Raw genomic sequence first — 50,430 nt, 5'->3', positions numbered from 1 at the left:
GCTGGGTGTTGCGGGCGATGCGCGCCGAGAAGTCGGTCGGCAGCGCCAGCGCCTCGTCGAGCGCGTTGGTGTGCAGTGACTGGGTGTGGCCCTGCGTTGCCGCCATCGCCTCGATCGTGGTGCGCATCACGTTGTTGAACACGTCCTGCGCGGTCAGCGACCAGCCCGAGGTCTGGCAATGCGTGCGAAGGCTGAGCGAGCGCGGGTCCTTCGGGTTGAACTGCTTGAGCAGCTTGGCCCAGAGCAGCCGCGCCGCGCGCATCTTGGCGACTTCCATGAAGAAGTTCATGCCGATCGCCCAGAAGAACGACAGCCTTGGCGCGAAGCGGTCGACGTCGAGGCCGGCGGCAAGTCCGGCGCGCAGATATTCGACCCCGTCGGCCAGCGTATAGGCGAGTTCGAGATCCTGCGTCGCACCGGCTTCCTGCATGTGATAGCCGGAGATGGAAATGGAGTTGTACTTCGGCATCTTCTGCGAGGTGTAGGCAAAGATGTCGGAGATGATCCGCATCGAGGGCGCGGGCGGGTAGATGTAGGTGTTGCGCACCATGAACTCTTTCAGAATGTCGTTCTGAATGGTGCCTGAGAGCTTTTCCGGCGGCACGCCCTGTTCCTCGGCCGCCGCCACGAACAGCGCCAGGATCGGCAGCACCGCGCCGTTCATGGTCATCGACACGCTCATCTGATCGAGCGGGATCCCTGAGAACAGCGTGCGCATGTCGTAGATCGAATCGATCGCCACGCCGGCCATGCCGACGTCGCCGGTGACCCGCGGGTGATCGGAATCATAGCCGCGATGGGTGGCGAGATCGAACGCGACCGAGAGGCCCTTTTGTCCGGCGGCGAGGTTGCGGCGGTAGAACGCGTTGGAATCCTCCGCCGTGGAAAACCCGGCATATTGCCTGACGGTCCAGGGCTGGTTGACATACATGGTCGGGTAGGGGCCGCGCAGATAGGGCGCAATGCCGGGCCAGGTCTCGAGGAAATCGATGCCTTCGAGGTCGGCCTCGCTGTAGCCGGGCTTGACGAGGATGCCCTCCGGCGTGAGCCATGGCTCGGCCTTGCCCGCCAATGGCGCACTGGCGGATTTTTCAAAGGCGATAGTCGCAAAGTTCGGAATGCGGCTCATTCTTTTTTCTCGAATTGCCGATGGTACTCGATCAGCCTCTGGAGGTTTTTCTTATAGACGGGATGATCGCAATCACTCCTCGAGAGGCTTTCTGCCGAAACGTCTACGAAACCAAACAACACCTTTCCCAGCCCATAGATCACGAATCCAAAGAATGCACTCATTGGATTAATCAACGAGTCTAGGAAAAGAATCGCCTTCATAACCGTGCGTTCAGGTGGGAATTCTACCACGGGCAGCTCCTATCGTCCTCGGTGCATCGCACATACCGCCTCCTAATCATGGTCCGGATGCTGGTGGCTGACGATCCCGCCGACCTTCTCGGACCCGTAATTCTGCAGCGTGGTCTGGCTCGGCAAGTTGGCGATCGCCACCACCCAGCCGAGCCTCGATTCGGTGCCGTATTGCGTGATCGGCACCACGCGGTCCGGCCGGTCGAAGGTCCCGGTCATGATCTCGATCCGCGGGCCATCGATGCGGCGGAAGCTGAGCGGCGTGCCGCAATCCCGGCAAAAGTCGCGCTCGGCGATCGAGGAGGAGCGGAACGCGGTGGGCTTGCCGCGGGTCCAGGCGAAGTCACCGTTTTCAATCTCGGCAAAGGCGGCAAACGGCGCGCCGGAGGCTTTCTGGCACATCCGGCAATGGCAGATGCTGACTTTCGTGGGCGCAGCCTTCAGCGCAAAGCGAATGGCGCCGCATTGGCAGCCACCGGTCAGGATGGGGTTCGTAGCCGTCGTCATGTTTGCTCCACCAGCGAATAGGCTTGCTGCAGCATGGCCAGCGCATCGCCGCCGGCAAAGATGAAATCGTTGACGCCGGCGGCGCGAAGCGTGGCTTCCTGCTCACCCGCGCGCCCTGCCACATAGATATGCCGTGCTCCGACGGCTTGAAGGGCCTTTGCCGCGGCAGCGGCCTGTGCGGCATAGACCTTGTCTTGCGAGCACAGGCAGGCCAGTTCCGCGCCGGATGCCTTGAAGGCCTTTGCTAATGTCGCCGGATCGGTAAACCCTTCCGTGTCGACAGCCTCGATCCCGCCCACTTCAAAAAAGCTCTTGGCAAAGGTCGCCCGCGCGGTGAAGTCGGCTGACGTGCCGAGGTTGGCAAGGAAAATCCTTGGCCGCGTCCCTCGCACTTTGAGGATTTCATCCGACCGGTCGCGCAGGCGTTCGAACGGCACCGCAAGGCGCATCGGCGGCAACCCATCGAACTTGAATTTGGCCTCGCCATAAGGCGCAAGCTCAGCCGGTTTTGCATTGAGCACCGCCACTTGAGCCTCGTGCAAGTTTGGAAACTCGCTGGCGCCGGTCAGCACTTCCTTGCGCCTGGCGATATTGGCTTCGCGCACCGCCCGCGTTGCCGCGACTTTGCGCTGGATCAGGTTTTGCTCCAGTGCGGCGAACGCGCCGCCGGCTTGCTCGGTTTCCTGAAACAATTGCCATGCGGCTTCGCAAAGCGCGCTGGTCAGGGCCTCGATGCCGCCGGAGCCGGCCGCGGGATCGGACACTTTGGCGAGATTGGATTCTTCCAGCAGCACCAATTGGGTGTTGCGCGCGGCGCGCCGCGCGAACGGATCGGGTAATCCCAGCGCCAGCGTGTGCGGCAGCACATTGATGCTGTTGGCCCCGGCAAGCCCTGCGGAGAACGTCGCCATGGTCGCACGCAACATGTTCACATAAGGATCGCGCCGGGTCAGCATCCGCCATGCGGTGTCGGCTGCAATGAACAACGGCTTCGGTTCAAGGCCGCAGGCCTGTTCGACGCGCGACCATAACAGACGCAGTGCGCGAAACTTCGCCATGGTCAGGAACTGGTCGGCATCGGCGGCAAGCCGCGCATAGACCATGTTCCGCGCGTCTTCCAGCGCAATGCCGGCCCCCTCGATGGCGCGCAGATAGGCGACAGCGCCGGCCAGCACGAACGCCAGTTCCTGGGCTTCCGATCCGCCGGCGTCATGGATAACCCGCCCGTCGGCGACCGCAAACGGGCCTCGAAACCCCATCGCGGCGAGGCCCTTAATCGCGCCGGTGACCGCCGGCACGATCTCGGCCCACGCATAGGGACTGGAGCCCCAGACCGCGCAGGCGCCGATCGGATCGAGCCCGAAGCGGATATCGCAGGCCGCGGGGCTAATGCTCTTGCGCTGCACGTATTCGGCGAGGTGGATCGCCGCCATCCGCGACTGCGGGCCGATCTGAAGTTCGATTGCGATGCCGGCATCGATAAAGACGCCGTCGAGAACCTTCTCGATCGCAGCGGCTGTCGGATCAATCCCAAAGCCATAAGCGCCATTGGCGCCCGCGAACACCAGCGTCAGGCCGGTCGCGCCGTTCTCGAGATCGTGGATTCCTTGCGCGTTTGCCGCTGCCGCATCGGGGTGGTCGATGCGCTGCATGATCTGCCAGGGCGCTGGCGCAGGCCGGCTGGCGATCGGGATGGCATCGCGGGCGCGCGGGTAGATCGGTTCGATCCGCAATCCGTCGTAGGTCTTGCCGACCAGTTTCTCGAACGGCGCGCCCTTCAGCACGCCGTCGACCAGCTTGCGCCAGTCGTCGTAGGTCGCGGGCGCGAAATCCGCGGCAAGGGGTAGCTCGTCGGTCACAGAGGTCATTCCGCAGATCGCTCCCGGGGCGCCGTCATTCCGCGCCGAAATTGCCACGGGCCGAGCGCCAAGCCAAACGGTTGTTTTTGCCTTGATTCGCCATAGTGAACGGCTCGGGCCTGTCGCGAACGGGTCGCAAGGAATTTCACTGCCGATGGGCTCAAACGAGGTCGGGTAGCCGCTCGATTCCGTCGGTCGAAAGCTGCGCCAGCGCTGACGCGACGCTGCGTCCCGCGATCACGCGGTCTGGCGCGATTTCCTTGAGCGGCACCAGCACGAAGGCGCGTTCGAACAGGCGGGGGTGCGGCAGCGTCAGCTCCGGCTTTTGCATGGAAACATCGTCATAGGCGATCAGATCGAGGTCGAGCGTGCGCGGTCCCCAGCGCCTTTCGTTGGCGCGGTCGCGGCCGAATTTGGTCTCGACCTTGTGCAGCGTGAACAGCAGCGCATGGGGATCGAGGCTGGTGTCGATTTCGATGCAGGCGTTGATGAAGCGGGCCTGCTGCTCATCGCCCCAGGGCGGCGTGGCGTAGTCGGATGACCGCGCCAGAAGGACCGCCTGCGTCATGCCGCAGATATTGGCGATCGCCTTTGGGAATGTCGCGCGGACGTCGCCGACATTGCCGCCAAGCGCGATCAGGACGCTAGCCATGCTGCGGGGATTGCCGGACGCGGGTCAGGACCACCCCGACATCGTGGAAGATCGCGGCGATCGGCGCGTGCGGCTTGTGAACGGTGACCTTGACGGCGCTGATCTTCGAAAACGCCGCCAGGATGGCGTCGGCGACGGCGCCGGCCGCGCGTTCCAGCAATTTGTAATTGGCGTTCTTGAACGCCGCGGTCGCGGTCGCGACCACATTGGAATAGGAAACGGTATCGGCGAGACGATCGGTGCGCGAGGATTCCGACAGATCGGCGGAGAGTTCGAGATCGATGACGAAACGCTGCCCGACCTCGGTCTCATGGTCCATGACGCCATGGCGGGCATGGATCACAATTCCGGTAATGAAGATCGTACCGCTCATGCCTGGTCCCAAATCGCCGCGGCCACACGCAATGCTTGTACGGTTTCGGACACGTCGTGGGTCCGGATGATCCGCGCGCCGCCTTTTGCGGCTATCAGATGCGCGGCGATCGAGCCACCCAGCCGTTGATGCGGCTCGGACGGCGAAACCGAACCGATAAAGCGCTTGCGCGAGGCGCCGACCAGGAGCGGCAGGCCGAATGTACCGAGTTGCTCCAGCCGCGCCAGCGCCGTGATGCTCTGCTCGGACGTCTTGCCAAAGCCGATGCCGGGATCGAGCACGATGTTTTCACGTGAAATGCCCGCCTTCGCGGCTAACTCGAGCGAGCGCGCAAAAAATTCCGCGATATCCCTCATGATATCGATGCCGGCATCGGCGCGGTCGCGGTTGTGCATGATGACGACCGGGCAATGGCGCGCCGCCACGAGCCGCGCCATGTCGGGATCGCGCTGCAGGCCCCAGATGTCATTGGCGATCGTCGCCCCCGCATCAAGCGCCCAGGCGACGACGGCCGATTTCATGCTGTCGATGGAGACGGGAATGCCGAGGGCAACGACGTCGGCCAGGATCGGCTGCAAACGCTTCAGCTCTTGGTCGGCCGAGACCGGTTCGGAGCCATAGGGCCGGGTGGATTCCGCGCCGATGTCGATGATGTCGGCGCCCTCGGCGATCATGCGGCGGGCCTGCGCCAACGCGCGTTCCGGTGCAATGAACTGGCCGCCGTCCGAAAATGAATCCGGCGTGATGTTGAGCACCCCCATCACGGCCGGATACGGCCTGGACAGGAGCGCCGGCCATGTCGGATGATCTGCCGAGGCGGCCGCGGGGGCGGTTCTGGACGAGGTCGCGATCATGCGGTCGCTTTGCGCGGTCCCCGCATCGGAGTCAAGATGCGAAGGCGGGCTCCGGGCGCGGGCCGGTCGAGCTGACGTCGTCCGGTCTGGTTCCGATCAGTAGGTAATCTTGGGCTGCAGCCTGCGCGCCTTCGCGATCAGTTGCTCGACGGACTTTTCCGAAGGCAGCACGCGGACGAGTTTGCGCCTGATATTCACTTCCTTCATGTTCTGCGCCAGGCGCGCGGGGTTGCGAAGCGCGAGCTCGCGAACCGTGGTGACGCCGGCGGCACGCACCAGACCGACCTTTGCCTTTCCCATGCCGGGAATCCGCATGTAGTCCGAGACGTTGGCCCATTCGAGCAGTTGCTGCTCGCTGATGCCGGTCCTGGCCGCAAGCGTCTTGCGGCCCTTGACGGTTCGCGCCGCCTCCAGCAGCCCGTCCGTTGTGCGAATGCCCAGGGATTTCAGTTTGTCGGCGGCGAAGGATGGCAGGCCATCAATCTCGGAGATTGGATATGTCATGGTACTCGATATGAAAGGTGCTTCAAGCGAACTGACTAAGGCCCGGGGTCCCCGCGATGATCTCGCCCATTCGATCCGCTCCGATTTTGTCTCGGCCGAACCGAAAAAGTTCACGCGCGACGCTCTGAATCTCGCTCATTCCCAGTCCAAGGCCCATCAGCTTGGTGCCGAGCGCCATCAGGCCCCCGCCCATCAGCCTTCCGAGACCGCCGCCGTTGCCGGAGGCGGAGATCACGGCTTCTGCGCCAGGAATCTCGTCAATCAAGGCCTGAACCTTGTCGGAGGGCCCCTCGTTGCGAAGGAAACCCAGAATGATGCCGACGGTTTTTTCGGCCACAGCATCATCGATGCCGGCCTTGGCGGCCAGCCGTCCAATCAGTTCGTCCATAGTGCCCCGCCCTCAGCCGGTTGCGTGCCGGATCCTTGCTTGTGAATTTATCTTGATCTTCCGCGATGCGAATTACAAGCGATGACCGCATACGAACCGCGATTCGTCTTCGATCGCCTGACGAGTGTTGCAGCAATGCAAGAGTGGGCGCACGATTCCCGTAGTTTGTAGGGGCAGGGCGAGTTTCGTTCCAGCTTCCGGCGGCAGAGAAAATACCGGGAGATTTCGCTTCGACGAAACCGGCTGTCGATCCGCCGGAGGGCGTTGAACGATTTCAATCGGCTTGCAAGATGCGATATAATGACTTGGCGTGGCGACGACGACCCCCGATGCGCGCGACGAGGCGATGCGAATGGCGACATCCGACACCCAGACCGCGGATACTGACCAGCGGATCTTTATTGGCAAGGGCGAGCAGCCGGCCTGGCTGACGCTCGGGCTCGCCAATCGCCATGGCCTCGTCACCGGTGCTACCGGAACCGGAAAAACCGTCTCGCTGCAGGTGATGGCCGAGGGATTTGCGCGTGCGGGCGTTCCGGTATTCGCAGCCGATATCAAGGGAGACCTGTCGGGCATCTCCGAAGCGGGGGAACCCAAGGATTTTATCCTCAAGCGGGCCGCCGATATGGGCCTCAGCTTCCAGCCCGACCAGTTTTCGACCATCTTTTGGGACGTCTTCGGCGAGCAGGGCCATCCGGTGCGCGCAACGGTCACCGAAATGGGCCCGCTATTGTTGTCGCGCATGCTCGATCTGAACGACGTGCAGGAGGGCGTCCTGAATGTCGCGTTCCGCGTGGCGGACGACAACCGTCTTGCCCTGATCGACATGAAGGATCTTCGTGCGCTGCTGGACGCGATTGTTCCCGATGCCGGCAAATCGGCGGCGGATGGCGGCGACGATCCGCTGGCGCCGGTCCGCAAGGCCGCGCAAGGGTTCGGCAACGTCACGAAGGCCACGGTCGGAACCATTCAGCGTCAGCTGCTGGTGCTGGAGAACCAGGGCGGAGCGAAATTCTTCGGGGAGCCGGCGCTGTCATTGAAGGATTTCATGCGCACCGACCGCGACGGACGGGGTATGGTCAACATCCTGGTCGCCGACAAACTGATGCAGAGCCCGCGGCTGTACGCGACCTTCCTGCTGTGGATGCTGTCGGAGTTGTTTGAGGAGCTGCCCGAGGCCGGCGACCCGCCGAAGCCCAAGCTGGTATTCTTCTTCGACGAGGCGCACCTCTTGTTCAACGACGCGCCCAAGGCATTGATGGACAAGATTGAGCAGGTGGTCCGGTTGATCCGCTCGAAGGGGGTGGGTGTCTATTTCGTGACGCAAAATCCGATCGACGTCCCGGACAAGGTGCTCGGCCAACTCGGCAACCGCGTCCAGCACGCGCTCCGCGCATTCACCCCGCGCGACCAGAAGGCAGTCGCGGCGGCCGCGCAGACGTTCCGGCCCAATCCGAAGCTCGACACCGCCCAGGTCATCATGGAACTGGGCAAGGGCGAGGCGCTGGTGTCGTTTCTGGAAGGGAATGGCATACCGGCCATGGTTGAGCGTGTCATGATCCGGCCGCCTTCGGCGCGGATCGGACCGATCACCGCGGACGAACGCAAGGCCATCATGGACAACAGCCCGGTCAAGGGCAAATACGATACTGCGATCGATGCTGAATCCGCCTATGAGATATTGCAGAAGCGGGTGGCCGGAGCCGCGGCAACGACCGGGGGCGCAGGTGGGGGAATTCTCGGGCAGATCGGCGCCATCGTCGGGACGGTTTTCGGCACCAACACGCGCGGCAGAATGTCGACCGGTCAGGTCATTGCGCGAAGCGTGACACGTTCGGTCACCAACAAGGTGGTAGGTGGTGTGGTTGCCGATCTTGGTAAATCGGTCGGCGGTTCGATGGGCGGTTCGGTCGGTCGCGCCATCGTGCGCGGTGCGCTCGGCGGATTGTTGCGCCGATAGAAGTTTTCGCTCATGGCTGCGGCGTGATCTCCCTGTGATTTTTTAGAAAGTGACGTGTGCCGAGATATCCGTCGTTGCGAGCGCCGCTCGATATTCTTTTCCTGGTCTGCTGCATCGTGCTGACCGCCGACGTTCTCGTTCCGGAAATCTTCGGGAGCGGCAAGACAAAGGACTATCCACTCTGGTTCTGGGCCGGGCAGCAGGTCCTGCAGGGAAGGGACCTCTATCCCGGCGATCCCACCGCCTATTTCGATTTCATCTATCCGCCGCTGTCGGCGATCCTGCTCGCGATCCCCAGCTATTTCGGCAAAATCCCGCTCTATCTCTGCCTGTCCGTCCTCAACGCGGTGGCGTGGTGGATGACGGCGCAGCTTTCGAACGCGATGACGGGCTCGGGGCGGAGTCCGGATCCCTGGCTGGCGGCACTGCCGGCCATCGTCACGATATCCTTTGTCTTCGACATGTTCGACCTCGGCCAGCCAAACCTCATTCTGCTGGCCATGATGCTGCTCGGCTTCTGGTTACTGCAGCAAGGCCGTCCCTGGGCTTCGGGAAGCATGTTTGCGCTGGCGACCGCGATCAAGGTTTTCCCGGTAGCGGTATTTCCCTATCTGCTTTGGCGAAGGCAGTGGGCGTCGGCGGCGAGCATGGTGGTGTTCCTGGGAATCCTTCTGTTCGTCGTTCCAGCCCCGGTGCGCGGCTTTCAGCACAATGTTTCCGAGCTGAAGACCTGGTATCAGGGAATGGTCGGGTCGAGTTCCGAGCAGGGTTTCGGACAGCGCGGCGAGCAGAACTGGTCCTGGGTCAATCAATCCATCATCGCCGTGACGCACCGGCTGACGCGGCCGGTCAACTACAATCAGGATAATCTGGCCAAGCCGCCCGCCTACATGAACCTGGTCGATCTCGATTTCAGGACAGCCAACTGGGTCGTGATTGGCATTTCGCTCGCGATCGGGCTTGGCTTCATGGCCGTGATGCCGGCGCGTTCGCGCCGGACGCCGCTGTCCGACGCCGAGGAACTCGGCATCCTGTTCTGCCTGATGACGGTGGCCTCGCCGCTGGCCCGGCAGTACTATTTCATGTGGCTGTTCTTTCCGGTGACCGTCCTGATGCACCGGGCGGCCTATGATCGCCGTGGCGCTGTACGCAGGGGAACGTGGATTGTGCTCGCGATCGCCGGCTTTCTGATATGCCTTTCGCTTCCGGTGTTCCCGAATGATTTGCAGGCGTTCGGGAACAACCTCGCGGCTACCGCCGCGATTGCCGGGGCACTGGTGTGGCACATCCTGCACCCGCCTCTGGATGGCGCGGTCAGCTCCGCGTCTGCGGCGGATGGCCCGCTACAACCTGAGATCAAGAAAAACCCGTAACCCAAGGGAAAACCGCAATGTCCCACGCGCCGCAACTTCAAACGGTCCTCGATCGCATCGATGCCGATTTCGATCACAGCCTTGAGCGGCTGTTTGCGCTGTTGCGGATCAAGTCGATCTCGGCCGATCCGGCCTTTGCCGGCGATTGCAAGGCGGCGGCGGATCATCTGGCCAGCGATATCGCCACGCTCGGATTTGCCAGCGAGGTCAGGCCGACCGCCGGTCATCCGGCCATCGTCGCCAAGAGCAGCGGCAACGGAAAAGCCGGCGCGCGGCCGCACGTCCTGTTCTATGGTCACTACGATGTGCAGCCGGTCGATCCGCTCAATCTCTGGCATCGCCCGCCGTTCGAGCCCGTCGTCACCGATCATGCCGACGGACGGAAAATCATCGTCGCGCGCGGTGCGGAGGACGACAAGGGCCAGTTGATGACCTTTGTCGAAGCCTGCCGCGCCTGGAAGGCGGTGACCGGGTCGCTGCCGGTCGACGTCACCATCGTCATCGAAGGCGAAGAGGAAACCGGATCGAAGAACTTCGTTCCGTTTCTTGAAGCCAACAAGGACGAACTCAAGGCGGATTTCGCGCTGGTCTGCGACACCGGCATGTGGGACCCGAATACGCCTGCGATCACCACCTCGCTGCGCGGACTTGTTTACGACGAGGTCAAGATCAAGGCCGCCAATCGCGATCTGCATTCCGGCATCTTCGGTGGCGGCGCGCAAAACCCGATCCGGGTGCTGACCCGCATCCTTGGCGGGATCTTCGACCAGGACGGCCGCATCACCATCCCTGGCTTCTATGACGGCGTGAAGGATGTGCCGGCCGATATTCTGGCGCAATGGCAGAAGCTCGACTTTTCGGCCGACAGTTTTCTCAAGCCGATCGGACTTTCGATTCCCGCGGGCGAGAAGGGTCGTTTGCTGGTCGAGCAGATTTCGTCGCGCCCGACTTGCGACATCAACGGCATCGTCGGCGGCTATACCGGGGAAGGCTCGAAAACGGTGATCCCCGCGGAAGCCTCAGCGAAAATATCGTTCCGCCTGGTGGAAGGGCAGGACCCCGACAAGATCCGAAAGGCCTTCCGCGACTACGTCACCGCGCGGCTCCCCGGAGATTGCCGGGCGGAATTCACCGATCATTCCAGCGCGCCGGCGATCGCGCTCGACTGGAACATGAAGCCGCTTGTCGCCGCCAAGCGTGCATTGACCGAGGAGTGGGGCAAGGAAACCGTCCTGATTGGCTCGGGCGCCTCGATACCGATCGTCGCCGATTTCAAGCGCACGCTCGGGCTCGATACGGTGCTGGTGGGTTTTGGGCTCGACGACGACAACATCCATTCGCCGAACGAGAAATACGACCTCAAGAGCTTTCACAAGGGCATTCGTTCGTGGGCGCGGATTCTTGCAGCACTTGCGGAATCCCCGCGCTGATCGTCATATCGCGTAGGGTGGTGGGTTCTCGCAAAGACGGAACGGTTGTAAATTTCGCCGTCATACCCCGCGCAAGCGGGGTATCCAGTACGCCGCGGCTTTTCGGCTCTGGTACTGACGTCTCGGATTACTGGATCATCCGCTTTCGCGGATGATGACGGTGGGTGATATGGCGCGCGTTCGTGCGCCCGAAAGCAAAAAACGCCGCCCGGGATTGGGCGGCGTTTTGATTCGGCGTGCAGAGGTTGTTGAGCCTGATACTACCCTGAATTCCAGGTTTTTCAATTCTTGTAGCCGGGATCGAGTCGGTCGACCTTGCGCAGCAGCGCCGGCCATACCAGCGTGGTCGAGCGCAGTTCCTGCCGCTCGGGGTTGGCGAGCAGGCTGGTGTTCTTGTCCACCACCGCCGGATCGACGGCATAGGCGCCAGGTCCGAGCATCCGGGTGCGCACCTGCATGGTGCAGGCCCGCTCGAGGTGGAACATGCGCTCGAAGGCGGACGCGACCGAGCGGCCGACCGTCAGCGTGCCGTGATTGCGCAGCAGCATGTGGTTCTTGTTGCCGAGGTCTCGTTGCAGGCGCGGGCGCTCGTCATGGTCGAGCGCGATGCCTTCATAGTCGTGATAGGCGAGATCGTAGGTGACAAGCTGCGCGGTCTGGTTCAACGGCAGCAGGCCTTCCATGCAGCTTGCCACCGCGGTGCCGTCGGGTGTGTGCAGATGAAGCACGCAGCCGGCGTCCTCGCGAACCTCGTGGATTGCCGAATGGATCGTGAAGCCGGCCGGGTTGATGCTGTACGCGCTCTTGGTGAGCTGGTTGCCGTCGAGGTCGACCTTGACCAGGCTGGAAGCGGTGATTTCGTCGAACATCAGCCCATAGGGATTGATTAGGAAATGATGCTCCGGTCCCGGCACCCGCGCCGAGATGTGGGTGTCGACCAGATCGTCCCAGCCGTAATGCGCGACGAGGCGGTAGCAGGCGGCAAGATTGACGCGCTGGCTCCATTCGGCCTCCGTCATGTCGGACGGAACTTCCTTCAGGCGAGCTTCCGCTGGCGACATGACCGGTTTCTCCCGTTGAATTGTGATTTCAAACCTAACCCTGCCGCAGGCTGGCATCAAGGCGCAGCGCCGGCGTGGCAGTCATGCTGCTGCAGCGCCTGGTCTGCTTCAGGGCGCCGGAATCGCCAGCAGGCTGGAAATGCTGCGCCCGCGGATATCATAGACGCGGGCAAACACCACGTCATCGCGCTTGATTTCCACCATCACCGGGGCGGTCAGGCCCTTGCAGTAGAATTCGCCGAGCGTCATCGCGAAATCGGCGGCATGGCTATCCCAGCCGATGGTGAAGTCGGGACCGAGCGCGACCTGGGCCGGACGCTGCGGACCGCACACCGCGACCTTCCATTTGCGCCCGTGCGGGGGGACTTCCTGGCGCTCGGTGAGTTCGTCGCGCAGGCCGTCGGAGGCCTGCTTGAAGGCGAGGCCCCAGTAATCCAGCATGTAGAGATCGTCGGCGGCGCGCACCGTGCCGGCGATGTGATTGAAATGGGTGTACTGATAAGGGTGCAGCCGGATCATTTCGCCGAGCGGCAACAGCAAGCCGAACGAGAAAGCGGCGAGGGCGGCAGGCTGCCAACTGCGGTGGTTTTCCTTCAGCCAATTCATGCCCCATGCGAATGCCGTGCCCGCGAGCACGGTCATCGGTGGAATGACGAAGATGAAATGGCGAATGCCGTTGTAAAGCGCCGGGCGCTTCACCATCGCCACCGCGATCGGCAGCACGGCCGCGAGCGTCAGCATCAAGAGGATGGTCTTGCGGCGGCCCGACACGTCGGCGCGCGACAGCGCCACCACCGTGCCGACGACTGCGGCGATAGAAAGACCCAGCAATACTTCGGGAAGTTGCAGCGCGAACAGGGTCGGCAGGTATGACCACGGCATATCCGGCACCGACACCAGCGCGCCGTCGAACATTTCCTTCCACGGTTTCTCGAAGAACTGCGAGAAATAGGTTGCGGCCTGGAAGGGATTGCCGGGCTCGATGATCGACCATGGCCAGATCAGGCCCATGACGAGGTAGCCGAGGATCAGGGCGGGCAGCAGCACATAGACGACGCGCATGAACCGCCGGATCGCCTCGCGCCCGCCATGCGCGCGGACTTCATCCAGCAGCAGCGGCACAAATCCGACGATCGCGTAAATCAGGGCCAGCCCACCGAGGATGCGCGAACCGATCGAGAGGCCGGCGCCAAGGCCCACGATCAGGATCGTCCGGGGCGAGGGCGAAGGGTATTCCTCGGCGAGACGGACCAGGCCGAGCATCAGGATCACCATCGCCACCGCGAACGGCGCATCCTTTGGGTTCATGAACATGTGCCCGTAGAAGGTCGGGCACAGCGCCAGCAGCAGCAACGCGGCAAGCCCGGCCAGCGGGCCACCGACGCGCCGGCCAAGCCGCCAGGTCACCGTAAGGCCGACGATGCCGACGACGGCGCCGAGCAGGCGGCGTGTTTCAAACAGTTCGAGCGGAATGACCTTGTGCAGCAAGGCTGCGATCATGTCGAAGCCGCCGCCATACATATAAAGATTGGCGAACGACAGCGCCCCGGTATCCTTGAAACCGGAGCCGTACATCCGCAGCAGAAGGTCGGCATATTCGGCGTGGGTATAATCGTCCCAGCCCAGTCCGTAGTCGCGAAAGGTGAGGCTCGCGACCAGTCCGACCGCAGCCAGCACGATGATCGCAAGATCGTCGCAGGTCCGCGCCACCGAGCGCCGCGACGGCAGGTCGATAGCCGAGGTAGTGATCGATGACATGGCTATTGGAAACCCGGTGTCCTCTATGGCCCAGCTGGCGCTCTTGGGCCTCATCCCCAGCATCCATATAGCGCAGTTCCCTTATCAAGTAATTGGGAATTGTGGCGTTATTTCCCTGATGCAACGCAGCAATGGCGGGTTCGTTCGGCACGATCGGGTCGGCGGTCCCGCCTGTTGCGGGAACAACTGCTGCAATTGCCGGTTGGCGGGGCGCACAATATGACGGTATCGTGGCGTCTGCGGCCTGCGGGTATTTCGAGCGCGGCCCGGGGGTGAGTTTAATGATGGTTGTGATGTTGGTTGCCGGGATTGGCTGTCTATTGGCGGGCCTTCTGGCGATCGGTTTCGGAATCCCGGTCAAGGAATTCAGTTTTGGCAATACCCTGATCCTCACCGGGGCCGTTACGGCGTGCACCGGGCTGGTGATTCTGGGTCTGTGGGCCGTTGTTCGTGAGTTGAAGACCATCGCCCAGCGGCTTGGCGCTGGTGTCCCGCTGGACGCGGCATTGCAGCCGACAGTTGCGACGGCGTCGCAGCGCCATCACGCGGCGGAAAATGGCGGCTTCCTGTTCGGCCGCGACCAAGCCGCGGCGGAAAATCCAGGTGGTGCCGAATCAGTTGCGCAGCCGTCGGCGGGAACGCCATGGCGCGAGGAAGCAGCGGCGCGCGATCGCGCCCGCAGCGATGTGCCGTCGCCGGAATCTGCCGAGACCGTCCCTGCCGCCAAACCGCGGCGCAATCTGATGTTTTCCTCTTCATCACGGCGGGAGCGCGAACGCGCGCAAGCACGCGCGGCCGAATCACCCGCAACCGACTTTCCGCCTGCTCCCGCGCCAGCCGCCACGCCGCCGGCACCCGAACCCGGCGAGCCGCCACCGGCGACATTCGACGACGCGTGGCCAAAATCGGAACGTTCAAGGTCTGCCGATGTGCCGCCGCAGCGGCGCGGCGGACGCGCGCCATCGACGTTTAGCGAGGCCACCGCCGGCGCAGAGGAAGATCACCCAGCGCCGGCAGTGCGAAATGAGGATCAGCCGCCCGTGACCGTTCTCAAGTCAGGTGTCGTCGATGGAATGGCCTATTCATTGTATTCCGACGGCTCGATCGAGGCGCAAATGCCCGAGGGCATGATGCGGTTTGCGTCGATCGACGAGCTGCGTTCGCACCTCGACCAGCGTCCGTGAGAGGTTCAGATTTCCGGTGAGCGTGGCCTGAGGAATAGCCGCCTTGTTCTTGTCACGCTCATATTCGACAAGTTGTGCGCGAGTGTGAGAGCGTAATGTTGCTGCCGGTTGGTGTCCGACATCCTTGATATCTCGCGTGACGACGATCTCCAGAAGGTTCAGACCATGACTGATGCCGCGGGCAAGAATTACATCGACCTGACTGCGAACATCGTGTCGGCCTACCTCAGCAACAATCCGACCCCGGCGTCCGAAATTCCGGCTCTGATCAGCCAAATTCACGCAGCCTTGCTGCGGGTCTCGACGGGCAGGACCGAAACACCTCTCGAGCCCGCCAAGCCCGCGGTGTCGGTCAAGAAATCGATGACCCCGGACTACCTGGTGTGTCTTGAGGATGGCAAGCGCTTCAAATCGCTGAAGCGGCATTTGCGCTCGCAGTACAACATGACGCCGGAACAATATCGCGACAAATGGGGCCTGCCGCCTGATTACCCGATGGTCGCGCCGAATTATGCGGTGGCGCGTTCGCAGCTCGCAAAGAAAATGGGACTTGGCCAGCAGCGGCGGCGGCGGAAGTAGTCCGGCGCTTTCACTGCACGAACGCGAAGCGCCAACTCAGGCGCTGAGCAACTTCGTTTCCGGCGTTTGGCCACGGCCGACGAGCCCGGAGTATTCCATGATCGGATGGGGTCGCCCGAGCAGGTAACCCTGCATTTCGTCGCAGGACTCGGCGGCGAGAAAATCAAGCTGCTCCTTCGTCTCGACGCCCTCCGCCAGCACCGGCAGATTGAGGCCATGGGCCAGCCCGATCACGGCGCGTACAATGGCGGCCGACTGCGGATTGCTCTTCACCTTGGATATGAACGACTGGTCGATCTTGATCTTGTCGAACGGGAACGACTGCAAATACGATAGCGATGAATATCCGGTGCCGAAGTCATCCATTGCGATGCGAACACCGAGCAACTTCAGGCGGCGCAGGATGGAGACGCCGCGCGAGAAATCGTCGACCAGCACCCCCTCCGTGATTTCAAGCTCCAGGCGTGCCGGCGCAAGTCCGGTTTCGAGCAGCACCGAATGAAGCAATCCCACGAGGTCGCCGTGGCGGAACTGAATTGGCGACAGATTGACCGCGATTTGCAGCGGCTGCGGCCACGATGCCGCTTCGCGGCAGGCTTCCCGAAGCACCCATTCGCCGATCTGCACGATCAGGCCGCTCTCCTCGGCGACCGGAATGAAGGTCGCGGGCGAAACCATGCCGCGCTGCGGATTGGACCAGCGCACCAGCGCCTCGAATCCGGTGATCGTGCCGTCGATCTTCGCTTGCGGCTGATAGAAAAGACGGAACTCGTTGCGGACGATGGCCGACCCAAGCTCATGCTGAATGGTGCGCCGCTCGCGCAGCCGATTGTCCATCTCGACTTCGAAGAAGCGTGTTTTGCCGCGACCGGCGGTCTTGGCGCGGTAGAGTGCCGCATCGGCATTGCTGAGCAGTGTCGTTGCGTCGGCGCCGTCGGTCGGGAAAATGGCCACGCCGATGCTGATGCCGACGCGCATAGGCTGGTTGTTCGATTCCTGGTCGGCCGCGACGGCTGCCTGGAGACGCCGGACAAGAATTTCGGCAAGCGCCGGCTGATCACCGTTCGGCGTGATCAGCGTGAACTCGTCGCCGCCGAGCCGCGCCAGGTAGGCGTCGCCGGCGACCGCGCGCAGCTGCAGCGACAGCTTGCGGAGCACGTCATCGCCGGCCGCGTGGCCAAACATGTCGTTGACCTCCTTGAAGCCATCGATATCGATGCTCAGCAAGGCGAACGACTCCGCGCTCTTCTTCGCGGTATCCATGGTGTGCTCGAGATGCTCCACGAAGGCGGCGCGATTGGGCAAATCGGTGAGCGCATCATAGTGCGCCAGATGCTCAATTCGGGCCTCGGCCTGCTTGCGCTCGGTAATGTCCTCCGAAAGGCTGAGCAGGTAGCGCGGTTCGCCGGTCTCGTCCGATATCGAAAGATTCCTGGTTGTCAGGATACGGGTGCCGTTGTGGCGGGTATGGACGACGTGCTCGTCGATGGTCTGCAGGTCGCGCGTTTGCGCCGCCTCGTCGGCGAGCGGAAACAGCTCGCCCGCGGCGTCTTTGCCGAGCAGACCGTTGGCCTGTTTGCCGATCAAGTCGCCGCGGGCGATCCCGAAGATGGCTTCGGCGGTACGGTTGATGAGGACGTAGCATCGATCCCTGGCGTCCTTGACGGCAACCGAAACCGGCATGTTCTCGATGATGCTATCGAGAAAATTCTGGGTGCGGCCAAGCTCCGCGGTGGAGGCATTGAGGGCTTCCAGCTGCCGAAAATGCAGAAGCGAAATCATCAGGCCGGCAAACGCCAGTGCGAGAAACAGACCCAATCCGGTACCGGCGCTCTGCCAGATCACCTTGCGCTGAAACGGCGACAGCGGCACGTCGATGACAAATGCGCCCATGACATCATTGAGATGCCACTGCTGTTTGTCGGGCTGCAGCGCGTTATGACAGCTCACGCAACTCTCTTGCTGCGCCATGGTCGGGTAAACGGTTCGGAACGTCAGTTCTCCGCCGACGTCGAGCAACTCGGAAACCGGCTTTGGGTTTGGCATCGCCGCGAAGGCCGCGAGGGTCTCCGCCATTCGGCCGTCGGTCGGCGGCGTCGCGATTTCCCGCCCGGGCATGCCGACCGCGCGGAGACGAAAATCGGAATTATCGCCGTTCTGCTTGTTGAAAGCTTCGATCGCGTGAGCCCGGAATGACGCCGGAACCGGCGCGCTTTCGCCAAATTGCGATCGGATGGCCGCATAGTTGGCGACGAAGGCGTCGACCAACTGGAGCGCGGTGATCTTTTCGCCGCTCTTGTGATCCTTGAACCAGTTCAGGCTGAAGTAATAGAATCCATAGCCGACCGCGACAGACAATACGGCACAGATGCTCAAATGCAGAACAAAGCCGCGACCCGATCGCGACCGCATGAAGCGCCAGACAGTCGGAACGTTAGCCATCCGTCAACTCTTGGTTGTCTGGGGATAGTCCGACAAATGGCTTAAAAAAGCTTGACCGCAGGCACCGCCCCTCGGGCCGCGGCCATCCCGTGGCGAGGGGCCGCCCTTCCGATCACGGTTCCGTGAACGCCGAACGCGGGCAGATCGATGGCCTTCAGGAGGCCGCGGCAAGCGCCTCGCGCGCGTCGGAGCGAATGCGCTCCACCATCGCGCGCAGGCCGTTGGAGCGTTGCGGGGTGAGGTGTTCGCGGAATCCGAATTCGTCGAACACCGCGATGGCATCGGTTGCAAGGATCTGCTGCGGCGTATGGCCGGAATACAATGTCAGCAGGATCGCGATCAGTCCGCGCACGATATGCGCGTCGCTGTCGCCCAGATAATTCAGCAATGGTTCGCCGGTGCCGTTGCGGTCGACCTGTTTTGCCAGCCAGACCTGGCTGGCGCAACCCTGCACCTTGTTGGCGGCGGAATGCTCGGCCTCCGGCATCGGATTCAGCGTGCGGCCGAGTTCGATGACGTACCGATAGCGGTCGTCCCAGTCGTCCAGCAGCGCAAAATTATCCCTGATTTCGTCGATCGTCATCGTTTCCCGCGCTCAATCCCGTCACTCTATATAGGGTCGAACACGGCCGAAAGCGACATTGCCGGATCAAAAAGCGAATTGTTCCCGGCTCAATTCAGGGCGATGACGGCGATGCGCCCCGCCACTCCACCTGCGTGTCATCGGGCGTCAGCGTGTCGCGCGGCGCCGTATCCACGAGCGAGGCATTGGCACTTTCGATGCCGCCGATCGAGCCGGTATGATCGGGCGCACGTTTGTCGGTGATGATCTGGTAGAGCTTGCGCGCGCCGGCCTGGGCGCGCTGGCCAATCACGGTCGCGGCCTGGCCGCCGACTTCGCATGCCGCCGGCTGGCGCTTGCAGAATTGACTCATGTCCGAGACCGCGGCGGTGGCCGCGGACACCGCCTCGGACGCACCGAGCTGTGGCTGTTTGTTCGATTCCGGCGTTTTGTCTCTGGGCAACAGCACCAGCACCAGCCCGACCCAGAACACCAAGCGAAGCAGAAAAAACATCTCGCGACCCCAGTCGCCTATCTAATCGTGTTGCAGTTGATCTCGCTGTCCCTGACTAACAGCCGTCGATAAATCGCAAGTGTTTGCATTGAAGTTAAATCGTCGAGAATTCGCCGAAAATTCGAATGATTTGATTCGACGTAAATTTTCGATTGATGCCGGTTCCGGGAGATGAAATGGCTGCTCGGGCGATATCCACCATTTCGAAACCATACGGCATCCGTGCCGGAAACCCGCTGTTCACCATCAACATGGATTGGGCGGCTTTGCCGGGTTGGAAAGCCCCGCGAGGATACCAACTTCGCCGCGAGCTCGCGCGCCTTAGCGTTCGCTTAATTTCGCTCTGACACGGTGGGCTAACGATAAAGGGGGCGTTCCGGCGCGTCTGTTCGACGCACAAGCCGAGGCGCGAGGGCCGTGACAGTTTTGAATATCATCCGCGATTGTCTCGATGCATTGCTGCATCCGTCGGCACGATATGATGCGTTGACGCGCGCGCGCCATCGCGCCTTCATTGCGCCGCGGCTGCTCGGGAGCCTGGCTGCCTTGGCGGCGTTTCCGGTCTATCTTGTGATGCGCGGCGCGCCCTCCGCGCTTGAGGTTGCGGCTTTCGCCTGGCTTATCGCTCCGATCCTGCTGTCCTGGTTTCTGTCGCGGACCGGCCGCTACGAGGGCGCATATGTTCTGTCGTCGCTGGCGCTGGCGGGTCTTGTCATGACCCTGGCGCTGACCACCGGCGGCATCGAATCCTTCGCAGCGATCTGGCTGGTCGTCGTTCCGCTTGAGGCGGCGCTTTCGGCGTCGCGCCGCGTGGTGGCGTTTGCCTCCGCGCTGGCGCTGAGCTGTGCCGCGCTGCTGGTCGTCCTCGGACATCTGCAGGTGTTGCCGGTTTCTGAGGCCGATACGGCCCTGCGCGCCATCTTCGCGGCATTCGGCGTGGCGTCGGCGACGCTTTATGCCGCTGCGCTCGCCTTCGGCGCCGAGTCGCTGGCGCGCACCAGCGTCTCGCTGCTTTATGTCGAGGAGAATCGATATCGTCTGCTGGCGCGAAACATGAGCGACGTGATTTCGCGTCATCATCGCAACGGCGCGGTAGGATTCATTTCGCCGGCGGCGGAGACGATGCTGGGAACGCCGGTGTCGCGGCTGCTTGGGCATGGCCTGTTCGACCGCGTCCACGTCGCGGATCGGCCGGCCTACCTCACGGCACTTTCGGACGCGGCGCGCGGCGGCGAGGCGCGCAGCGTCGAATTTCGCCTCCGGCGGGATTCTCCTCGCGGCCGCGAGCGCGGTCAGAGCAATCAGGTCGATTTCATCTGGGTCGAGATGCGCTGCCGGCCGCTGGAAAAGCTGCTGGAAACGACGCCGCGAGCGGAAGCGGAGGTCGTCGCCGTGATGCGCGACGTCACCGACCGGAAGAACCAGGAACAGGCGCTCGACCTGGCGCTGACCGCTGCCGAGCAGGCGGACGCGTCCAAAACCCGCTTTCTTGCCACCATGAGCCACGAGTTGCGCACGCCGCTCAACGCCATCATTGGCTTTTCCGAGATGATCGTTCAGGAAGAGGCGTTGCTGCTGGATGCGGCGCGCCGCAAGGAATATGCCCAGCTGATCAACGATTCAGGCCAGCATCTGCTGTCGGTCGTCAACGGCATTCTCGACATGTCCAAGATGGAGTCCGGCAATTTCGAAATTTCGCCGGAGCCGTTCGCGCCGCGCCCGGCGCTTCTCAATTGCTGCAATCTGCTCGCCCTGAAGGCGAGGGAGAATGGAATCGACCTCCTGACCCGCGCGCCGGACGATTTACCTGTGATGACCGGCGATCCGCGCGCCTTCAGGCAGATTGCGCTGAATCTCGTCTCCAATGCCATCAAGTTCACCGAACGCGGCGGCACGGTGACGGTTTCGGCCGGCGTCGAGGGATCGCGGCTGGTGCTTCGCGTCGCCGATACCGGCGTCGGCATCGCGCCAGAGGATCTCACGCGGGTCGGCGCCCCCTTCTTCCAGGCCGGCAAGACCTACCAGCGGCGGCACGAAGGCACCGGCCTCGGGCTGTCGATCGTAAAAAGCCTGGTTGGCCTGCACGGCGGCGAGATGACGGTGCAAAGCAAGATCGACGAGGGAACCACGGTCACGGTGGCGCTGCCGCTGGCGTTCACGCCACAGGCCGCGCAGCCCACCAGCAATATCGCCACACTCACCCCGGCGTTGCGGTCCGTAACGCCGGATCAAGCTCCCAAAGACCAAGCGCACCAGGTGAAGAAGAGTGCCTAGACAAACTTCCAGGGATGACGACATGCCGCGCCGCCGTCGTGGCGCCAGCGCGGTTGCAGTTGACGCGGACGCGGAGCGCGGCCTGCTGATGCGTATTTTGCTGCGCAGCCCGAAAGACGTGATTGCGGGCGCGCTGGCGTTTACAGCCGTCAGCGCCATCATCGCCAACGCCTTGTTCCTGCAAGCCGGACGCCATCCGGCGCCGATGTTCGGCTCGGTCGTCGTCATGCCGGCGGTCGCGCCCGCCAGTCCGCGGCCGCGGCCACGCCCGGTCGAGGCCGATGCCGTTCAGCCCGAGCCAAAGCCGGCAGAGCCGCGAGCCGCCGCCGATCCCCTGGCCAATCTGGTCAAGACGACCAGTGCCCTGCCGGTTGCGCCGAGCGCCATCCCGCGGCCCCCCGCGCCGATTCCGGTTTCTTCCCACAGCGACGCCGGGGCCATCCCGGGCGCGGGCCCGCGGCGGGTGGCGGCGGTGCAGCGCGCGCTGACCGAATATGGCTATGGCCAGTTGAAACCAACCGGCATCGCCGGTTCGGACACCCAGGCCGCGATCCAGAAATTCGAGCGGGCGCGCAAGCTCCCGGTGACCGGACAGGTGTCCGACCGCCTGGTGCGCGAGCTAACGGCGACGATCGGGCATCCGGTCGACTAGCGCCAGAATACCAGCTGGCCTATCGTTCCTGCCATGCGATTGAAATCCAGTATCTGGGTGGCGGCCTATTTGCGCCGTTGCCAGACCGCGGGCGTGTTCGGCGCCGTGCGCCGGCGCGGCGCGGAAGAGGCTGGCGCGGTGTTCGTCAAGGTGGCGCTGCTCGACGGCAATGCCATGCTGTACGTGCCGGCGCCGCAGACGGTCTATGACGACAGCCGGCCGATCGAGCGCTTTTTCATGCCGACATGGAAAGAGCCGGTGCCGGAACAGTCCGTGGACGAGCGTCTGCAGAAGGAAATCCGGTTCGATCCCGACGCCTGGATCGTGGAGACCGAGGACCGGGCAGGGCGGCATTTTCTCGATTTGGCGCGAGACTAGAGCGAGATGACTTTTCGTTGAATCGTGATCTCGCTCTAATTTTTTGTTTGAGCATGATCTTTTCGGAAAACCGCTGCCCACTTTTCCGGATCATGCTCTAGCGTCCCGAGCCCTGCGAGCCCTTCCGTGGCACCGCGCCAATGGCGGGCGGTTGCGCCGCCGGGCGGGTTTGCGTGGTCGCCGGCCGCGCGCGATTGCGTTCGTCGTCGTAGAGCGAGGGCCGGTACTTGGCGCGGGCGACCGCCATCGTCGAACCGCGCCATGCGGCCAGCATGATCAGGGCCGATCGCTCGCTCAATCCGTCGTACAGACGCGACAGCCGGTACACGGTGTGCACGGAAGTGCCGAATTCGGGCTTGAGAAAAAGCAGCACCCGCTGGAACACCGGGCTCGGCATGCCGAGCGCCTTGGCCGCACAGGCCAGCGGCTCGCCGCCGGGATCGTTGACCACCTCGGTAGCGACCTTCCACGGCACGATCAGGGATTCACCGAGTTCGAGCGTGAAGTTTTCGACATCGGCGGCAAACGCCGCCATCTCCAGCGTCTCGATGGCGCGTTGCGCGCGGGCGGCGGGAATTCGCGGCGAAGCCTTCAATGGCGTCTCGGAAAGATTGTGCAGGATCAGGGCGCGCTCGCCGGAGCCGGCGCGGAAAAACAGACCGCTGATCTCGGCGGCGTCCGCTGGCTGCATCGACAAGTTCGATGCAAGCCGCGACAGCGCTTCGCTCGGCGCTCTCGCCTCTGGCGGCGCCGACGGGCCGGCGGGAGTAGCGTTCGCAGGAATTTCGCGGGCGAGCGGCACGCGCTGATCGGGGTGAGAGGGCTTTAGCCCGAGCTGCTTCAAGACCTGGACCGGCGTGCCCGGATAGACCGCAAGCCGTGCCCGCACCGCCGCGCGCGTCGCGTCGTCGACCTGATCGATCAGGCGGGAGGTGAGTTCGACAAACTGCCGCGCTTCGTCCTCGCTATGCGTGGAGGCCTGAACATAGAGATCGGTGAGCACGCGCAGCAAGGTGGGCCGAATATCGACGCCCTCTCGGCGGGAGAGCGTCATCAACCCGTCAAAGCCCGGAAACAGCGAAGGAGTGGTCATGTCAGGGTACGCGACTGAGTAATTCTTCACGCCAGCCTAGTTCACGCGCTTTAACATCGCGTTAACTTTAACGAAAATCTGAAATCTTTAAGCTGTTGTATTTGAGAAGATATTTTGCTGAATTTCGGTGACAATCAAAACAATCCGTTTGGCTTCGGTGCCGACAGCCATTGAAACAGCTATGAAATCGCAACCCAAAATCGTCTCAAGGTCCCTCAGGCTGGCAAAGGTGGCGGTCTGCGGCACAGTTGCGCCGCGCGGCCCACGTCACTTGCTGTTAATCGCTACCACGTTCAGGTTTTCCTCGCCCTGCGGCCGCTTCCGGCCATCCTGTTAACGGTTGGAAGTACATTGGAGGGGAGTGCAGGGGCGGCGGATTCGTCTGAAGCATGGATGACCTCAGAATGGGACGCACTTCGTGCCCCAGCTTCCGATCGGCCTGTGGAGACGATATCTGGCCCGGGAAATAGCGCGCTGCCGATAGTGGCAGCTAACGCAACCAAATCCTGTCCAAGCGCTGTCAGCGCCTGCAGCGATTGCTGGCCCGTAATCGAGACGCCGCTTATGCCGAAGCGCGGTCGCTTCTCTTCGTCCACCACCAGGGCGGCAACAGACGTCAGGCCCCGAAACAGATGGCCGTCGTCCAGAGACCAGCCTCGATTACGCGCGTCGAAAACCTGTTTCTCGAAATCATCAAATGAGAGCGGAGCCTGCCAGCGCGGGATTGCGAAACGACGCCGCAATTCCGATGAGGGCACATCGAGTGTCGCGGCAACGCATCGTCCGATCGCGCCCGCCAGCAGCGGCATCCGGTAGCCTAACTTGATCTCCACCCTGACCGCGGTCTGGCTGTGCGCTCTGTCGATGAGGACAAGGCGATTGTCCTCCGTAATGCGCCACAGCAGGATCAACGTCTCATAGTTGAGGGCCAGTCGCTCGAGCTCTGGGTGAATGAGCTCGGCGTGACTGACCCCCAAAAGTCCTGCGGCCATTTCGGCCATCGCCAGGCCCAGCCTGTAGGTCTTGTCGGATTCAATGAACGAGACATAGTGAAGTCGCGCGAGCGTGCGCAAGATGCCAAAGGCGGTGCTTGCGCTGATCCCCGTAGCCCGCGTGACGGCGGCGACGCCCAACGGCTTGGAGCTTCCAGAGAGACACCGAAGTATCCGTAGCGCATTGACGACCGCCCCCACATCCTTTGGTACGCGGGCGGTCGCTTTCTTCGCTGGATTCTCCCTTGTCTTTTTCAAAGTCCTTTTGCCCTTTTCCGAAAGCCGGATGACAGTTTGCGCCAACGCATTCAACCTGCTCTCAGTCGTTCGATTTCCTCGATGGAGGCGGGATTGTCCAACGATGACAGATCTCCCGGGGGCGATCCGGTATAGATGTTGCGAAGGACCCGTCGCATCACTTTGGAGCTCCGGGTCTTCGGCAAGCTGCCGATCACGTGCACGACGGATGGCCGGAACGCGCGCCCCAACCTTTGCGCGACATAGTCAGATACCTGTGCCGGAAAGGTTTTCGGCAATGGCGCGTCAGGTGCCGGAACGACGAAGACGACGAGGCGCTGACCTTTCGCGGCATCCTCGATCCCGATGGCCGCCGCTTCGCTGATTTCAGGCATTTCAAGCAGGACGTCCTCGACCTCGGCGGGGCCGAGGCGTTTGCCGGCAACCTTGATGGTATCGTCGGAACGTCCCAGAAGAAAGAAATGGCCGTCCGCCTCCTCGATGGCCAGATCTCCATGGACCCACAAGCCGGGCACCGAACGCCAGTAGGTGTCGAGATAGCGTTCGCGATCCTCCCAGAACGCCTGCGTCATTCCCAGGAATGGCGCGGCTACCGCAAGTTCACCCACGCTGCCGACAAGACGCGTTCCGTCGCCGGAGGCGACGAAGGCCGAAATGCCGGGACTGACGGTGTTGAAGCCGGCAGGCCTGATCGGCTTGACGATCACGCTCGACAACAGCGCGCCCGAGGCTTCGGTGCCGCCGGTATAGTTGATCAGGGGCGCGGTGCCGTGTCCGAAGGTCCGCCGAAGCCAGTTGAAGTGCTCGGGCGCGATCGCCTCGCCGCTCGTAATCATGATCCGGATCGAATGGACATCGCCTGCGCACGCCTCCGCTTCATGCGCGGCCAGGCCGCGGATCAAGGTGGGCGAAACGCCGAGATGAGTCACCTGGTGGCGCTCCACCATTCGGGAAACGCGCGACCAATCCGGCGCATCCGGCGCGCCGTCGTAGCAGATCATCGTAGCGCCGCGCATGAGCGTCGCAGCCGCGAAGATCGGCCCCGCGACCCACCCCATATCCGCCGGCCACAGGAAGCGGTCGCCTTCGCGGAGATCGTAGAATATCGTCGCGTCGTGCACGACCTTGATCGGGAAGCCGCCGTGGGTGTGGACGATTCCCTTCGGTTTTCCGGTCGTGCCCGACGTGAAGATGATCATGAAGGGGTCATTCGCGGTCATCCGGCGCGCACTCGTTCCGGGTGGCGGCTCCGTCAACAGCTCTCGCCAGTTCACGACATTGGAACCGAGAACCGAACGATCGCCGCCGGACTTCAAGATCAGGAATTCGACCGCCGGCAGACGGGCTGCCGCTTCTGCAAGCGTACGCCGGGTCTCTACCGGCCGTCCGCGGCGGTAGAATACCGACGTCCCGATGATGGCCCGGGCGCCGGCCGCCGAGAGGCGCGAGCAAACCGCGTCGACCTCGAAGCCGGAAAACAGCGGCACGACGATTGCGCCGATATAGGGAATGGCAAGCAGGGAAACGACCGCCTCAATCCCGGACTCCATCAGAAGACCGATGCGGTCGCCGGGCCGAATGCCGAGCTTGATCAGGCCGGACGCGAATGCTTCCACCTGACGTTTCAGCTCGGCGTAGCTCACGGCGGCGATCTCGCCCGCCTCGTTTTCTGCAATGATCGCCGGCCGATCGGCCTGCATCTTGTCGTTCGCGCGATGCAGGATCGAGTCGACCCAGTTCAGCTCACCGCCGACAAACCATCGCGGGAATTCCGGGCCGTCTGTCAGATCCATGAACCGGTCGTAGGGTTTCGACCAAACGACACCGCAAAACGAGTTGACGCCCGCCCAATATCTGGACGGCTCATCGATCGAGAAGCGATACAGGGCGTCGAAATCAGCAATCCCGAGGTGCTTCATCAGCCGGGAGACACCGGCCTCGGACTCGTGATCAGGGTTGGGATGCCAAACGTCGCCTGCGAGTTCCTGTGCCATGCGTTATTCCAGTTTCCGAAATCGAGGTCCAAACCGCACGCCGCATCGCGGCTATTTCGTCAGCGGACATTTGCTTTCCGACAACTTGCGGAACGCATCGGCTCCTGGCACCTCGCCGACGAATTCAAAGAAATCCCAGGCGCCTTTCGATTGCGCGGGAGACTTGATGCGCGCGAGGAACATGTCATGCAGCATTCGGCCGTTTGGAAGAAGTTTGCCGTTTTGCAGGAACACATCGCTCATCGGGGTCGATAGCAAATAAGCGCGAACCTTGTCGGCATCCGTGCTATTGGTGGCTTTTATGGCGGACAGATATTGCAGCACCGCGGAATAGACGCCCGCCTGAAACATGGTAGGCATCTTCTTGTGCGTGGCGAAGAAGCGCTCTCCAAACGCCCTGGTTTGGTCGTTGCGATTCCAATCGAAGGCAGTCACGACCGTCATGCCTTGCATGGCTTCAAGACCGAGCGAATGCACGTCGGTGTTGATCGCGTACATCGTGCCGATGGCAATGCCTTCCTGCGGCAGCCCAAATTCTCTCGCCTGCTTCAGCGCGTTCACCAGATCGGCTCCGCCGGAGCCAAATAACACGGCTTTGGCGTGGCTGGAACGCGCTTGCAGCAGGTATGATGCAAAGTCGGCATTGTTGGTCGGGTGGTGCACGGCGCCGACGACCTTGGCTCCGTTTGCCTCCGCGGCCTCGCGAGCCGTCTGCTCGAGCGCAGCGCCGGCGGCGCCGTCCGGCGTGATGATGAACCAGGTGTCCTTGCCCTCGCGCATCAGTGCGGCGGCTTCCGCGCGCCCGACCGAATAGGTGTCCCACACCCATGAAAGGCCGTAGCCGTTGCATTCCTGCTCGCTGAGCCTGTCATTGATCGTGGTGCTAAAGAACACCAGCTTGTGCGCGCGGCCGGCGGCGCTGTTCACGGCAAGGGCAACACTCGAATTCGGCACGTCGAAGATGGCGCCGACCCCCTGATCGAACCATTGCTGCGCGATCGCCAATCCAATGTCGGCTTTGTTCTGGGTGTCCGCGGACAAAAGCTCGACCCGATCTGTCATTCCGCTATCCGCGATCGCCATCTTTGCAGCCAGGACGGAACCCGCGCCGCCATAGTCTGCATAGACTGACGACATGTCCGACAGAACGCCAATTTTGATCGATGAATCGGCGCCTGCGGTTTGGGGGCAGCAAACTATCGAGACCGCCCCAAGCAGGGCTATCGCCGTCCTGCGCATTTCGTCCTCCCGTGTACAAATTCGTTTTTATTTATATTCAGATGGTAGCATACTATTCGGGATTGTGAATACTCGGCCGAGGAACCGTGACAAGGTGTCCGGGCCGTTCGGGACAGGGAGGCCCACGCCAATGCAGCAAGCCACGCAGCGATATTCAGCCTATCAACGTCTCCAGTTCGACTATCCGGCGCCACGCGTTGTTCGCATCACGATGAACAACGGAAAAATGAATACGGCCGATGCGGTGATGCACCGCGAACTGGCGGGGGTATGGCGCGATGTCGACGCCGATCCCGAAGCGAACGCCGTGATCATCACCGGAGCAGGCCGGTACTTTTCGGCCGGGGGCGACTTCTCGCTGGTCCGGGCGCAGATCGACAGTTTCGAGGCTCGCGTCAGCGGATGGAAGGAAGCGCGCGACCTCGTCTACAATTGCATCAACTGCTCCAAGCCTGTGATCAGCGCCATGCGCGGCGTCGCGGTCGGTGCGGGACTGGTCTGCGGGATATTGGCGGACGTTTCGCTTGCGACGCGGGATTGCCGAATACTGGATGGTCACACCCGACTGGGCGTGGCGGCCGGCGATCATGCTGCGATGATCTGGCCTCTCCTCTGCGGCATGGCCAAGGCGAAATATTATCTTCTGACCTGCGATACCCTGTTGGGCGCCGAGGCCGAGCGGATCGGATTGATTACCGAGGCCCTTGACGACGATGCGCTCGATCAACGCGCGGTCGAGATCGCAACCCGGCTTGCGAACGGCGCTCAAGGCGCCATCAAGTGGACGAAATATGCGCTGAATAACTGGTTGCGCCAGGCGGGGCCGACGTTCGACGCGTCTCTCGCGATGGAGTTTCTGGGTTTCGATGGTCCCGAGGTGAAGGAAGGGCTCGCCTCGCACCTCGAAAAGCGCCAGCCGGCTTTTCCCAAACAAAGCCCATTCTAAATCAGGCGCCGCGAAGATTACGCAGATAAGGGAAGGTACCAACCAGATCTGGCGTCAGGTTGTGGGTCGCGACGGCTCAATGCTTCGCAGGCTTCGCTCAACTGAATGGCGCCGGTCGCGGGCGCCGGCGCACCGCACGTCCATATTTCCAGTGCGAACGCCAATCCGATCGCCGCGCAAAATTAAGATGCCGTTAACCACGTCCTGTTCTTAATGATGGCCTGTCGCCGGCAAATCGCGTCGGAGCGGCAACCAGAGAGAGTTTTAAATGGGCACCATCATTGAATTTCCGGCAGATGCGGCATCGCGGCGGCCGGGCTCAACCATGGATGGCGCCCCGCGCGAAGGGATGGGGACGATCCTGATCCTTCCCGTCGTCCGGATCGAACGCGAACCCGATGAAACCAGCGGCGGTCGCGGGCCGGAAGAAGGCACCGCCCCCGGTCGCCGTCGCCGCAGGCGCTGACATTCGGACATTCGATATGCCGGAGACGTATCTTCCGATCCGGATCAGGTCGCGGGCTTGCAGTTTTGCATCGGTGCTGACGCTGCTCGCGATCAGCCTGGCGCTCGCAGGGTGCAGCGGCGGCGATTTCGGCCGCACCCGCCAGGATTTCCTCAACGACGATATGCATCGCTGGATCGGCGGCGAGGCAACGGCAAGCGTCGGCCTGCATGCGTCGCAATTCCAGCTCACAGACGGCGAGCGGCAGCTTCGCGATCTGGCCTATCCCCTGATCGAGCCGCCGCATTCGCGTCCCGCCTGGAAGAGCGTGTTCGGCGATTACGCGGCGCTGCCGTCACCATGGCGGCAGAAGGCGGTGTTCGATCGCACCGCCTATGGGCGTATGCTGATCGACGAGCCGCACCGTTCGCATGCGTCGCGCTATTCGCAGCTGATCGATGATGTGCGCGACGACATTACCCGCTTCGAGCCGTTCTTCGCCAGTGCCATCCGCGTGCTCGATCTCGACAGGAAACGCAACGCCAGCCTGGCGCATGTTTCGCAATTGTCGCCGCGCGAACGCGCCGACGCGGTGGCCCGCATGGAAGAGAATACCCTGATCGTGCAGTGGGTACAGCAATGCCTGGAGCGAAGAATTTCCTCGTATCGCTGGGCGCTGGAACGGCTGGTGATCCAGGCCCCGGACAATATGGCGGCCGACGCCGATCGATTGATCGGCGAACTCGCCGCCCAGACCGCCAACCCGCCGGTGGCGGCGCAGCCCGTCATCGGGCGTGCGCTCAGCACGCGCGGCTGAAGATCTTCGAAAAGGATTGGGGAGCGTTTAGCGCCTCGCAGGCGTCGGTTCGGTCTGCACCTTGCAGCTCGACGCGGCCAGAGAAGCCTGGGCCTGCGGCATCAAGCCGGGTTCCGGCGCCAGCGCCTTCATCACGATCAATCCGGCCGTGGTTGGAGAATCGATGATCAGCCGGTCGGCCGCGGTTACATCCTCTTCCTCGGGCAATTCGGCGTGTTGAGCCTCGGTCATCAGATCGAGCTCGATCACCTTGCGTCCGGCGGACCGGTCGTTGATGGCGTAATAGGCGACTTCATTGCGGGTGTAGAACGACACCGACGTATAGGCTTGGCTGACGGGGACGGCGAGCTTGATCGGTCCACCGGACAGGTCGTAACGGCAGACCGCGACGGCGAACGCCGGATCCATGAACGGCAGCGGCGCGTTGTTCGGGTCCGGCAGCGGCAAGGGCGTCACGGCGTTCAGCCTCGTGATCGGCGCGAGACGCGAATAGGCGTCCTGGGTCGCAATGCGCGGCAATGCCAGCACGCTGACAAGATGCACGATGGCGCCGAGCAGCACGCCTGCGACGATCGTGAACAACAGGCGAATCATGGGCACCCCATGGTCGCGATCGACGGCATCGGCGCGTCGCGCTGGGTCCGCGTCGCCACGCCGACCGGCGTATCGTAAAGCCGAAGCACCAGCGCATAACGCTCGATCCCGCCGGTCGGCAGCCAATTTCCCGCGCGCGATCGCGACGCCACCCGCACCTCGAACGCGCCGTCCGCGCCGCGGATGATCTCCTGGCTGGTGAAGCCGTAGCGCTGCAGCGCATTGGCGACGAGGCGGCCTTTGGAATCGTACAGCGTCAGGGTCCAGAATCGTGCCGCCGGCGTCACGCCGCTCACGACCACGTCGCAGCGGCCATCGAGCGGCCGCTTGCGGTCGTCCGTCGTTGCCGAGAACGCCACGCCGTCACCGGTGCCGACCGGGAGTTCGCCACTGCGGGCAATCGATGCGCGTGAGTAGGGATCGACGTCGGCGGTGCCGGTCTTGGGCCGGGCGGTCCAGGCCCCGATCGTGAGGGTGCCGAGATCGGTGCCGCGCGTCGCCGTCATCCACGTCGCGCCGAGGCCGACGACGGTGGCGAGGATCAGCGCCAGCAAGGTGATGAAGATCAGCCGCACGATTAGTTCTTGCGCGCTGCGGGCGGAGCCGGATTGGCGGGCGCTGCCGCGGCAAAGCTGTCGTTAAACGCCGGGGCGTTGGAGGACACCGGCTTGACCGGCTTTGTCGGGTCGCCGGCGGTCCTGGCCGCGTCGTCGAGCAATTTCTCGACATGCACCAGGATGTCCGCACCGCGTTTGGTGAGGATCGGCGGCGGCGGCTTGATCTCCGCGGGCTTCGGCGCGCCGTTGGCCGCCATGAACGCGGAGGCGGCAGGCGCGGGCAATTTCGTGCCCATCCCGATGCCCGGAATCTCCTTGATCTCGACGCCCTGATGGGCGGCGACCATGATGTCGTGCCAGGTCTGCGCCGGCAGCGAGCCGCCGGTCATGCGGTTGGTCGCGGAGTAATCGTCATTGCCGTACCAGACGGCACAGGTGAAGTTGCCGGTATAGCCGACGAACCACGCGTCACGATAGGCATTGGTGGTGCCGGTCTTGCCCGCGGTCGGAATGCCGTCGAGCGCCGCGCGCCGCGCGGTGCCTTCGCTGACGACATGGCTCATCATTCCCGCCATATCGGCGGCAACCGATGCCGGTATGGCCTGCAGCGGCTTCTTGCCGTCGCGATCGAAACGCCAGACCAGATCGCCGGCGCCGGTACGAACTTCCAGTACCGCGTGCGGGGTGACCGACTTGCCCTTGTTGGGGAAGGTCGCATAAGCCACCGCATGCTCGAGCACCGTGACCTCGTCGGCGCCGATCGGCAGTGAGGGCGTGTCCGGCAGCGGCGCCTTGATGCCGAAGCGGCGCGCGACCTCGACGATCTTGGCGCGGCCGGCCTTGGCCGGATTGGGCGACTTGCCGCCGAGCGCGATCGACAGCTTCACCGGAACGACGTTGATCGAGCGGGTGATCGCCTGGGTCAGGGTCACCGCGCCGGAATAGGAGTGGCCGTAGTTCTGCGGGCACCAGTTGCCGATGCAGACCGGGCCGTCGACGATGATCGAGGTCGGCTTGAAGCCGTTGAGCAGGGCGGTGGTATAGACGTACGGCTTGAACGACGAACCGGGCTGCCGGTAGGCGTCGGTGGCGCGGTTGAACTGGCTGGCGCCGTAGTCGCGGCCTCCGACCATCGCGCGCACGCCGCCGTCGAGATCGGCGACCACGGTGGCGGCCTGGGTCGCGTGATAGTCCCGGCCGAACTGGCGCAACTGGTTCTCGATGGCGTCTTCCGCGCCGCGCTGCACGTTCATGTCGATCGCGGTCCGAACGACGAAGACGCGCTCATTATAGGATTTCGGAAATGTATCGACCAGCTTGCGCATCTCGTCGAACGCCCAGTCGAGATAATAGTTCGGCGAGTTCTCGTCGCGGCGGTCAACCGCGGTGGCCGGGTTGCGCCGCGCGCCGAACACCTGGCCTTCGGTCATGAAGCCGGCGTCGACGAGGTTATCCAGCACCACGTTGGCGCGGGCACGCGCGGCGGGCAGGTTGATGTGGGGCGCATATTTGGTCGGCGCCTTGAACAACCCTGCGAGCATCGCGGCCTCCGCGAGATTGACGTCGCGCGCCGACTTGTTGAAATAGAAATGCGCCGCGCCGTCGACGCCGAACGTGCCGCCGCCCATATAGGCGCGATCGAGATAGAGCTTGAGAATTTCGTTCTTGGAGAGCCGGGTCTCCAGCCAGACCGCGAGAAACGCCTCATTGACCTTGCGCTCGATGGTGCGCTCGTTGCTCAGGAACAGGTTCTTGGCAAGCTGCTGGGTGATCGACGAACCGCCCTGCCGGACGCCACCGGCCTGCGCATTGGTCAACAGCGCGCGCGCGGTGCCGGCGATGTCGATGCCGAAATGGTCGTAGAAGCGCCGGTCCTCGGTCGCCAGCGTTGCCTTGATCAGATTGTCAGGAAAATCCTCCAACGGAATCGAATCATTGTGCTTTATGCCCCGGCTGCCGATCGGATTGCCGTAGCGGTCGAGGAAGGTGACCGCGAGATCGGATTTCTTCAGCCAGTCGTCGTCGGCGGTTTCGCGAAACGCCGGCACCGCCAGCGCCAGCATCAGGATCAGCCCGCCGAGCCCGATGGTGGCGGCTTCCGACAAGGGCTCGATGAAGACCCAGCGTTTCCAGCGGCCGACATAAAACCGGTCCATGAAGGTCGAGTAGCGCTCGTAAAGCTCGCGCGCGCCTTTGCCCGACGAAAACAGCGTGGAATCGATGCGCGCGTCGAGATCCAGCATCCAGTGCCGGATTTTCTTGGTCCATTCCTTTGGCACGATCTTGCGCACTAATGCCCGGACCCTTGGTCAGTTCGCAGCGCTCTAAGCATTGGGGCCGTCGAGACGTCTTGCGCGAATGTTGCGGCAAACCCAAGGCGCATTTGCGCTCCTGGGGACTCTATCCCTGTCTAACCGAGCGGGGGCCATAAACCAATGGTCGGGCTCACGATTTCAGCCGGCAGGGATAACGTTGTCCCGGCCTTTTCGGCAGCGCCGGACCATCTTGCTTGCGCCGGTGCTGTCGCAGCCCCTAGAAGGGGCCCGAGCCACCGTCCGGAAACCCCTAGGGACTCATGACCGCCAAGCCCAAGCCGTCCTCCGGCCAGGAGGGTTTCTTCTGGAAAACCAAGACGTTGGAGGAGATGTCCAGCGTCGAATGGGAAAGCCTGTGCGACGGCTGCGCGCGCTGCTGCCTGGAGAAGCTTGAGGACGAGGATACCGGCAAGATCTATTTCACCCACGTTTCCTGCAAGCTTTTGGATGCCGGGCTATGCGCCTGCAAGGATTACACTAATCGCTCCGACCGGGTTCCGGATTGCGTCAGGCTCACGCCGGAAAATGTCCGCACCCTGAACTGGCTGCCGCCCAGTTGCGGTTACAAGCTGGTAGCCGAAGGCCGCGACCTCTATTGGTGGCACCCGCTGATTTCAGGCGACCCCAACACCGTTCACGAAGCTGGCGTCTCGGTGCGCGGGCGGGTGCAGGGAACCGAGAACGAGATCGCCGATGCCGACCTCGAAGACCACATCGTGCAATGGCCGGCGCTGTTGCCGAAGCGCGCCCGACTCAAGAAGCGGCCATCGTCCTGAAGGCAGGTCCCGTTATCCATCAAACGGTTGGCTGGTACGCTCGCGGGACGCACCCATGCGCGCAACCCGCTGCCGCAAGCCCGGTTTGCCGACTAAATTGGGGGCGAATCCCGGGCCGCCTCCGGTCGCATTGCAAAAATACCAATCCGCATGAGCAAGTTCGAACGACAGAGCCCTCAACCGGCTGACCACCAGGCATTGCCCGAAACGATCGCGGGCGAGCTTGCGCAGGCGTCTGCGGAGATCATCGATATCAGCGACGCACCACCGATTCAGCCGCGCGTCCCGCTGACGCCGAGTGAAGTCCGGACCATCCTGACCAGCCTGATGCTGACGATGTTCCTGGCCGCCCTTGACCAGACCATCGTCGCTACGGCATTGCCGACCATCGGTCGCCAATTCCGGGACGTCACCAGCCTGTCATGGGTGATCACCGCCTATCTGCTGGCATCGACCGCGGTGGCACCGGTATTCGGCACGTTAAGCGACATCTACGGCCGCCGCGCCATGATCATCACCGCGATGAGCCTGTTCATCGCGGGCTCCTTATTGTGCGCCCTGGCGCCGAACATGCCGGTGCTGATCCTGGCGCGCGGGCTGCAGGGGCTCGGCGGCGGCGGCATTTTGCCGATCGTGCAGACCGTGATTGCGGACATCGTGTCGCCGCGCGAGCGCGGCCAGTACCAGGCCTATTTCAGCGGCGTGTGGATGGCGGCCGGCATTGGCGGGCCGATCCTGGGTGGGGTGTTTGCCGAACATCTGCACTGGTCGATGATCTTCTGGATCAACGTGCCGCTGGGACTGACGTCGCTGGCGATGCTGCTGCCGAAAATGGCCAAGATCCCGGTATTCCACAAAAGGCGCAAGGTCGACTGGCTCGGCGGCGTGCTGCTGATGGCCGCCGCTGTGGTATTCATGCTGGTGCTGACCTGGGGTGGCAACCGCTATCTCTGGCTGTCACCCGTGATCGTGGCGATGATCGGTGCATCGGCCGCGCTCGCGCTGGCGTTCGTGTGGCATGTCGGGAATGCCGAAGAGCCTTTCCTGCCGCTGCCGCTGATGGGCGGAAAGGTCGTGCCCTACGCGATGGCTTGCGGCGGCTTTGCGATGGGCGCGATGCTCGGACTGACCGTGCATCTGCCGCTTTACTATGAGGTGGTCTATCATCTCAGCGCCAGCGAGGCGGGGCTTGCGCTGATCCCGCTGGCGGCCGTTTCGACCGGCGGTGCAGCGATTGCCGGCCGGGCCATGGCGCGCGCCAAACACTATAAGCGGGTCGCCATCATCGGGATGTTGTGCGCCGCGGCGTCCGGAGGCGCGCTTGCGCTTTTTGCGCTGCCACTATGGGTGTTGCTGGTGCTGCTGTCGGTGTTCGCGCTGGGTCTCGGCACCGCGTTTCCGGTCAGCACGGTTTCGGCGCAGAATGCGGTGACGCGGTCGCAGATCGGCACCATTACCGGGGCGACAAACTTCTTCCGCGCATTGATGGCGTCGTTCACGGTGGCATTCTTCAGCGCGATCCTGCTGATGGCGCTTGGCGCCGATATTTCACTGGCCGGCGAGCATCGCGGTCCGGTGAGTTCGATCCCGGTCGCCGACATGATCGCTGCATTCCGCTATGTGTTCGGTGCCGCCGCGGCGATGATGGTCGCGGGATCGCTGTGCATGGCCCTGATGGAAGAAAAGCCGCTCGCCGGTCCCGCCAGGCCGGTCGATATCGCGGAGTAGGACAAAGCTGAGTTCTGCCCGTTCCTTGCGCTGCGGCCTACCCATCGGCGCGAAATTCATCTAGATCATGATGCGACTGGGCTGAATCGGATCATGATGTCATTTCCCTGTTTGAGCATGATCCTTGAGACTGATTCGCACTTTTGCGGATCATGCTCTCACAGCGCCCCGAACCAAGTCCGACATTGAAATCTGCAAGGAGCCGGCCATGAGCAAACCCACCGTCGAGCAGGCCCGGATGGGCACCGAAGGCATTGCCTTCTGCATCGCGCGGACGCTGATCGAGCGCGATCCCTCACTGAAGGCGCCGATGCGCGCCAATTTGCGCAAGATGTGGGAGCTTCTGGAGGAGCGCGAGGACCACGGCGCCGCCGACATGGTGGACACCATGATCAAGGCGCTGAACGATCCCGCGTTCTTCAAGCCGTAGAGATGGCGGCATTGGCGGGAGAGGGAGCTTCGAGCTAGCTCGCCTGCTGCAGTCTGGTGTCGATTTCCTCGCGCAGCACGGTGAAGTCGATCGGCTTGGTCAGCAATCCGCTTGCGCCGCCTGCCAGCGCCTTGCGTTTGGTTTCGGGGTCGCCGTAGGCGGTAATCATGATCACGGGAACCTCGGGGCGTATCGCCTTCACCCTGGGCAGCATTTCGAGTCCGGTCATGCCGGGCATGTTGATGTCGGACAGGATCAGGATCAGCGATTGCTCGATGGTGTCGGCAATGCGCGCCAGCGCGTCGGCGGCCGAAATGGCAAAGTCCATCACGAACCGCTGCGCGCGAAGGTCGCGCCTGAATTGCTGGCGGAACAACGCTTCGACATCGGGCTCGTCATCGACCACAAGAACCAAAACGTTCACGTCGGACCTCTATTCTTGTCTGATTGGGCGCTCGCCCGCGGCAAAACGATGGTGAATTCCGTGAACCGTCCGGGCTCCGTTTCCACCTCGATCCTGCCACCGTGTTGTTTCACGATGATGTCGTGGCTCATCGACAGGCCAAGCCCGGTGCCTTCGCCGGCCGGCTTGGTCGTGAAGAACGGGTTGAACATTTTTTCCTTCACCTCGGCCGGGATGCCGGTGCCATTGTCGCGAATGCGGATTTCCACGGCGTGGCCGAGGTTTCTCGTGGTCGCGCTGACGATCGGGTCGAAGCCTGAATGGCCAATCTCCATCTTGCGTCTGGTTACCGCATAAAATCCGTTTGAGATCAAATTCAGGAATACCCGGGTGATTTCCTGCGGGAACACCTCGATCGTGCCGGCCGCCTCGTCGAAATCCCTCTGCAGGGTGACGTTGAATTGCGGCTTCTCGGCGCGGGCACCGTGATAGGCGAGATTGAGGCTCTCCTCCAGAAGTGCATTGATGTCCGCGGGCCGATGCTCGCCGCTTCCCTCGCGCGAATGCAGCAGCATGTTCTTGACGATGGAATCGGCGCGCTTGCCGTGCTGGACAACCTTCTCGAGATTGTCTTTCAGCAGGCCCGTCAGTTCATCGACTTCTTCGCGGATGTTGCCGGCGAGGGTGGCCGACTTCAACACGTCGTTGAGCTCATCGGTCAATTCGGCTGACAATGCTGAGAAATTGTTGACAAAATTGAGCGGGTTCTTGATCTCGTGGGCAATGCCCGCCGTGAGCTGGCCGAGCGAGGCCAGTTTCTCGGTCTGCACCAGGCGGTCCTGCGCGGTTCGCAATTCATCGAGCGATTGCGACAGCTCCCGGGTTCGTGCCTGCACCTCGTCGAACAGCCGGACATTCTCGATCGCGATCACCGCCTGGTCGGCGAAGGTCTGCAGCAGTTCGATCTGGCGTTGAGGGAACGGCCCGGTTTGCGAACGCGCAATCACCATCACGCCGATCACGGCATTGTCGCGTGTCATGGGGACGGCCAGTGTCGAACGAATTTGGCCAATGCTCGAATCCGAACCACCGGCGGTTCGAATTGCCTCCCGGATCTTGGGATCCATTTCCGGATCCGCGAAGAAGTCGGTGATGCTCTGCACTTCTCCGGTCAGGATCACGCGTTCCGCGGCGGTGCCGCGGCCTGCGCGTATCGGGCGTCCCTTGAACAGGAGGCTCGCTTCCGCGACGCCGACGCCGGCGATCGCCTTGCATTCAAAGGCCTCATCGCCCCGCAGGTAGAGCAGGCCCAGATTGGCGCCGCAGAGTTTGTAGGCAGACTCGACGAGGGTATCGAGCACAGACTGCAGATCGAAAACCGAGCGGCTGATGACTTTCAGCACCTCGGCGGTCGCCGTCTGTTGTTGGAGCCCCTCCGCGAGGTCGCGGGTTCGTGCCTGCACTTCGTCGAACAGCCGCGCGTTCTCGATCGCGATCACCGCTTGATCGGCGAAAGTCTGCAGCAGCTGGACGTGATGTTCGACGTACGGGCCGGGCTCGACCCGGGTCACCGCGATCACACCTATCGGCGTCCTGTCACGCAACAGAGGTACGAACAGCATGCTGCGAAAGCCGCGAAGTCGCGCCAGGTCGCGTATAGCAGGTATCTCTTGTTCGGTATCGATCACCCGGAAAATCTCGCCTCTGGCGATCGCTTCGCCCCAACTAAAACTCAACAGCGGAACGGGGAATATGGCCTTGAGGGTCGCATCGGCTTCCGGATTGGTGGGCGTGAAAGCCCTCAGGTGCATCACGCCGTCGACAAGCCGGAACACCGTGGTCGACAGGGCATCGACCAGCCTTTTCGATCGCTCCGCGATGGCCTCGAACACCGGCTGCACGTCCGAGGGCGAGCTGGCGATGACCTTGAGGATGTCGGCGGTCGCGGTCTGCCGCTCCAGCGCCTCCTTGGTCTCATTGAACAGCCGCACGTTCTCGATGGCGATCACGGCTTGGTCGGCGAAGGTCTGCAGCAGCTGGACGTAATGGGTGCTGAACGAGCCGGGCTCCTTTCGCGTGACGCTGATCATGCCGATGGGCGTTCCGTTGCTCATCAGCGGCGTGAACACCATGCTGCGGTAACCGCGCAACCGCGCGATCTCCCTGTTTACTCGCGGCACATCCTCCAATTCGGTATCGGTGAACTGCACGGTCTGGCCGCCGCGAACCAGGTTGAAAGACGAAAACACCGCGAGTGGCATCGGGAACGAAGCCTGCAGCGCCTGGTCTGCTGTTGCATTCGTCGGCGTGAACGCCACCAGGTGAAGCGCGTCGCCGACGAAGCGCACGACCGTGGCGGAGAAGCCGCCGAGCAGCCTTTTGGCGCTGGCCGCGATGGCCTCGAACACCGGCTGCACGTCATTGGGCGAACTGGCGATGACCTTGAGGATATCGGCCGTGGCGGTCTGCCGCTCCAGCGCCTCCCTGGTCTCGTTGAACAGTCGGGTATTCTCGATCGCGATCAGGGCCTGGTCGCGGAAGGATTCGGCCAGCGCGATTTCGCTCTCGCCGAAAATTCCAGCCTGTTTTCCGGCGATGCCGAGCAGGCCAATGCATTTCCCCTCGCGCAGCAGCGGCAGGTACAGCGCCGAGTTGATGCCTAACGTCTCGTGGACCATGCGCTCATAGTCGGGCAGTTCGACCGCCGACCAATCCGGCAAATGCAGATTTTTCCCGGTGACGATGACGCGCGACGGGAAATTGGCGTCGGTATCGATCGCCACAGCCCCGAGATCGGGGGGAGGGCGGAGTCCTTCCGGCCCCGCCGTGGCTACGGGCCAGTAGGTGGTGGCGTCGCACTCCAGGATGAACGCCAGGTCGCGGCGGAACAGCCGCGTGGCGGTGAGCACGATGGCGTCGAAGACCGGCTGCACGTCGGTCGGCGATTGACTGATGACGCGCAGAATCTCGGATGTCGCGGTCTGCCGGGCCAGCGCCTCCTGGGTCTCGTTGAACAGCCGCGCGTTCTCGGTCGCGATCGCGGCCTGGTCGGCAAAGCTCTGCAGCAGCGCCAGTTCGTCCTCCGTGAAGGGCACGGGGCGGTCGCGGTGCACGATCAGCGCGCCAATGGCCCGGCCCTCGCGCCGAAGCGGCGTGCCCGACATGGTGCGGGTGCCAGCGGTCCGCGCCGGTGCAAGCCCCGGCCAGCGGGCCATCGCCGCGGGATCATCGGTGTCTGGAACGTGGACCTGGCGGTTTTCGAGATAGACCGCGCCCGGCATGAACTGCGAAGTGATAGCGACATGCGCCAGCGGGATCGCGGTGGCGATCCGCTCCGAGCCGGCGCCGACGCGGATGGTCCGGCCCCAGCGCTCGCCGTCGGCGATCAGCAGCGAGACGCTCGAGGCACCGAACAGCCGCTCGGTGATCTCGGCGATCCGCTGCAACGAGCGCTCGGCATCGCCCGGCGCGCCGGCGATGGTGCGCAGGATTTCGGCGCCGGCGGCCTGGCGATCCCTGGCCGCGCGCAATTCGCCTCGCAGACGCTCATTCTCCTCGCTGAGATCGGTCTCCACGGCCGGGGGAAGCGCGGTCATCCCATGAAATCCAGCATATCCAGTGTCCGGCGGCGCGGGCTCAAAGGGCCCCCAGCCGATCAATGTCCGATTATCCCATCTCGGCCGCATCAGGGCCAGCGCCATCAGGCCAGTTTTTCCGTCCGGCGTGCCTTTCCCCGCCAATGATCGAGCGTCAGGCCGCAGGTTCAGCCCGATCCGCCAGCGCGCGTCGCAGCCGGCGGATGATGACGCCGCGGGCGCGGTCATCGGCCGCCGCCGCGATCTGATCGTTGATATCGAGCACAAGCCTCGACATCTCGTTGTGCCAATCAAGATGGATCACCGCTTCAGGGGCGAGGCGGCGGCGATGTGCGACGTCCAGCAGCGTGGGCGCCGGCGTTGAAAGCTCGTAAATGTCGTCGAGCACCGGCTGAAAGAGTTTCGCCGAGGGAATGATCCGCTCCGCGACGCGCGCGGCGAGACCAGCGATCGCCTGCTCCTCGCCGTGGACGAGGAACAGGCCTCGTTGAATCGGGCGGCGCGCGGCGATCCATCGCGTGATTTCACTCCCGTCGGCATGCCCGGAATATTCATCCATCATGCGGATGCGGGCGGCCACCCTGATCTCCTCGCCCTGGATCCGGACAGCCTTGGCGCCTTCCTGAAGAAACCGGCCGAGGGTGCCGTGCGCCTGATAGCCGACCAGCAGCACGGTGGCCCGGCTGCTCCAGAGCCAGTGCTTGAGGTGATGCCGAATCCGCCCGGCATCGCACATGCCGCTTGCGGCGATGATGATATGAAAGCCGGTCAGCTTTGCGATCGATTTGCTTTCGTCGACAGTCTCGGTAAATCGCAGATGCGAGGAGCTGAACAGGCGATTGACGTCGATATCCGCATCGAGGCTCGCGGCATGTTTCCGGAACACTTCGGTGGCGTGGATCGCCAGGGGCGAATCCAGAAAAATCGGCGCCGGCGGAATCTCGCCGCGTTCCATCAGATCGACCAGATCGACGATCAATTCCTGGGTGCGTTCGACCGCAAAGGCGGGGATGAGCAGGGCGCCTTTCGCCGCCGCGGCGTCTTTGACTTCTGCGGCGAGACGCTGGCGGCGCTGTTGCGGCGTCGTCGCGGCGCGAATCCGGTCGCCATAGGTCGATTCCGAGATGACGTAATCGAACCCGGCTGGCGCCTTCGGATCGGGCTCGAGCAGCTTGGCGTCGGGGCCGACATCGCCGGACGCGAGCAGGCGCAACGGTTGACCCGCAGCGCCTTCACCCTCGAACTCAAGTTCGATCGAGGCCGAGCCCAAAAGATGACCGGCATTCCAGTAGCGCGCGCGAACGCGCGGTATCACACCGACCCAGGTCTCGTATTCGACCGGCTGGAACGATTGCAGCGATGCGACGGCGTCGGCCTGGGTGTAGATGGGGCTGACCTCGGCTCTGCCACGCGCCGAATTGCGCCGGTTGAGGGCCGCGACCTCCGACTCCTGAATGCTTCCGGCATCCGGCAACATATAGGAACACAGGTCAATGGTGCCGCGCGTCGCCAGAATTCTGCCGCGGAAGCCTTCGCGCACCAGCTTCGGCAACAGCCCGCTGTGGTCGATATGGGCATGCGTCAGAACCACGGCATCGACATCGGCGGGCCGAAACGGAAAGGCGCCGTAATTGAGTTCCTTCAGGGTCTTCTGCCCCTGGAACAGGCCGCAGTCGATCAGGAAACGCCCGGACGGCGTTTCAAGCAGATAGCACGAGCCCGTTACCGTGTGCGCCGCGCCGCAAAATCGAATGGTCACGCTCATGTTGTGATCTCCGGGAGGGTAGTGCCATTCACCTCGCCGCGCAGCGCGGCCGCGAAGATGTCATCGAGCGGGATCGCGTTGGTGGGGTGCGGCACGCTGGACGTCGAGCGCAAGGAGCGAATGCCGGCGTCTCTGAACTTGGCGGCCATTTCGTGTGGAAACAGCGCATGCGTAATGACCGCGTCGACCGCTGTGGCGCCCGCGGCGATGAGCGCCTTGGCGCAGCCAATCAAAGTGCCGCCGCTTGAGACGATATCGTCAACCAGCAGCACCGGCCGGCCGGCGACCGATGCCGGGTCGGTGAGCGCGATCTCGACGGAGCGGTCGCCGCGGCGGATTTTCCGCGCAACCATGTGCGCCAGTCCGAGCTTGCCGGCGAGATCGCTCACCCAAGGCGCAGATTCCGCGTCGGGGCCGGCCACGATCGTTGCCGGATCGATCCCGGCCGAGCGCAGCGAATTGGCGATCGCCGGCATGGCCGACAGGTCTTCCGCCTCGATACCGGGGAAAACCGCGCTGATGTCGGGCGTGCGGTGGAGATGGGCATCCACCGTGATCACGCGATCCACAATTCCTGAAATGAGCCGGCCGACCGCCTTTTGGCTGATCGCTTCGCCTTCGCTGAAGGCTGCATCCTGGCGCATGTAGCAGAGATAGGGCGCCAGCAGCACGAGCCGCCTGGTGCCTGCCCGGCGAAGCGCTTCCGCGGCGAACAGGAGAGCAATGAGCTTGTCATTTGGCTGGTCGAGGGGGGCATAGATGATCGTCGTCGCGGCGGCAGCGCCGACCGTCACGCGTATTTCCCCGTCAGGAAACCGGTGCAGCTTGATTTCCCGCAAGGCAACGCCGAGCAGCGAGGCCAGCCGTCCTGCATCTGCGGCACCGGATGACAGGCTCTGCATGGCGACGTCGCTCACAGCTTTTCCGGGCCGCGAGGCGGTGTCGGATTTTCGATGGCGTAGCCGGTATCGATCTTCGCGCTCGCCACCGCAAGATCGCGCCCCGACGGATCGAAAGCGTAAACCCGATACAGCGGCTCGCCGCTTTCGACGCGGTCGCCGAGCTTCTTGAACAGCCGGATGCCGGCTCCCTTGTCGAGCGGAGCGCCCGCGGTTCGCGCCAGACGGTTCATCTGCAGACAGTCGATGCCGGAGACGACGCCATCGCTGCCGGCCGGCACATCGAAGGTCAGATCCCCAAGGCCGTTGCTGCAGTTCGACGGCCCCTGCGCATCGATGATTTTTTGCATTTGTTTGAGGGCCGCTCCGCTGTCGAGCAGTTCGCGGGCGCGAGCATAGCCGGCGCCGCCCCGTAGCTTCGGATCGTATTCCAGCAAATGGGCGGCGAGCCGCAGCGATTTTTCGCGCAGGTCGCTCGGGGCTGCGGGATCGTTGGCCAGAACGGCCATGACATCCCGGGCTTCGAGCACGGGACCGATGCCATTTCCGATCGGCTGGCGGCCGTCGGTTGTGATCACCTCCACCGCTATGCCGAAGCGGTCGCCGACGAATTCGAACAGCTTGCGCAGCCGCATGGCTTCGGTGCCGTTGGTGAGCTTGGCGGTGGGGCCGACCGGCAGGTCGATCAACAAATGGGTCGAACCGGCCGCCAGTTTCTTCGACATGATCGAGGCCACCATCTGTTCGCGGGTGTCGAGGCTGAGCGGCCGCTCCACCGAGATCAGGATATCGTCGGCGGGAGACAGGTTGACGTGCCCGCCCCAAACCAGACAGCCGTTGCAGGCCGCAACAATGGCCTGCATCTCGTCGGCGCCGACATTGACCCGGGCCAGCACCTCCATCGTATCGGCGGTGCCAGCGGGAGAGGTAATGGCGCGCGAGGAGGTCTTCGGAATCGGCAGGCCGTGGGCCGCCACGATCGGCACCACGATCATGGAAGTCCGGTTGCCCGGAATGCCGCCAATGCAGTGCTTGTCGACCACGATCGGGTTGGTCCATTTCAGCTGTGTTCCCGCCTCGGCCATGGCCCGGGTCAAGGCGATCAACTCGTCGCTGGTCATGAAACTGGCGGAGCCGATCAGGAACGCCGCGACCTCCATGTCGGAGTAGCGATAGTGCGTGAGGTCGTTGACGATTGCGGTGATCTCCCGAGCGCTCAGGACCTGGCCGCGGATCTTGGCGCGCACCGCTTCGAGACTTTCCGGCGGAGCCGCCGGCGTCACCGCCACCAGATTGCCGGCGGGTTCGGCGAAGCGCCGGAACGCCGGCTCGGAAAGGCCGATTTGGTCGGGGCCGACGAGAGCGTCGTCGTCGGTGATGAGGAGGGTGGCGAGCAGCACTTTGGAGTCGCGGCGCAGTTCGACGCGGCTGAATCCGCGAAAGATCTCCGCGCGCAACGCCTTCGACTGCCGCGAAATGACGACCACGTTCTCGCGTCCGGTGTCGAGATTGACGCTTCGAATTTTCAGCTGCGGGCGGGTTGTGTCGGCTGGGTGCATTGGCAAGGCCGGTGGTTGAACTACTCAAACCACATTGGGCACTCTTGCTTCAATCTGTTTGATCCAAATCATGATTTCCAGCCGGTCGCGCGCTTTTAGGTCGCTCGTTGAACGGGGCATCGGCACCGATCAGGCTCTCATGCTCCGCCAAGCAAAGCCGCGGAAAGATGCCAGAATAACGGCCAGTCTGGTTAACCCATCTTTCAGCGTGTTCATCAATGTACTCGCAACCATTGATATCTAGATTTCAGCGGGGCGTCGGGTGGGGCAGGATCCTGTGGGGGCGTGCCAAAGGAGTTTTGAATGCAGCAGCTGATTTCAAGATTTCTGAGCGACGAATCCGGCGCGACGGCCATCGAATATTGCCTGATCGCGGCCGGTCTGAGCATTGTGATTGTCACCGCCGTCAACGGCATCGGCAGCACCCTCAACACCAGATTCACCTCGGTCAATACTTCGCTGAAATAGCGGCCTGCGATCTCTCCGCGTTCAGCACCCGCATCGCCGCGATACGCGCGAACATGCGTATCGCCGCCGGTTGGCGCGGCGTTGTTCTGCCTCCCGACCGCCATTTGCCAGCGCGGCTGCTGGAACTGTTCCGGGAGTTCACGACGTCATCGGCGACCAGACGTGGCACTGGCAGTGAGGTTAGTTGCCTTGCAAAAAAGGCCGACGTCGCAGCTGTTGCGCTATCCGGCCTTTTTCGATCGGGCGGGCGCGCGTCCAGGTTTTTCGGCCTTCCTGGGTGCTTGGGTCTTGGCTTCTTCCTTCGCAACACGCTTGCCGCTGATCGGCAGTAACATCTCGCGTTGGCCGGAGACGGCCTTGCGCGGCTTCTTGCCTTTTGCCTTGGCCGGAGGAGGGGCCTGCCGTTCGCTGGCGAGGCTGCGCTTGAGCGCATCCATCAGGTTGATGACGTTGCCGCCAGTCTTTGGCGCGGCTTTCGCCGTGGTGCGAATGCCGCTGCGCTTCTTGTTGATGAGATCGATCAGCGCGGATTCGTAGTGATCCTCGAATTTGTCCGGCTCGAACGATCCGGACTTCTTCTCGACGATGTGTTTGGCGAGATCCAGCATGTCCCTGGTGACCTTCACCTCCTGGATATCGTCGAAATATTCCTTTTCGCTGCGCACCTCGTAAGGGTAGCGCAACAGCGTGCCCATCAGGCCCTTGCCGAGAGGTTCCAGCGCGATGATGTGCTCACGGTTGGTCAGCACGACGCGGCCGATCGCGACTTTGTTCATGCTGCGAACGGTCTCACGGATCACCGCGAAGGCGTCGTGGCCGACCTTGCCGTCGGGCACGAGATAATAGGGGCGGATCAGATAGCGGGTGTCGATGTCGGTTTTCGGCACGAACTCGTCGATCTCGATCGTGTGCGTCGATTCGAGCGCGATGTCGTCGAGTTCTTCCTTCGACATCTCGATGTAGGTGTCGGTGTCGACCTTGTAGCCCTTCATGATGTCTTCGGAGGCGACTTCCTCGCCGGTGTCCGCATCGACCTTGGCGTATTTGATCCGGTGGCCGGTCTTGCGGTTGATCTGGTTGAAGCTGACCTTTTCGGTGTCCGACGTCGCCGGATACAGGGCGACCGGGCAGGTCACGAGGGAAAGGCGCAGGAAACCCTTCCAGTTGGCGCGGGGGGCCATGGGGATACTCCGAAAAACGCAACAAAAACGATGATACCACCGGCGAACCGGGTTTCAAATAAGCCCGGGCGCAGAATCTCCTAATGGCGTTAACCGCGGCGGGGGCCGATGGTTTCGGAGCCTGATCAAAAGGGGCGCCGGCGCAAATCGCGATAGAGCCGCATTCTTTCCGAGGTGACGCTCCCTGACATTGGCGGGCCCCAAAGCCCAAAGCCGGAACATGATCGGAAATCATGCGTTGCTCCCGGTACCCAGCGCCGAATGAGCGGGGCCTCTGGCGTGACACAAGAAATCGAGGGCACCATGGCAACGCGACAACAGCGCCAGATCGTCGAAACGCCAACCGAAGCGCGGCAGGCCGAACCGGGACCGTCGGTGCTTGCTCTGCTTGTCGTTTCCACCGGCCTTGCGGTTTTGATCCTCGGCGTGATCTGGTTCGCGTTCTTCCGGACCTGAGAAGGACTGCACCGGCCGGAACGAAAACTTCACGGCCGCACTCGCCCGTAATCGGCACAAAAAAACACCGGAAAAAAATCAGCATAAACTGGTTCACGCGACGGAGAGGACCCCCCAGCTGACCTTGAGCAATTGGATAGCGGCCGTGCCATGGGCTGGTCTCCGATTTGGCTTTTCGGCTGAACCTCCCAGGCAAGACACGGACCGGGTGAGCGGCGGTGACTGGTCGAAGCCATGCGGATCGTCCCGGAGATTTAGGCTTTTTTAACCAAGATAGAGTGATTTGAATTATACTGGGCGCGATGGCTGCGGTTTGAACCGGACATACCATGATGTTTCAGCTGTTCTTACGAGCTCGCGCACGCAATTACCTCAAGAAGCGTCTGGGTGATCAGGAGTTCAGGGCGCGCTCAGCCGATCGCGACGCCGAGACTGATAATTCGCGCGTCAGCGCCATTTTGCGCGCCGTCGATAATGCACTGCTTGCTGCGGAACAGGAACAATCGGGCCTCAACCGACGGGTCGAGGATGTGCTGGCGCGTGCCGCGGTGACGCTTGGCAATGGAACTGACGAATATCTGGAGCGCGAACCACTCGACAGTCACCACCAGAATTTGTTCGGCATCGAGATTGCCAATGGGCAACGTCGCGTCAAGGAGCTTGCGGCTGCGATCACGCATCTTAGATTCCTGAAGGCTGCGACGTTGAGCAGGTTTCCGGACTTGAAAGCGCCAACGGCGAGCGATTAAGTCACGACACGGTCTAGTGAGTGGTCTTGCTGCGCTGCGAGTCCCGCCGCTCGCTATGTCCGCTATCACGCGCCCAGGCTGCGCCTGCCGTCGTCCGCAGTCTAAAGCGTGGTCCCGCGCTTTGCCTCATCCTCCAATGGCGGTTGGACGACGGCCTCCTTCGGATCATCCGGCGGAAACATCGACGCCAAAGGGACATTCAGAATCTTGCAGATGTCGAACAAGCGCACCGCGCTGATGCCGTTTATTCCCTTTTCATAATTTTGAACTTGCTGAAACGAGACTTTCAACGCGCTGGCAAGCTGTTCCTGGGTCAGGCGCAGCGACAGCCGATACTCGCGTATTCGCGAGCCAATATATTCGTCGATCTCTGATTTCGTCTTCTTCATGTCCCGGCTTGTCCGTGCGCGGTGTGCATCGCCCTCGCCCTTTGGACTATCGACCAATTGCGACTTCCAAACCCTGTTCGGTGCAATGGTACGTCGGGGGAAAGTCAAACATGGTTCAACGATGGCGACGCCCATGCGGGGGCGGATACACCCTGGCCGCACACTCGATTGGGGCAGGGAAGCTGTCGGATTGCCGCGTTTTGTCGCCGGCTTGTCCCCTCCAGTTCAAGCCCCGCGTGCCTTTAGAAGGCGCCTTGCCGCCGTCGGGCGTGACGTTGAGGCGGTTGTCGGATTACATAAACGTTGGAGTTGAGGGCGATCGTCATCGGAAATTGATGGCGCTCCGTTTGTCAGTCGAAAAGGGGTTGGGAACAGCGACAAAGTCGTAGCTTCCGTCTGCTTTCAATCCGCGAAACTGCAAAAAGCCGCGGTCGGTTGTAATAATGTCTCCTTTGCGGAGATCTCCATCGTTCATAACTTGGTCTGACGCGACACGGGCCAACTCGGCCTCGTCCGGTGGACTTCGGCCGGTACATTCGACAACTCAAGCCGCAGGAGATGACCTGTCAGTCCAGATGGTAGTCTAGCACTCCGCCGGAGTTAGTCGCGACATTTTCAATGGCGGGGTTTCGGTGAGTACATCCAGCCGGTAATCAAAATGGCTCGGCGGAGTCCTGCCAGGGTATTGGCGGTCTACCACCAGGGAACCCTAGGCACTTCTAATCGTAACCCTGGCGTTGGTAGGGTCAGACTTGCTTGGATTGGCGGATATTTAGCCGTTCCAGAAGCTGTCCGTAGGCGCCGCGCGCGGTCAGTCCGACCATGTAGCCAGCCTGAATTGAGATCATCGGCAACAACAGAACAATTGCGCTGTCGGACAGGCTTTGACCCGCCGACCAAGACGAAGAAATATATGCCCCCGCCCCCAGTATTGAGAACGGCAGTAAAGCTAAAATATTGAAACGGAGGCCGAGGTAGACGCCCGCACAGCATGATAAAAGCGGCAGCATCTATTATGTGCTCCAGGACCGAATGGCGCCCAACAGATTAATGTTGCGCCGCACCCTGCCTGAGCCTATCCTTGTGACCATTAACGAAGAGTTACATTGTCGTTTGGCAGTTTAATTTTTTTGTGCTTCCTGATGACAAAATGGCGGCAGTGAACGGCGGCAGTAATCATGTTTATCGGGTCGGATGTTCGAGACAAACCGGGACAGCTCGACGACTCCGCGGGCCGCCCTCCGGCTAGTTTCTCGAGCGATGCAATCCCTTATCTTCTGTCCACGGCCGACGCATTTATCATTCTACTTTCGAGCGTTGTAAGCGGGATTGGCTATCAGCTGGTGATAGGTAATTCGATGCCCGATATCCTTCCGCATTGTGCGGTCGGACTACTGGCGAGCTTTATCCACATTTTGCGAATGAGCGGGAGCGGTTACTACGACTTTCCTGATAGTGCCAAGCCTCGCGTGGAGATCGGACAAATTCTCGTCTGCTGGTTTACGACAGGCTTATTGCTCGCATTCTTCGCATTTCTTCTCAAGATTGGAGTCGCCTATTCGCGCGGTGCCTTCGTGATCTTTTATTTTCTTGCACCGGTGGGTTTGTTGGGGGTGCGCAAGCTTACCAAGAATGGTTTGGCCAAAGCATTGTCGACCGGAGCAATCGGTCGTCGCGACGTCGTTCTAATTGGTGATTTTGATGAATTGGCCGCTCTAGAGCCGCAAGACTTGCTGGCATTTTTTGGCGCATCAGAAATCAACAGCTTTACGCTGGGTCGAGAAAACGATCCACTGGTACGCTCGGCGACGGACAAACGTATTATTAATTCCGTCGCCCATTTCGTGCGGCGCCATAATTGCCGAGAGATATTGCTTGCGTTGCCCTGGGGTGACGTGCACCGCATGGAACTGGTCCGCGACGAATTAAAATCCCTTCCAGTGGCGGCGCGATTGTTGCCCGATATGCAGGTTCGATCGTTGACGAACTTTAAGTCGTCCGCGCGACAGCGAGTTCTGGCCATCGAAATCCAGCGTGCACCTCTCAGCGGAGCAGAGCGTTTCGTCAAACGTGCCCTGGATATTACGGTGGCCAGTGTGGCGTTGTTATTTTTCC

Annotated in this window: 47 protein-coding genes and 1 pseudogene; 18 read left to right on the top strand and 30 right to left on the bottom strand. The window is 62.5% G+C overall.

The genetic code is table 11. The annotated features are described in order from the left end of the window. From E8A46_RS29525 to E8A46_RS29485, 9 genes are all read right to left on the bottom strand, one after another. On the bottom strand, positions 1-1,129 hold a 1,129-nt coding region (locus tag E8A46_RS29525; protein ID WP_291568680.1), incomplete at its 3' end, for a methylmalonyl-CoA mutase family protein. After that, complete coding sequence (locus tag E8A46_RS29520) at positions 1,126-1,362, bottom strand: hypothetical protein (RefSeq protein ID WP_291568677.1); 237 nt, start codon at positions 1,360-1,362, stop codon at positions 1,126-1,128. The genes E8A46_RS29525 and E8A46_RS29520, both read right to left, overlap by 4 nt. 42 nt (positions 1,363-1,404) lie before the next feature. After that, positions 1,405-1,869: a GFA family protein gene (locus tag E8A46_RS29515; protein ID WP_291568676.1), complete on the bottom strand. Its 465-nt coding sequence runs from the start codon at positions 1,867-1,869 to the stop codon at positions 1,405-1,407. Further along, a complete protein-coding gene (locus E8A46_RS29510; protein WP_291568674.1) occupies positions 1,866-3,737 on the bottom strand; it encodes a methylmalonyl-CoA mutase family protein in 1,872 nt (623 codons plus the stop codon). The genes E8A46_RS29515 and E8A46_RS29510 overlap by 4 nt, the downstream gene beginning before the upstream one ends. 151 nt (positions 3,738-3,888) lie before the next feature. Then, positions 3,889-4,380, bottom strand: a complete 492-nt coding sequence (gene folK / locus E8A46_RS29505) for a 2-amino-4-hydroxy-6-hydroxymethyldihydropteridine diphosphokinase (protein ID WP_291568672.1) — start codon at positions 4,378-4,380, stop codon at positions 3,889-3,891. Further along, positions 4,373-4,753, bottom strand: a complete 381-nt coding sequence (gene folB / locus E8A46_RS29500) for a dihydroneopterin aldolase (protein WP_291568670.1) — start codon at positions 4,751-4,753, stop codon at positions 4,373-4,375. Before folB ends, folK begins: the two co-directional genes overlap by 8 nt. Further along, positions 4,750-5,607 carry a dihydropteroate synthase gene (gene folP / locus E8A46_RS29495; protein ID WP_291568668.1) on the bottom strand — a complete coding sequence of 286 codons (858 nt, stop codon included), beginning with the start codon at positions 5,605-5,607 and terminating at the stop codon, positions 4,750-4,752. Before folP ends, folB begins: the two co-directional genes overlap by 4 nt. Before the next feature lie 96 nt (positions 5,608-5,703). Continuing rightward, positions 5,704-6,111 carry a DUF4332 domain-containing protein gene (locus E8A46_RS29490; RefSeq protein WP_291568666.1) on the bottom strand — a complete coding sequence of 136 codons (408 nt, stop codon included), beginning with the start codon at positions 6,109-6,111 and terminating at the stop codon, positions 5,704-5,706. A gap of 22 nt (positions 6,112-6,133) precedes the next feature. Beyond that, the gene (locus tag E8A46_RS29485; protein ID WP_291568665.1) at positions 6,134-6,499 is read right to left on the bottom strand and encodes a DUF2267 domain-containing protein; all 366 of its coding nucleotides are present in this window, start codon (positions 6,497-6,499) and stop codon (positions 6,134-6,136) included. 352 nt (positions 6,500-6,851) lie between these two features. Here E8A46_RS29485 and E8A46_RS29480 point away from each other — a divergent pair, with 352 nt between their 5' ends. From E8A46_RS29480 to E8A46_RS29470, 3 genes are read left to right on the top strand one after another with little or no spacing between them, the layout of a single operon-like run. Then, positions 6,852-8,459, top strand: a complete 1,608-nt coding sequence (locus tag E8A46_RS29480; protein WP_291568687.1) for a helicase HerA-like domain-containing protein — start codon at positions 6,852-6,854, stop codon at positions 8,457-8,459. 56 nt (positions 8,460-8,515) lie between these two features. Next, positions 8,516-9,832, top strand: coding sequence for a glycosyltransferase family 87 protein (locus E8A46_RS29475; protein ID WP_291568662.1), 1,317 nt, complete (start codon positions 8,516-8,518; stop codon positions 9,830-9,832). 17 nt (positions 9,833-9,849) lie between these two features. After that, complete coding sequence (locus E8A46_RS29470) at positions 9,850-11,262, top strand: M20/M25/M40 family metallo-hydrolase (protein WP_291568660.1); 1,413 nt, start codon at positions 9,850-9,852, stop codon at positions 11,260-11,262. Positions 11,263-11,543: 281 nt separating this feature from the next. Here E8A46_RS29470 and E8A46_RS29465 read toward each other — a convergent pair whose 3' ends face one another. Both E8A46_RS29465 and E8A46_RS29460 read right to left on the bottom strand, forming a co-directional pair. Next, positions 11,544-12,323: a class II aldolase/adducin family protein gene (locus tag E8A46_RS29465; protein ID WP_291568659.1), complete on the bottom strand. Its 780-nt coding sequence runs from the start codon at positions 12,321-12,323 to the stop codon at positions 11,544-11,546. A 108-nt stretch (positions 12,324-12,431) separates the two neighbouring features. Further along, positions 12,432-14,081: a glycosyltransferase family 39 protein gene (locus tag E8A46_RS29460; RefSeq protein ID WP_291568657.1), complete on the bottom strand. Its 1,650-nt coding sequence runs from the start codon at positions 14,079-14,081 to the stop codon at positions 12,432-12,434. 284 nt (positions 14,082-14,365) lie between these two features. On the opposite strand from E8A46_RS29460, the gene E8A46_RS29455 reads away from it, so the two are divergent. Both E8A46_RS29455 and E8A46_RS29450 read left to right on the top strand, forming a co-directional pair. Next, entirely contained in the window at positions 14,366-15,265 is a 900-nt protein-coding gene (locus tag E8A46_RS29455; protein ID WP_363252834.1) for a DUF308 domain-containing protein, read from the top strand. 165 nt (positions 15,266-15,430) lie between these two features. Further along, the gene (locus tag E8A46_RS29450) at positions 15,431-15,844 is read left to right on the top strand and encodes a MucR family transcriptional regulator (protein WP_291568653.1); all 414 of its coding nucleotides are present in this window, start codon (positions 15,431-15,433) and stop codon (positions 15,842-15,844) included. A gap of 36 nt (positions 15,845-15,880) precedes the next feature. Here E8A46_RS29450 and E8A46_RS29445 read toward each other — a convergent pair whose 3' ends face one another. From E8A46_RS29445 to E8A46_RS29435, 3 genes are all read right to left on the bottom strand, one after another. Further along, complete coding sequence (locus E8A46_RS29445) at positions 15,881-18,286, bottom strand: EAL domain-containing protein (RefSeq protein WP_291568651.1); 2,406 nt, start codon at positions 18,284-18,286, stop codon at positions 15,881-15,883. Positions 18,287-18,440: 154 nt separating this feature from the next. Beyond that, the gene (locus E8A46_RS29440; RefSeq protein ID WP_291568650.1) at positions 18,441-18,869 is read right to left on the bottom strand and encodes a SufE family protein; all 429 of its coding nucleotides are present in this window, start codon (positions 18,867-18,869) and stop codon (positions 18,441-18,443) included. 94 nt (positions 18,870-18,963) lie between these two features. Next, positions 18,964-19,362 (bottom strand): DUF5330 domain-containing protein, encoded by a 399-nt coding sequence (locus E8A46_RS29435; RefSeq protein ID WP_291568647.1) that lies wholly within the window; start codon positions 19,360-19,362, stop codon positions 18,964-18,966. 417 nt (positions 19,363-19,779) lie between these two features. On the opposite strand from E8A46_RS29435, the gene E8A46_RS29430 reads away from it, so the two are divergent. Genes E8A46_RS29430 through E8A46_RS29420 form a run of 3 tightly spaced genes read left to right on the top strand, consistent with a single transcriptional unit; the run spans position 19,780 to position 22,666 of the window. Further along, positions 19,780-21,636, top strand: a complete 1,857-nt coding sequence (locus E8A46_RS29430) for an ATP-binding protein (RefSeq protein WP_291568646.1) — start codon at positions 19,780-19,782, stop codon at positions 21,634-21,636. Next, positions 21,629-22,288, top strand: a complete 660-nt coding sequence (locus tag E8A46_RS29425; protein WP_291568645.1) for a peptidoglycan-binding domain-containing protein — start codon at positions 21,629-21,631, stop codon at positions 22,286-22,288. The genes E8A46_RS29430 and E8A46_RS29425 overlap by 8 nt, the downstream gene beginning before the upstream one ends. Before the next feature lie 33 nt (positions 22,289-22,321). Then, positions 22,322-22,666 carry a DUF1491 family protein gene (locus tag E8A46_RS29420; RefSeq protein ID WP_291568643.1) on the top strand — a complete coding sequence of 115 codons (345 nt, stop codon included), beginning with the start codon at positions 22,322-22,324 and terminating at the stop codon, positions 22,664-22,666. 97 nt (positions 22,667-22,763) lie between these two features. Here the strand turns inward: E8A46_RS29420 and E8A46_RS29415 are convergent, their stop codons facing one another. The 5 genes from E8A46_RS29415 to E8A46_RS29395 all read right to left on the bottom strand — a co-directional run bounded on the left by E8A46_RS29415 (position 22,764) and on the right by E8A46_RS29395 (position 28,140). Further along, entirely contained in the window at positions 22,764-23,759 is a 996-nt protein-coding gene (locus E8A46_RS29415) for a DUF2336 domain-containing protein (protein ID WP_291568641.1), read from the bottom strand. An 87-nt stretch (positions 23,760-23,846) separates the two neighbouring features. Continuing rightward, positions 23,847-24,005 (bottom strand): hypothetical protein, encoded by a 159-nt coding sequence (locus E8A46_RS29410; RefSeq protein WP_291568639.1) that lies wholly within the window; start codon positions 24,003-24,005, stop codon positions 23,847-23,849. Between the two features lie 47 nt (positions 24,006-24,052). Further along, positions 24,053-25,054 (bottom strand): helix-turn-helix domain-containing protein, encoded by a 1,002-nt coding sequence (locus E8A46_RS29405; RefSeq protein ID WP_291568637.1) that lies wholly within the window; start codon positions 25,052-25,054, stop codon positions 24,053-24,055. Positions 25,055-25,059: 5 nt separating this feature from the next. Continuing rightward, complete coding sequence (locus E8A46_RS29400) at positions 25,060-27,003, bottom strand: AMP-binding protein (RefSeq protein WP_291568636.1); 1,944 nt, start codon at positions 27,001-27,003, stop codon at positions 25,060-25,062. Positions 27,004-27,054: 51 nt separating this feature from the next. Continuing rightward, a complete protein-coding gene (locus tag E8A46_RS29395; RefSeq protein ID WP_291568634.1) occupies positions 27,055-28,140 on the bottom strand; it encodes an ABC transporter substrate-binding protein in 1,086 nt (361 codons plus the stop codon). Here E8A46_RS29395 and E8A46_RS29390 point away from each other — a divergent pair. The 3 genes from E8A46_RS29390 to E8A46_RS29380 all read left to right on the top strand — a co-directional run bounded on the left by E8A46_RS29390 (position 28,139) and on the right by E8A46_RS29380 (position 30,450). Next, positions 28,139-29,188, top strand: coding sequence for an enoyl-CoA hydratase/isomerase family protein (locus tag E8A46_RS29390; protein ID WP_291568632.1), 1,050 nt, complete (start codon positions 28,139-28,141; stop codon positions 29,186-29,188). The genes E8A46_RS29395 and E8A46_RS29390 overlap by 2 nt on opposite strands. Positions 29,189-29,456: 268 nt before the next feature. Continuing rightward, positions 29,457-29,654, top strand: a complete 198-nt coding sequence (locus E8A46_RS29385; RefSeq protein ID WP_291568630.1) for a hypothetical protein — start codon at positions 29,457-29,459, stop codon at positions 29,652-29,654. A gap of 16 nt (positions 29,655-29,670) precedes the next feature. After that, the gene (locus E8A46_RS29380) at positions 29,671-30,450 is read left to right on the top strand and encodes a hypothetical protein (RefSeq protein ID WP_291568627.1); all 780 of its coding nucleotides are present in this window, start codon (positions 29,671-29,673) and stop codon (positions 30,448-30,450) included. A gap of 27 nt (positions 30,451-30,477) precedes the next feature. Here E8A46_RS29380 and E8A46_RS29375 read toward each other — a convergent pair whose 3' ends face one another. The 3 genes from E8A46_RS29375 to E8A46_RS29365 are packed head-to-tail and all read right to left on the bottom strand — an operon-like array spanning position 30,478 to position 33,892. After that, complete coding sequence (locus E8A46_RS29375) at positions 30,478-31,044, bottom strand: DUF1254 domain-containing protein (protein WP_291568625.1); 567 nt, start codon at positions 31,042-31,044, stop codon at positions 30,478-30,480. After that, complete coding sequence (locus E8A46_RS29370; RefSeq protein ID WP_291568623.1) at positions 31,041-31,619, bottom strand: DUF1214 domain-containing protein; 579 nt, start codon at positions 31,617-31,619, stop codon at positions 31,041-31,043. Before E8A46_RS29370 ends, E8A46_RS29375 begins: the two co-directional genes overlap by 4 nt. 2 nt (positions 31,620-31,621) lie before the next feature. Next, positions 31,622-33,892, bottom strand: coding sequence for a PBP1A family penicillin-binding protein (locus tag E8A46_RS29365; protein WP_291568622.1), 2,271 nt, complete (start codon positions 33,890-33,892; stop codon positions 31,622-31,624). A 284-nt stretch (positions 33,893-34,176) separates the two neighbouring features. On the opposite strand from E8A46_RS29365, the gene E8A46_RS29360 reads away from it, so the two are divergent. The 3 genes from E8A46_RS29360 to E8A46_RS29350 all read left to right on the top strand — a co-directional run bounded on the left by E8A46_RS29360 (position 34,177) and on the right by E8A46_RS29350 (position 36,850). Further along, positions 34,177-34,692 carry a YcgN family cysteine cluster protein gene (locus E8A46_RS29360; RefSeq protein ID WP_291568620.1) on the top strand — a complete coding sequence of 172 codons (516 nt, stop codon included), beginning with the start codon at positions 34,177-34,179 and terminating at the stop codon, positions 34,690-34,692. A 150-nt stretch (positions 34,693-34,842) separates the two neighbouring features. Next, entirely contained in the window at positions 34,843-36,420 is a 1,578-nt protein-coding gene (locus E8A46_RS29355) for an MDR family MFS transporter (RefSeq protein ID WP_291568618.1), read from the top strand. 208 nt (positions 36,421-36,628) lie between these two features. Further along, positions 36,629-36,850 (top strand): hypothetical protein, encoded by a 222-nt coding sequence (locus tag E8A46_RS29350; protein ID WP_291568615.1) that lies wholly within the window; start codon positions 36,629-36,631, stop codon positions 36,848-36,850. A gap of 34 nt (positions 36,851-36,884) precedes the next feature. Here E8A46_RS29350 and E8A46_RS29345 read toward each other — a convergent pair whose 3' ends face one another. The 5 genes from E8A46_RS29345 to E8A46_RS29320 all read right to left on the bottom strand — a co-directional run bounded on the left by E8A46_RS29345 (position 36,885) and on the right by E8A46_RS29320 (position 45,072). Then, complete coding sequence (locus E8A46_RS29345) at positions 36,885-37,274, bottom strand: response regulator (RefSeq protein ID WP_291568613.1); 390 nt, start codon at positions 37,272-37,274, stop codon at positions 36,885-36,887. Further along, positions 37,271-40,849: a GAF domain-containing protein gene (locus E8A46_RS29340; RefSeq protein WP_363252825.1), complete on the bottom strand. Its 3,579-nt coding sequence runs from the start codon at positions 40,847-40,849 to the stop codon at positions 37,271-37,273. The genes E8A46_RS29345 and E8A46_RS29340 overlap by 4 nt, the downstream gene beginning before the upstream one ends. Positions 40,850-41,003: 154 nt before the next feature. Further along, entirely contained in the window at positions 41,004-42,614 is a 1,611-nt protein-coding gene (locus tag E8A46_RS29330) for an MBL fold metallo-hydrolase (RefSeq protein ID WP_291568611.1), read from the bottom strand. Beyond that, positions 42,611-43,531, bottom strand: a complete 921-nt coding sequence (locus E8A46_RS29325; protein WP_291568609.1) for a ribose-phosphate diphosphokinase — start codon at positions 43,529-43,531, stop codon at positions 42,611-42,613. Before E8A46_RS29325 ends, E8A46_RS29330 begins: the two co-directional genes overlap by 4 nt. Continuing rightward, entirely contained in the window at positions 43,528-45,072 is a 1,545-nt protein-coding gene (locus E8A46_RS29320) for a thymidine phosphorylase family protein (protein ID WP_291568607.1), read from the bottom strand. Before E8A46_RS29320 ends, E8A46_RS29325 begins: the two co-directional genes overlap by 4 nt. Positions 45,073-45,375: 303 nt before the next feature. On the opposite strand from E8A46_RS29320, the gene E8A46_RS29315 reads away from it, so the two are divergent. Then, a complete protein-coding gene (locus tag E8A46_RS29315) occupies positions 45,376-45,540 on the top strand; it encodes a Flp family type IVb pilin (RefSeq protein WP_291568605.1) in 165 nt (54 codons plus the stop codon). A gap of 221 nt (positions 45,541-45,761) precedes the next feature. On the opposite strand, the gene E8A46_RS29310 is transcribed toward E8A46_RS29315, so the two are convergent. Beyond that, complete coding sequence (locus E8A46_RS29310) at positions 45,762-46,721, bottom strand: Ku protein (protein ID WP_291568603.1); 960 nt, start codon at positions 46,719-46,721, stop codon at positions 45,762-45,764. Positions 46,722-47,024: 303 nt separating this feature from the next. Between E8A46_RS29310 and E8A46_RS29305 the strand changes: the two genes are divergently transcribed. Beyond that, positions 47,025-47,177 carry a hypothetical protein gene (locus E8A46_RS29305; protein ID WP_291568601.1) on the top strand — a complete coding sequence of 51 codons (153 nt, stop codon included), beginning with the start codon at positions 47,025-47,027 and terminating at the stop codon, positions 47,175-47,177. Positions 47,178-47,509: 332 nt separating this feature from the next. Beyond that, positions 47,510-47,926 carry a hypothetical protein gene (locus E8A46_RS29300; RefSeq protein ID WP_291568683.1) on the top strand — a complete coding sequence of 139 codons (417 nt, stop codon included), beginning with the start codon at positions 47,510-47,512 and terminating at the stop codon, positions 47,924-47,926. Between the two features lie 101 nt (positions 47,927-48,027). On the opposite strand, the gene E8A46_RS29295 is transcribed toward E8A46_RS29300, so the two are convergent. Together E8A46_RS29295 and E8A46_RS29290 are read right to left on the bottom strand one after the other, a co-directional pair. Beyond that, on the bottom strand, positions 48,028-48,315 hold the full coding sequence (locus tag E8A46_RS29295) for a helix-turn-helix transcriptional regulator (RefSeq protein ID WP_291568599.1): 288 nt from the start codon (positions 48,313-48,315) through the stop codon (positions 48,028-48,030). A gap of 746 nt (positions 48,316-49,061) precedes the next feature. Then, positions 49,062-49,325, bottom strand: coding sequence for a hypothetical protein (locus tag E8A46_RS29290; RefSeq protein WP_291568597.1), 264 nt, complete (start codon positions 49,323-49,325; stop codon positions 49,062-49,064). 168 nt (positions 49,326-49,493) lie between these two features. On the opposite strand from E8A46_RS29290, the pseudogene E8A46_RS29285 reads away from it, so the two are divergent. Continuing rightward, a pseudogene (locus E8A46_RS29285) lies at positions 49,494-50,430 on the top strand (undecaprenyl-phosphate glucose phosphotransferase); the annotation flags it as partial.

The organism is Bradyrhizobium sp., from assembly GCF_004799445.1.
Taxonomy (GTDB): domain Bacteria; phylum Pseudomonadota; class Alphaproteobacteria; order Rhizobiales; family Xanthobacteraceae; genus Bradyrhizobium.
This window is presented reverse-complemented; position numbering and strand designations above follow the sequence as displayed.

Bases quoted from the DNA above. Each gene is read 5' to 3' on its own strand.
- E8A46_RS29460 (WP_291568657.1), bottom strand. From the start codon at position 14,081: ATGTCATCGATCACTACCTCGGCTATCGACCTGCCGTCGCGGCGCTCG.
- folK (WP_291568672.1), bottom strand. From the start codon at position 4,380: ATGGCTAGCGTCCTGATCGCGCTTGGCGGCAATGTCGGCGACGTCCGC.
- E8A46_RS29510 (WP_291568674.1), bottom strand. From the start codon at position 3,737: ATGACCTCTGTGACCGACGAGCTACCCCTTGCCGCGGATTTCGCGCCC.
- folP (WP_291568668.1), bottom strand. From the start codon at position 5,607: ATGATCGCGACCTCGTCCAGAACCGCCCCCGCGGCCGCCTCGGCAGAT.
- E8A46_RS29455 (WP_363252834.1), top strand. From the start codon at position 14,366: ATGGTTGTGATGTTGGTTGCCGGGATTGGCTGTCTATTGGCGGGCCTT.
- E8A46_RS29465 (WP_291568659.1), bottom strand. From the start codon at position 12,323: ATGTCGCCAGCGGAAGCTCGCCTGAAGGAAGTTCCGTCCGACATGACG.
- E8A46_RS29400 (WP_291568636.1), bottom strand. From the start codon at position 27,003: ATGGCACAGGAACTCGCAGGCGACGTTTGGCATCCCAACCCTGATCAC.
- E8A46_RS29390 (WP_291568632.1), top strand. From the start codon at position 28,139: ATGTCCGACAGAACGCCAATTTTGATCGATGAATCGGCGCCTGCGGTT.
- E8A46_RS29480 (WP_291568687.1), top strand. From the start codon at position 6,852: ATGGCGACATCCGACACCCAGACCGCGGATACTGACCAGCGGATCTTT.
- E8A46_RS29360 (WP_291568620.1), top strand. From the start codon at position 34,177: ATGACCGCCAAGCCCAAGCCGTCCTCCGGCCAGGAGGGTTTCTTCTGG.
- E8A46_RS29340 (WP_363252825.1), bottom strand. From the start codon at position 40,849: ATGACCGCGCTTCCCCCGGCCGTGGAGACCGATCTCAGCGAGGAGAAT.
- E8A46_RS29310 (WP_291568603.1), bottom strand. From the start codon at position 46,721: ATGGCCCCCCGCGCCAACTGGAAGGGTTTCCTGCGCCTTTCCCTCGTG.
- E8A46_RS29440 (WP_291568650.1), bottom strand. From the start codon at position 18,869: ATGACGATCGACGAAATCAGGGATAATTTTGCGCTGCTGGACGACTGG.
- E8A46_RS29450 (WP_291568653.1), top strand. From the start codon at position 15,431: ATGACTGATGCCGCGGGCAAGAATTACATCGACCTGACTGCGAACATC.
- E8A46_RS29305 (WP_291568601.1), top strand. From the start codon at position 47,025: ATGGCAACGCGACAACAGCGCCAGATCGTCGAAACGCCAACCGAAGCG.
- E8A46_RS29415 (WP_291568641.1), bottom strand. From the start codon at position 23,759: ATGACCACTCCTTCGCTGTTTCCGGGCTTTGACGGGTTGATGACGCTC.
- E8A46_RS29420 (WP_291568643.1), top strand. From the start codon at position 22,322: ATGCGATTGAAATCCAGTATCTGGGTGGCGGCCTATTTGCGCCGTTGC.
- E8A46_RS29300 (WP_291568683.1), top strand. From the start codon at position 47,510: ATGTTTCAGCTGTTCTTACGAGCTCGCGCACGCAATTACCTCAAGAAG.
- E8A46_RS29445 (WP_291568651.1), bottom strand. From the start codon at position 18,286: ATGGCTAACGTTCCGACTGTCTGGCGCTTCATGCGGTCGCGATCGGGT.
- folB (WP_291568670.1), bottom strand. From the start codon at position 4,753: ATGAGCGGTACGATCTTCATTACCGGAATTGTGATCCATGCCCGCCAT.
- E8A46_RS29385 (WP_291568630.1), top strand. From the start codon at position 29,457: ATGGGCACCATCATTGAATTTCCGGCAGATGCGGCATCGCGGCGGCCG.
- E8A46_RS29290 (WP_291568597.1), bottom strand. From the start codon at position 49,325: ATGCTGCCGCTTTTATCATGCTGTGCGGGCGTCTACCTCGGCCTCCGT.
- E8A46_RS29435 (WP_291568647.1), bottom strand. From the start codon at position 19,362: ATGTTTTTTCTGCTTCGCTTGGTGTTCTGGGTCGGGCTGGTGCTGGTG.
- E8A46_RS29315 (WP_291568605.1), top strand. From the start codon at position 45,376: ATGCAGCAGCTGATTTCAAGATTTCTGAGCGACGAATCCGGCGCGACG.
- E8A46_RS29470 (WP_291568660.1), top strand. From the start codon at position 9,850: ATGTCCCACGCGCCGCAACTTCAAACGGTCCTCGATCGCATCGATGCC.
- E8A46_RS29395 (WP_291568634.1), bottom strand. From the start codon at position 28,140: ATGTCGTCAGTCTATGCAGACTATGGCGGCGCGGGTTCCGTCCTGGCT.
- E8A46_RS29350 (WP_291568615.1), top strand. From the start codon at position 36,629: ATGAGCAAACCCACCGTCGAGCAGGCCCGGATGGGCACCGAAGGCATT.
- E8A46_RS29355 (WP_291568618.1), top strand. From the start codon at position 34,843: ATGAGCAAGTTCGAACGACAGAGCCCTCAACCGGCTGACCACCAGGCA.
- E8A46_RS29330 (WP_291568611.1), bottom strand. From the start codon at position 42,614: ATGAGCGTGACCATTCGATTTTGCGGCGCGGCGCACACGGTAACGGGC.
- E8A46_RS29380 (WP_291568627.1), top strand. From the start codon at position 29,671: ATGCCGGAGACGTATCTTCCGATCCGGATCAGGTCGCGGGCTTGCAGT.
- E8A46_RS29485 (WP_291568665.1), bottom strand. From the start codon at position 6,499: ATGGACGAACTGATTGGACGGCTGGCCGCCAAGGCCGGCATCGATGAT.
- E8A46_RS29375 (WP_291568625.1), bottom strand. From the start codon at position 31,044: ATGATTCGCCTGTTGTTCACGATCGTCGCAGGCGTGCTGCTCGGCGCC.
- E8A46_RS29295 (WP_291568599.1), bottom strand. From the start codon at position 48,315: ATGAAGAAGACGAAATCAGAGATCGACGAATATATTGGCTCGCGAATA.
- E8A46_RS29320 (WP_291568607.1), bottom strand. From the start codon at position 45,072: ATGCACCCAGCCGACACAACCCGCCCGCAGCTGAAAATTCGAAGCGTC.
- E8A46_RS29515 (WP_291568676.1), bottom strand. From the start codon at position 1,869: ATGACGACGGCTACGAACCCCATCCTGACCGGTGGCTGCCAATGCGGC.
- E8A46_RS29490 (WP_291568666.1), bottom strand. From the start codon at position 6,111: ATGACATATCCAATCTCCGAGATTGATGGCCTGCCATCCTTCGCCGCC.